The sequence below is a fragment of the Cryobacterium sp. TMT2-18-2 genome, assembly GCF_004402245.1.
Taxonomy (GTDB): domain Bacteria; phylum Actinomycetota; class Actinomycetes; order Actinomycetales; family Microbacteriaceae; genus Cryobacterium; species Cryobacterium sandaracinum.
Window position 1 is genome coordinate 1 of sequence record NZ_SOFU01000032.1, and the last position, 55,876, is coordinate 55,876.

51 protein-coding genes and 2 tRNA genes (1 of these 53 cut by a window edge) are annotated in these 55,876 nt (G+C 67.9%); 30 read left to right on the forward strand and 23 right to left on the reverse strand.

Features of this window, described 5'->3' with window-relative positions; translation table 11 throughout:
* Positions 1–394 precede the first annotated feature (394 nt).
* Positions 395–1,381, forward strand: coding sequence for a hypothetical protein (locus tag E3O22_RS10010; protein ID WP_134393953.1), 987 nt, complete (start codon positions 395–397; stop codon positions 1,379–1,381).
* Between the two features lie 501 nt (positions 1,382–1,882).
* Here E3O22_RS10010 and E3O22_RS16750 read toward each other — a convergent pair.
* Positions 1,883–2,161, reverse strand: coding sequence for a helix-turn-helix domain-containing protein (locus E3O22_RS16750; protein WP_134393952.1), 279 nt, complete (start codon positions 2,159–2,161; stop codon positions 1,883–1,885).
* Positions 2,162–2,209: 48 nt separating this feature from the next.
* The gene (locus E3O22_RS10020; protein ID WP_134393951.1) at positions 2,210–2,557 is read right to left on the reverse strand and encodes a hypothetical protein; all 348 of its coding nucleotides are present in this window, start codon (positions 2,555–2,557) and stop codon (positions 2,210–2,212) included.
* A 596-nt stretch (positions 2,558–3,153) separates the two neighbouring features.
* On the opposite strand from E3O22_RS10020, the gene nadE reads away from it, so the two are divergent.
* The gene (gene nadE, locus E3O22_RS10025; protein WP_104103276.1) at positions 3,154–3,975 is read left to right on the forward strand and encodes an ammonia-dependent NAD(+) synthetase; all 822 of its coding nucleotides are present in this window, start codon (positions 3,154–3,156) and stop codon (positions 3,973–3,975) included.
* Positions 3,976–4,036: 61 nt separating this feature from the next.
* Here nadE and E3O22_RS10030 read toward each other — a convergent pair whose 3' ends face one another.
* The 4 genes from E3O22_RS10030 to mgrA all read right to left on the reverse strand — a co-directional run bounded on the left by E3O22_RS10030 (position 4,037) and on the right by mgrA (position 7,094).
* Positions 4,037–4,735: a hypothetical protein gene (locus E3O22_RS10030; RefSeq protein ID WP_134393950.1), complete on the reverse strand. Its 699-nt coding sequence runs from the start codon at positions 4,733–4,735 to the stop codon at positions 4,037–4,039.
* A gap of 73 nt (positions 4,736–4,808) precedes the next feature.
* Positions 4,809–5,048: a hypothetical protein gene (locus E3O22_RS10035; protein WP_134393949.1), complete on the reverse strand. Its 240-nt coding sequence runs from the start codon at positions 5,046–5,048 to the stop codon at positions 4,809–4,811.
* A 76-nt stretch (positions 5,049–5,124) separates the two neighbouring features.
* The gene (locus E3O22_RS10040) at positions 5,125–6,081 is read right to left on the reverse strand and encodes a DMT family transporter (RefSeq protein WP_166784621.1); all 957 of its coding nucleotides are present in this window, start codon (positions 6,079–6,081) and stop codon (positions 5,125–5,127) included.
* 5 nt (positions 6,082–6,086) lie between these two features.
* Positions 6,087–7,094, reverse strand: coding sequence for an L-glyceraldehyde 3-phosphate reductase (mgrA, locus tag E3O22_RS10045; RefSeq protein ID WP_134393947.1), 1,008 nt, complete (start codon positions 7,092–7,094; stop codon positions 6,087–6,089).
* Positions 7,095–7,111: 17 nt separating this feature from the next.
* Here mgrA and msrA point away from each other — a divergent pair, with 17 nt between their 5' ends.
* The 5 genes from msrA (at position 7,112) to E3O22_RS10070 (ending at position 11,346) form a co-directional block, all read left to right on the forward strand.
* Positions 7,112–7,633, forward strand: a complete 522-nt coding sequence (gene msrA / locus E3O22_RS10050; protein WP_134393946.1) for a peptide-methionine (S)-S-oxide reductase MsrA — start codon at positions 7,112–7,114, stop codon at positions 7,631–7,633.
* Between the two features lie 395 nt (positions 7,634–8,028).
* A complete protein-coding gene (locus tag E3O22_RS10055) occupies positions 8,029–8,511 on the forward strand; it encodes a single-stranded DNA-binding protein (protein WP_134393945.1) in 483 nt (160 codons plus the stop codon).
* 110 nt (positions 8,512–8,621) lie between these two features.
* On the forward strand, positions 8,622–9,155 hold the full coding sequence (locus E3O22_RS10060; RefSeq protein ID WP_241976607.1) for a hypothetical protein: 534 nt from the start codon (positions 8,622–8,624) through the stop codon (positions 9,153–9,155).
* Between the two features lie 5 nt (positions 9,156–9,160).
* A complete protein-coding gene (gene ettA / locus E3O22_RS10065; RefSeq protein WP_134393944.1) occupies positions 9,161–10,843 on the forward strand; it encodes an energy-dependent translational throttle protein EttA in 1,683 nt (560 codons plus the stop codon).
* An 8-nt stretch (positions 10,844–10,851) separates the two neighbouring features.
* Positions 10,852–11,346, forward strand: a complete 495-nt coding sequence (locus tag E3O22_RS10070) for a thioesterase family protein (protein ID WP_104103299.1) — start codon at positions 10,852–10,854, stop codon at positions 11,344–11,346.
* 22 nt (positions 11,347–11,368) lie between these two features.
* Here E3O22_RS10070 and E3O22_RS10075 read toward each other — a convergent pair whose 3' ends face one another.
* Both E3O22_RS10075 and E3O22_RS10080 read right to left on the reverse strand, forming a co-directional pair.
* Positions 11,369–11,782, reverse strand: a complete 414-nt coding sequence (locus tag E3O22_RS10075) for a ubiquinol-cytochrome c reductase iron-sulfur subunit (protein WP_134393943.1) — start codon at positions 11,780–11,782, stop codon at positions 11,369–11,371.
* A gap of 114 nt (positions 11,783–11,896) precedes the next feature.
* The gene (locus tag E3O22_RS10080; protein ID WP_241973545.1) at positions 11,897–12,772 is read right to left on the reverse strand and encodes an acyl-CoA thioesterase II; all 876 of its coding nucleotides are present in this window, start codon (positions 12,770–12,772) and stop codon (positions 11,897–11,899) included.
* Between the two features lie 78 nt (positions 12,773–12,850).
* Here E3O22_RS10080 and E3O22_RS10085 point away from each other — a divergent pair, with 78 nt between their 5' ends.
* Entirely contained in the window at positions 12,851–13,528 is a 678-nt protein-coding gene (locus E3O22_RS10085) for a hypothetical protein (protein WP_134393942.1), read from the forward strand.
* Positions 13,529–13,613: 85 nt separating this feature from the next.
* Here E3O22_RS10085 and E3O22_RS10090 read toward each other — a convergent pair whose 3' ends face one another.
* Both E3O22_RS10090 and E3O22_RS10095 read right to left on the reverse strand, forming a co-directional pair.
* Complete coding sequence (locus E3O22_RS10090; RefSeq protein WP_134393941.1) at positions 13,614–14,693, reverse strand: nitronate monooxygenase family protein; 1,080 nt, start codon at positions 14,691–14,693, stop codon at positions 13,614–13,616.
* Between the two features lie 70 nt (positions 14,694–14,763).
* Positions 14,764–16,329, reverse strand: a complete 1,566-nt coding sequence (locus tag E3O22_RS10095) for a PucR family transcriptional regulator ligand-binding domain-containing protein (protein WP_134393940.1) — start codon at positions 16,327–16,329, stop codon at positions 14,764–14,766.
* 144 nt (positions 16,330–16,473) lie between these two features.
* Between E3O22_RS10095 and gabT the strand changes: the two genes are divergently transcribed.
* The 3 genes from gabT to E3O22_RS10110 all read left to right on the forward strand — a co-directional run bounded on the left by gabT (position 16,474) and on the right by E3O22_RS10110 (position 20,881).
* Positions 16,474–17,835, forward strand: coding sequence for a 4-aminobutyrate--2-oxoglutarate transaminase (gene gabT, locus E3O22_RS10100; RefSeq protein ID WP_134393939.1), 1,362 nt, complete (start codon positions 16,474–16,476; stop codon positions 17,833–17,835).
* 164 nt (positions 17,836–17,999) lie between these two features.
* Positions 18,000–19,463, forward strand: a complete 1,464-nt coding sequence (locus E3O22_RS10105) for an NAD-dependent succinate-semialdehyde dehydrogenase (protein ID WP_134393938.1) — start codon at positions 18,000–18,002, stop codon at positions 19,461–19,463.
* A 47-nt stretch (positions 19,464–19,510) separates the two neighbouring features.
* Positions 19,511–20,881 carry an NAD(P)/FAD-dependent oxidoreductase gene (locus tag E3O22_RS10110; protein ID WP_134393937.1) on the forward strand — a complete coding sequence of 457 codons (1,371 nt, stop codon included), beginning with the start codon at positions 19,511–19,513 and terminating at the stop codon, positions 20,879–20,881.
* 26 nt (positions 20,882–20,907) lie between these two features.
* Here E3O22_RS10110 and E3O22_RS10115 read toward each other — a convergent pair whose 3' ends face one another.
* The 3 genes from E3O22_RS10115 to pepN all read right to left on the reverse strand — a co-directional run bounded on the left by E3O22_RS10115 (position 20,908) and on the right by pepN (position 25,392).
* On the reverse strand, positions 20,908–21,366 hold the full coding sequence (locus tag E3O22_RS10115; protein ID WP_134393936.1) for a globin: 459 nt from the start codon (positions 21,364–21,366) through the stop codon (positions 20,908–20,910).
* Entirely contained in the window at positions 21,356–22,600 is a 1,245-nt protein-coding gene (locus E3O22_RS10120; protein WP_198410600.1) for a mechanosensitive ion channel family protein, read from the reverse strand. Before E3O22_RS10120 ends, E3O22_RS10115 begins: the two co-directional genes overlap by 11 nt.
* 248 nt (positions 22,601–22,848) lie before the next feature.
* Complete coding sequence (gene pepN, locus E3O22_RS10125) at positions 22,849–25,392, reverse strand: aminopeptidase N (RefSeq protein ID WP_134393935.1); 2,544 nt, start codon at positions 25,390–25,392, stop codon at positions 22,849–22,851.
* A gap of 549 nt (positions 25,393–25,941) precedes the next feature.
* Between pepN and E3O22_RS10130 the strand changes: the two genes are divergently transcribed.
* The gene (locus tag E3O22_RS10130) at positions 25,942–26,775 is read left to right on the forward strand and encodes a GNAT family N-acetyltransferase (protein ID WP_134393934.1); all 834 of its coding nucleotides are present in this window, start codon (positions 25,942–25,944) and stop codon (positions 26,773–26,775) included.
* On the opposite strand, the gene E3O22_RS10135 is transcribed toward E3O22_RS10130, so the two are convergent.
* Together E3O22_RS10135 and E3O22_RS10140 are read right to left on the reverse strand one after the other, a co-directional pair.
* Entirely contained in the window at positions 26,754–28,256 is a 1,503-nt protein-coding gene (locus E3O22_RS10135; RefSeq protein ID WP_134393933.1) for an SDR family NAD(P)-dependent oxidoreductase, read from the reverse strand. The genes E3O22_RS10130 and E3O22_RS10135 overlap by 22 nt on opposite strands.
* 126 nt (positions 28,257–28,382) lie before the next feature.
* The gene (locus E3O22_RS10140; protein ID WP_241976608.1) at positions 28,383–29,969 is read right to left on the reverse strand and encodes an MFS transporter; all 1,587 of its coding nucleotides are present in this window, start codon (positions 29,967–29,969) and stop codon (positions 28,383–28,385) included.
* 186 nt (positions 29,970–30,155) lie between these two features.
* Here E3O22_RS10140 and E3O22_RS10145 point away from each other — a divergent pair, with 186 nt between their 5' ends.
* The 8 genes from E3O22_RS10145 to E3O22_RS10180 all read left to right on the forward strand — a co-directional run bounded on the left by E3O22_RS10145 (position 30,156) and on the right by E3O22_RS10180 (position 37,721).
* Positions 30,156–30,791, forward strand: a complete 636-nt coding sequence (locus E3O22_RS10145; protein ID WP_134393931.1) for a disulfide bond formation protein DsbA — start codon at positions 30,156–30,158, stop codon at positions 30,789–30,791.
* A gap of 14 nt (positions 30,792–30,805) precedes the next feature.
* Positions 30,806–31,294 carry a ribose-5-phosphate isomerase gene (locus E3O22_RS10150; protein WP_134393930.1) on the forward strand — a complete coding sequence of 163 codons (489 nt, stop codon included), beginning with the start codon at positions 30,806–30,808 and terminating at the stop codon, positions 31,292–31,294.
* Positions 31,295–31,296: 2 nt separating this feature from the next.
* A complete protein-coding gene (locus E3O22_RS10155) occupies positions 31,297–32,280 on the forward strand; it encodes an Fpg/Nei family DNA glycosylase (RefSeq protein WP_134393929.1) in 984 nt (327 codons plus the stop codon).
* A gap of 55 nt (positions 32,281–32,335) precedes the next feature.
* Positions 32,336–32,974 carry an FMN-binding negative transcriptional regulator gene (locus tag E3O22_RS10160; RefSeq protein ID WP_134393928.1) on the forward strand — a complete coding sequence of 213 codons (639 nt, stop codon included), beginning with the start codon at positions 32,336–32,338 and terminating at the stop codon, positions 32,972–32,974.
* Entirely contained in the window at positions 32,971–34,476 is a 1,506-nt protein-coding gene (locus tag E3O22_RS10165; RefSeq protein ID WP_241976609.1) for an amidohydrolase, read from the forward strand. Before E3O22_RS10160 ends, E3O22_RS10165 begins: the two co-directional genes overlap by 4 nt.
* Positions 34,477–34,575: 99 nt before the next feature.
* On the forward strand, positions 34,576–35,985 hold the full coding sequence (locus E3O22_RS10170; protein WP_134393926.1) for a sensor domain-containing protein: 1,410 nt from the start codon (positions 34,576–34,578) through the stop codon (positions 35,983–35,985).
* Positions 35,986–35,989: 4 nt separating this feature from the next.
* The gene (locus E3O22_RS10175) at positions 35,990–36,676 is read left to right on the forward strand and encodes a response regulator transcription factor (protein ID WP_134393925.1); all 687 of its coding nucleotides are present in this window, start codon (positions 35,990–35,992) and stop codon (positions 36,674–36,676) included.
* A 73-nt stretch (positions 36,677–36,749) separates the two neighbouring features.
* Positions 36,750–37,721: an L-lactate dehydrogenase gene (locus E3O22_RS10180; protein ID WP_134393924.1), complete on the forward strand. Its 972-nt coding sequence runs from the start codon at positions 36,750–36,752 to the stop codon at positions 37,719–37,721.
* A gap of 27 nt (positions 37,722–37,748) precedes the next feature.
* Here the strand turns inward: E3O22_RS10180 and E3O22_RS10185 are convergent.
* A tRNA-Gly gene (locus E3O22_RS10185) sits at positions 37,749–37,822 on the reverse strand.
* A 169-nt stretch (positions 37,823–37,991) separates the two neighbouring features.
* Between E3O22_RS10185 and E3O22_RS10190 the strand changes: the two genes are divergently transcribed.
* The 5 genes from E3O22_RS10190 (at position 37,992) to clpX (ending at position 42,646) form a co-directional block, all read left to right on the forward strand.
* Positions 37,992–38,068 (forward strand) — tRNA-Pro (locus tag E3O22_RS10190).
* A gap of 41 nt (positions 38,069–38,109) precedes the next feature.
* Entirely contained in the window at positions 38,110–39,570 is a 1,461-nt protein-coding gene (gene tig, locus E3O22_RS10195; protein WP_134393923.1) for a trigger factor, read from the forward strand.
* A 321-nt stretch (positions 39,571–39,891) separates the two neighbouring features.
* Entirely contained in the window at positions 39,892–40,491 is a 600-nt protein-coding gene (locus E3O22_RS10200; protein ID WP_104103353.1) for an ATP-dependent Clp protease proteolytic subunit, read from the forward strand.
* A gap of 15 nt (positions 40,492–40,506) precedes the next feature.
* The gene (locus E3O22_RS10205; protein ID WP_134393922.1) at positions 40,507–41,178 is read left to right on the forward strand and encodes an ATP-dependent Clp protease proteolytic subunit; all 672 of its coding nucleotides are present in this window, start codon (positions 40,507–40,509) and stop codon (positions 41,176–41,178) included.
* A gap of 187 nt (positions 41,179–41,365) precedes the next feature.
* Entirely contained in the window at positions 41,366–42,646 is a 1,281-nt protein-coding gene (clpX, locus tag E3O22_RS10210; protein WP_104103359.1) for an ATP-dependent Clp protease ATP-binding subunit ClpX, read from the forward strand.
* Between the two features lie 113 nt (positions 42,647–42,759).
* Here the strand turns inward: clpX and E3O22_RS16100 are convergent, their stop codons facing one another.
* Positions 42,760–43,050 (reverse strand): hypothetical protein, encoded by a 291-nt coding sequence (locus E3O22_RS16100; protein ID WP_166785229.1) that lies wholly within the window; start codon positions 43,048–43,050, stop codon positions 42,760–42,762.
* Between E3O22_RS16100 and E3O22_RS16105 the strand changes: the two genes are divergently transcribed.
* Positions 43,031–43,384: a benzoate/H(+) symporter BenE family transporter gene (locus tag E3O22_RS16105; RefSeq protein ID WP_166785230.1), complete on the forward strand. Its 354-nt coding sequence runs from the start codon at positions 43,031–43,033 to the stop codon at positions 43,382–43,384. The genes E3O22_RS16100 and E3O22_RS16105 overlap by 20 nt on opposite strands.
* A gap of 134 nt (positions 43,385–43,518) precedes the next feature.
* On the opposite strand, the gene E3O22_RS10225 is transcribed toward E3O22_RS16105, so the two are convergent.
* The gene (locus tag E3O22_RS10225; protein ID WP_134393919.1) at positions 43,519–45,552 is read right to left on the reverse strand and encodes a M3 family metallopeptidase; all 2,034 of its coding nucleotides are present in this window, start codon (positions 45,550–45,552) and stop codon (positions 43,519–43,521) included.
* Positions 45,553–45,630: 78 nt separating this feature from the next.
* Between E3O22_RS10225 and E3O22_RS10230 the strand changes: the two genes are divergently transcribed.
* From E3O22_RS10230 to E3O22_RS10240, 3 genes are read left to right on the forward strand one after another with little or no spacing between them, the layout of a single operon-like run.
* Positions 45,631–46,464 (forward strand): class I SAM-dependent methyltransferase, encoded by an 834-nt coding sequence (locus tag E3O22_RS10230; protein ID WP_134393918.1) that lies wholly within the window; start codon positions 45,631–45,633, stop codon positions 46,462–46,464.
* Between the two features lie 3 nt (positions 46,465–46,467).
* A complete protein-coding gene (locus E3O22_RS10235) occupies positions 46,468–47,904 on the forward strand; it encodes an AMP-binding protein (RefSeq protein WP_134393917.1) in 1,437 nt (478 codons plus the stop codon).
* A complete protein-coding gene (locus E3O22_RS10240; protein WP_370448400.1) occupies positions 47,876–49,189 on the forward strand; it encodes a thiolase family protein in 1,314 nt (437 codons plus the stop codon). The genes E3O22_RS10235 and E3O22_RS10240 overlap by 29 nt, the downstream gene beginning before the upstream one ends.
* A gap of 51 nt (positions 49,190–49,240) precedes the next feature.
* On the opposite strand, the gene E3O22_RS10245 is transcribed toward E3O22_RS10240, so the two are convergent.
* The 3 genes from E3O22_RS10245 to valS are packed head-to-tail and all read right to left on the reverse strand — an operon-like array spanning position 49,241 to position 52,546.
* Positions 49,241–49,501, reverse strand: a complete 261-nt coding sequence (locus E3O22_RS10245) for a hypothetical protein (protein WP_241973554.1) — start codon at positions 49,499–49,501, stop codon at positions 49,241–49,243.
* A gap of 6 nt (positions 49,502–49,507) precedes the next feature.
* Complete coding sequence (locus E3O22_RS10250) at positions 49,508–49,954, reverse strand: GNAT family N-acetyltransferase (protein WP_134393915.1); 447 nt, start codon at positions 49,952–49,954, stop codon at positions 49,508–49,510.
* A 9-nt stretch (positions 49,955–49,963) separates the two neighbouring features.
* A complete protein-coding gene (valS, locus tag E3O22_RS10255; RefSeq protein WP_134393914.1) occupies positions 49,964–52,546 on the reverse strand; it encodes a valine--tRNA ligase in 2,583 nt (860 codons plus the stop codon).
* 171 nt (positions 52,547–52,717) lie between these two features.
* Between valS and E3O22_RS10260 the strand changes: the two genes are divergently transcribed.
* Positions 52,718–53,356: a cation transporter gene (locus tag E3O22_RS10260; RefSeq protein WP_134393913.1), complete on the forward strand. Its 639-nt coding sequence runs from the start codon at positions 52,718–52,720 to the stop codon at positions 53,354–53,356.
* A 151-nt stretch (positions 53,357–53,507) separates the two neighbouring features.
* Here E3O22_RS10260 and E3O22_RS10265 read toward each other — a convergent pair whose 3' ends face one another.
* Together E3O22_RS10265 and E3O22_RS10270 are read right to left on the reverse strand one after the other, a co-directional pair.
* Complete coding sequence (locus tag E3O22_RS10265) at positions 53,508–55,388, reverse strand: ABC transporter ATP-binding protein (RefSeq protein ID WP_134393912.1); 1,881 nt, start codon at positions 55,386–55,388, stop codon at positions 53,508–53,510.
* Positions 55,385–55,876, reverse strand: the 3' portion of a protein-coding gene (locus E3O22_RS10270) for an ABC transporter permease (RefSeq protein WP_134393911.1). 378 nt of this gene lie beyond the right edge of the window; 492 of the gene's 870 nt are visible here — the last part of the coding sequence; its start codon lies off the right edge, out of view — the gene reads right to left on this strand; the stop codon is at positions 55,385–55,387. Before E3O22_RS10270 ends, E3O22_RS10265 begins: the two co-directional genes overlap by 4 nt.

A 55,876-nucleotide genomic window follows, 5' to 3' on the forward strand; every position in this document is an offset into this window, starting at 1 on the left:
ACGGCGATCAACGATGGGCTGGACATGGTGGGACTTCCTGATTCTCGCCCTACGTCAAACGGCGGACTTGCTCCGAGCTACTGGCCTCAACTCACCCTGACACGTAGGGCGTCGATAGCGAGGAGCTTGACCGACTCCGAACAGAGCGGCAATTTTGGGGGCAATCCGTGCGCCGAATCTGGCATCGTCCTGCCGACCAGTGGGCCTTGTGACGATCGCTTCTGATCTTGGTGGATCTCTACCGACGGAGTTCAGCCCGTCACGCGTGCTGTCGTTCGCGCTAGTTTGGCCCGGCCGCTAAGAGTTGGAGTCAGCGGCAGGGTGGGGCTCGTGACTGATGAGCTATCGGTTTCAGTACCCGGCCACTATGGTGGTCGGACGAAGGTGGGGCGCCATGGTCCGATCGGCAATGGCAGTACGGCGACGGCTGGCCGGCCTCGAGTGGCTCCTGATTGCTGCGCTCGTCGCCACGGGTGTGTGGTTCGGCGTACAAGGGACGGCTGTCGCCAAGGTGGATTCCCCTACCCGACTGGGCTGGGATATCGAGATCGCCCAGACGGGAGTCGACGGTGCGCCAGGTGTTGCTCCGCAACGGGATGTCATCGTGTGGTTCTCGTGGGCCATGGCTTCCGACGGTCTCGTTGAGATCCGAGCAAATAGTTCGAGCGCTGGAGGTCTCTCAAACTCCGCGTTCACAATCATCCTCTACTGCGGCGCTCAGCTCAGTTCGCTTGATGGTGCTGCTAAACATTCTGACGGTACCGGGATTCAGGACATCAGAAGCGCCGGTGACGAGGCGGCCTGCAACGCTTCCGAACGTGGGGAAACTGAGGAACGAAAGCGTCAAGTCGTTCGTGTGGTCGGCTCAGCCTGGTTCAGTGGGATTCCGGAGGGACGATGGAGCGACTCAAGAGCTGGCCAACGGATCGCCCGGACACCCCTCGTGGGGTACTCCAGCACGAAAGGTGAACTCATCGAGGCGTCGGCCTTATCGACTGCAAGAACGGTCTTGACCGCGCCAGTAACTGAACAGTTCGACAGCGCTACCCCGCCGGAATCGGTCGAAGGCAGCGTGGTTTACGGCTCCGGATGGCCGATCATGGACCAGAACGGGAACCGCGAAACCGCCGCCGTTCAGTGGGAGACCACAGCCAAGGACGAAAACACCTTGACCATGCCTCTGGAAACGGGCATAGCGAGGTGGACGCTCCCGGAGGGCCAGGCGTTCCCGCAATGGAGTCTTCTATTCTCAGGTGTACTTTTTGGTGTCGCGGCAGCCCTGATAGTCGAATGGCCGATCGCGGCGTACCGTGCGCGACTTCGATCCAGCGCCGAAGCGGCAGCGAAAGCAGAAGCCGACGAGGGGGATCACCGGAGATAAGCGGAAGCACGAAGGGCTGAAAAAGTTCCGAAAGCAAATGCTAGCCCTGACTAACGCATTGCGTCGGACGATGATCGCTAGGCCGCCGGCAACGCGTTCGCCGTCAACCAGCGTGGCATCCGAAGAAACGAAGGCTTGACTTGTGCTGAACTCATGGCTGTGACCAGAAGCGCGCCAAAAGCCCGCAATGTGACAAGAATCGGGCCGTACTCATCCGTAACGGTGCGTACAATGGGTCCCATGAGAACCGCGGAAATCCGCGGAATTCAGCCCCAGTTGCGGGTTGGTGAACCGGCCGAGACGACTTTCAGTTGTTCTTGGTTCGAGTCCCCAGCGCTAGCCCCAGAGTTTCTGCGGAAGCCAAGGGTCTGCATCTACGCACAAACTCCCGCGGGCTGCTCCAAGCTGGTGGCTATTGCCGCCTCACAAGCCTCGTCTCGATGTCCCGAGAGTCGCAGCGATATGAGCACGCCGGCGGCCGAACCCAGGGTTGTGCGGGAGTTATGGAACTCGCGTCAGAGTAATCTTCTGGCCGAGGGCGGCAGCGAGACGACTGAGCGTGGCTGCTGTCGGGTTGCCGAGACCTCGCTCTATCCGGCTGATTTCTGCCTGTTTGAATCCCGGTAGCGCTGGACAGGGCAGGTTGGGTGAGCTCGCGGGCCTTGCGTGCTGCGGCAAGCATTGCGCCCAGTTCAACGCGACTAGCGATCTCCGCGTCAAATGTCGTGCCGGCCGCCTCGTACACGGCGCGCGTATCCTCAGACCATCCCGCCTTCGCACGGTCTGCGAGGTCCTTGAAGTTCCTTGACATGATGCCTCCTCCGAACTTCAGTATGTGGTCCAACACATAAATGGTGAAGTCTTCTTCTGGCGGTCACGGTGGGTGCGCTTCCACTGTTCGTGAATCTTCCGCGCCCTGGCGATTTCGCGCTGTTGGCGCCTGTCGGACGGGTCCTTCTTCTTGTCGTAGCCGCTGTAGAGCAGAACGATCTTTTCTCCGTGAAAGGCGCAGAACACGCGGATGAGCACCTTCCGGTCAACGATGGCAAGATCGGACGGCAGGTCGACATTCGCCTCAGAAAAGGTCGCCTGCAGTGACCTACGAACCCGGAACTCGTAGAGTCCGCCAGAGAGGGGCTTGCCCCATTCTCCGCTGCAGATATCGATGCCGTGCATGGCGAGGACATGTTCGATTGCAGCAGTCAGGACTGCCTGCCTTTACTCGCCGAGTGAAGAGTAGAAGCGGCCGAAAGAATCGCCCTCGTACTCGATGTCCCAACTGGTCATCGTCGTAGCCTCCTTCGCGTGCATGGCCAGCATGGTGGGCGGATTCGCGATCTTCTTGGACGCCTGCCCAGATCGGTCAAGCGCCGTCGTGAGCGCGGTACGGAAGCTCTGGGCTAGTTACATCCGGTCACCACATCAGGTGTTCAGCCCGAGACCAGGAGTCCGGCTCGCGCTGGGTATCGTATGTCAAACGGGTGTGGTTAGGGCAGAAGACTGGGACTTGATTCGCGCACGTTTATTCAACGTTTATTGCGTCGAGACCGGCCGAGGCGGGCCGAGGGGTTGCGATAGAAATGTGCCAAATATCGCAGGGAACTCCTGATCAGATCGAGATCAGACGAGATAGGTCTAGGTTTCGAAACGAGAGTCCCTCGGCCCAAAAGGGCCCGCCGCAATCCGCTTGTCGTAGGTTCGATTCCTACCGGGGGCACCGCACAACACCCGTGAATCCTGTTGCTCTACCCTCGGTTTGGTAGATTCGGGAAATGCGAGAACTACAGGCGCGAATCATCGCGGAGCTGAACGTGTCCCCCCATATCGATGCATCCTCCGAGGTTCGCCGCAGAGTGCAGTTCCTCGCGGACTACCTGGTCCGAACGGGGGCACAGGGCCTCGTGCTCGGCATCAGCGGGGGTCAGGATTCCAGCCTGGCCGGCCGTCTGTGCCAGCTGGCCGTGGAGCAGCTCGCCGAGGCGGGACATTCGGCCATCTTCCAGGCCGTGCGCCTGCCGTACCGGGTGCAGCGGGACGAGGAGGACGCGCAGCTCGCCCTGGAATTCATTCGTCCGGCGTCGACCGTCACCTTCGACATCAAGCGCGCCGTCGACGGCATCGAAGCGGAATTCGCCGATGCGACGGGCCGCCCGCTGCCGGACTTCGACAAGGGAAACGTCAAGGCCCGGGTGCGCATGGTCGCCCAGTATGCCCTCGCCGGCTCGGCCGGCCTGCTGGTCGTGGGCACCGACCACGCCGCCGAGGCGGTCACGGGATTCTTCACCAAGTACGGCGACGGCGGCACGGACATCCTGCCGCTGACCGGACTGACCAAGCGTCAGGGGCGAGCGCTTCTGGTCGAGCTGGGGGCGCCGGACCGGTTATACCTCAAGGCGCCGACTGCCGACCTTCTCGACGACAACCCCGGCCAGACCGACGAGGCCAACCTGGGGTTGCGGTACGAGCAGATCGACGACTTCCTGGAGGGGCTTCCCGTCGACGATCTCGTCGCCGAGACGATCGAGAACCGCTACCTCGGCACCGAGCACAAGCGCCAGGTCCCGGCATCGATGTTCGACGAGTGGTGGCGCTGACTCGTGAGAGACGTGAGCCGCCGCCGCCTCGCTCGGGAGCGCGGCGGCGGCTCACGGACGTCTAGCTCTGGAGCGGGGTGGGGCGCACTTCCAGTGCCTGCACGTCGTCGAGGAGGCGCTGGGTCTCCGTCGACGCCGAGGCCGTTCCAGAGGCGTACTGGAGCGGGGCAGGCACGGGCGCGGCCGGCGCGGCGGTGAATTGGTCGTGGTGCTGCTGGGCGGTCCAGGCATCCTGCTCGGCGAGGAGGTTCTTCTCGGTGCTGTTCTGGGAGACCTTCCACCGGTCGAGGTCGCTCTGGAAGATCTTGCGGGTGCGGCCCGGCTTGTCCTGCCATTCGACCAGGCGGTCGCGGAATTCGAGCAGCGCGGGCTCGAGCTGGTACCCGAACGTGGCCGAGGTGCGCTTGAGCTCAGCGAGCTGATGCGCGGCCCAGTTCGCGGCGACGCCCGAACCCTTGATCGGCAGGAGGCGCAGCTGCACGTCTGCCTGGCCCACCGCGCGGTCGGCCATGACCTGCTCCTGTGGCGTGAGCGAGTTCCAGACGGATGCCTCGGTCGCGGCATCCACGAGGGTGCCGATCACGGCCGCCTTGAGAGCCCGGTCGTTCTGAGCCAGGAGACGTTTGATCGCCCCGCGGGAGATCACCGTTGCCAGAAGGCTGGCGACGACGATCGAGACGATGAGCACCACGGCGCTGAAAACCATGGACTGATTGCTGGCTGCCGTGAGCCAGGATACAAAACTATTCCACCACTGCATGAGCGCACTTTACCGGCGTCTCGGCCCGATCTCCGGGAGCGGCGCGGCGTGCCCTGCGGAGAGGTGCGCGCCGTCAGCGGAAGCAGTCGGCCGCGTCGTCGATGCGCCAGAACGAACCGACGTTCATTGTGCGGGTGGCGGCGAGCAGGCGCCGCGCGGCGAAGTGGTCGCCGTCGGCCTCGGTGCGGCGCTCGATGTGCCCGAGCACCATGCCGGACCGGTTCGAGACCCGCCAGAGGCCGTCTTTCACGGGAACGAACTGAAGACCGCGGATGACCGGCAGTCGGGGTGCTGGGGACGCTGGTGTGGACATGGAATTCTCCGAGATCGACCGTATGCGGGTGAGGGTCCCCTCAGGCTACGGAGAGCCACCGACAGTGGATTCGGCGCTACCGCAGAGGTCCGTTCAGCAGAACCATGTCCTGGCTGGCCAGGTCGAGGTCCACAACCCGGTTCGGACGCGCGGTCTGGGCGACGACGATGCCCGCGAGCACAAGGACCACCCCTGCCATCTGCAGCCCGTCGAGGGACTCGCCGAGCCAGAGGAACGCGAACGCGAAGGCGAAGATCACCTCCGAGGCAGACGCGATGCCGGCCGCCGTGGCAGTCAATCGGCCGAGCGCCATGTACGAGAACAGATACGGGGCGAAGGAGCCGAACACGCCGTTCCACAGCGTCAACAGCCACAGCGGGAGAGACACCGCCCCGAGGTTGCCCGTCAACGCGACATCCTGAACCAGGGTCTGCGGCTCGATTCGCCACCAGGCGCTGAACACGAGCCAGAACGCGCTGGCGAAAAGCATGGACCAGAACGACACGGCCAGTGGCGAGGTCGCGGCGACCTGCCGCTCCCCGACCAGGAAGTACACGGCCAGGCAGATTGCGGCGAGGATTCCCGCCAGCACACCCAGGCCCGAAAGGGTGCTGGCCCAGATCTGGGCGACGACAGCCATGCCGATCAGAACGCAGCCGATGGCCAGCCAGATGCGGGATTTGACCCGCTCCTTGAAGACGAACCGGGCGACCAAGGCGACGATCAGCACCCCGGTGTACTCGAGCATGAGCGCGATGCCCACCGGCAGCAGACTGATCGCCACTGCGTAGAACCACTGGATCAGGGCGACCCCGGCCACCCCCAGCACGGCCATCACCGCGAGCTGGCGCAGGCTGATGCGGAACGCCCGCCGGTTGGTCACGAGCAACAGACCGCCGGCCAGGAAGGCCACGACCGTGACCCGGAAGAAGGTCAGCTGGGCCGGGGACAGGCCCGCCTCCACGATCACCTTGGTGGTGCTGCCGTTGAGGCCGAAGAGCAGCGACGCGAGGAGAGCGTAGAGGTAGCCCACTTCGCTCAGCCCAGACCGGTGCCGTGCACGGCGTACGGTTCGATCTCGTCGATTTCGACCTGGGTGAGGGGCGGGGCATCCAGTGCCGCCACGGTCTGCTCGAGCTGGTTCACGCTGCTCGCGCCGACCAGCACACTGGTCACCGACGGCTGGCGCAGGATCCAGGTGACCGCCAGCTGGGCCAGCGTTTGGCCGCGCTCGGCGGCACACTCGTTGAGGGCGCGGGCTCGGCCCTGGTAGGTGTCGGTGAGAACGTGCTCCGATAGGAAATCGCTCGTCGCGACCCGCGAGCCTGCCGGAACGGTGCCGTCCAGATAGCGGTCGGTGAGAAGTCCCTGTGCGAGCGGCGAGAAGACGATGCTGCCCATGCCGAGCTCGTCGAGCACGGGGAAGAGCCCGTCTTCGACGTGGCGGTCGAACATCGAGTAGCGCGGCTGGTGGATCAAGAGGGGGATCTTGTGCTCGGCCAGCGCCGCCGCCGCCGCCCGCGTCTGCTCGGGGCTGTAGCTGGAGATGCCGACATAGAGGGCCTTGCCCAGCTGCACGGCCGACGCCAGCGCGCCCATGGTCTCCTCGATGGGAGTCTCCGGGTCAGGCCGGTGGGAGTAGAAGATGTCGACGTAGTCGACGCCGAGCCGGCCCAGGCTCGCGTCGAGGGAGGAGAGCAGGTACTTACGGGAACCGAAATCGCCGTAGGGGCCCGGCCACATGTCGTAGCCGGCCTTGCTGGAAATGATCATCTCGTCGCGGTAAGCGCGGAAATCTTCGGCGAAGATGCGGCCGAAGTTGGTCTCGGCGGCTCCGGGAGGAGGACCGTAGTTGTTGGCCAGGTCGAAGTGGGTGACCCCCAGGTCGAAGGCACGGCGCAGGATGGCGCGTTGGGTCTCGATCGGGCGCTCGTGGCCGAAGTTGTGCCAGAGGCCAAGAGACAGCGCCGGCAGTTTGAGGCCGCTCCGTCCGACGCGTCGGTAAGTCATGTCGGCATAGCGGTTCGGAGCTGGAACGAAGGTCATGCCGTTACTCTAGGGGTGTGGAAACTTTTGTGGTCGCAGGTGGATGTTTCTGGTGTCTCGATGCCGTGTATCGGGTGTTGCGTGGCGTGAGCGAGGTGATTTCCGGGTACACCGGGGGAGGGGCTCCACGGCCCACGTATGAATCGGTGTGCACGGGCCGTACCGGCCATGCCGAGGCCATCGCCGTGACGTTCGACCCGGAGGTCATCCCGGCCAGTGTCATCCTCGACGTGTTCTTCACGCTGCATGACCCGACCCAGCTGAACCGCCAGGGCGCCGACGTGGGCACCCAGTACCGGTCGGCGATGTTCTATACCGACGACGAGCAGAAGCGGCTCTTCGAAACCGCTCGCACTCGCGCCTCCGAATGGTGGGGCGGCGGCATCGTCACCACGATCGAGCCGCTGGGCGAGTATTTCGTGGCCGAGGATCACCACCAGGACTTCTTCGCCAAAAACCCGGGTCAGGGCTACTGCATGGCCGTCGCGCTGCCCAAGGTGAACAAGATCCGCAAGTCCTACGCCGAATACCTTCTGTAACGGCGCGAGGTCGTGTACTCGTCGGCACCGAGTGTCGCTCGGCGCGGCGACATGAACGGGTTGTCCAGCTGCCGTGCCAGCGCTGCCGAGACCGCCGTAGGGAAACCCGGGCCCGAACGAATTCGACGGAGAATGTGCCCGAAGCGGCATTAGAAGCTGTGGGGTGACACCGACCGCGGCGCGTACCCGGACCCTCTCCGTCAGAAGCGAGCCAGCCCTCCCCAGATGTGGGGGGCGGTCATTCGGCACAGGTTCCGGATGCCGCGGCCGAGCGTCGTTGTGCCGCCGCACACTCGGAGTACGCGATCTGGGGCGGCGGAGCCAGGCACGAGCCGTCGCTTCAGGTCGCGTGTTCCGGGCAGTCGTCCGGGGCTCACAGGATGAGGGAGACCGTAATGAGCGACAGCATCACCGTGACCGGAATCGTGGCCACCACGCCCCGTCACCTCGTGACCAGTTCGGGGCTGGCTATCACGTCGTTTCGGTTGGCGTCGAGCCAGCGTCGCTTCGACCGTGTGAAACAGACCTGGGTTGACGCCGAGACCAACTGGTACACGGTGTCCTCCTTCCGGCAGCTCGCCCATAACGTGGAGCGCTCGGTGCGCAAGGGTGAGCACGTGGTCGTGGCGGGGCGGTTGCGCATCCGGCCGTGGGAAAATGCCGACCGCAACGGTACCTCGGTCGAGGTCGAGGCAGAGACCGTCGGGCACGACCTGGCCTGGTGCAGCACCGTCTACACGCGCTCGCCGTCGCCCGGCGCAGCGTCGGCGCCACACCCGACCGAGCCCACGGACGGCTTCCTACCTGCCGATACTCGCGATGCACCCCCGATGCGCGACGAGGCTGAGTCCGCGTCGCTAGTCGGGGTCGATTCCTGACGGCGGCAACTCGGCACGATCATCAGCACAGTCACCGGAATAACGTTCGGGGACACGGGGCATCTGGCAGACTCAGAGGTCTGACCGCACCGCGGTCGCGGAAGGACCACGTGCCGGCACGATCAGATCGGGAAACCCGGAGACGTCGAACCGGCATCCGTTCCCCACGTACCGGTAGCGCGTTGCTGCTCGGGCTGGCCGTCACGGTCAGCCTCGCGGCCTGCTCGGCGGCACCGGCCGCGACTTCCTCAAGCTCGGCCACGGCGTCGGCCTCGGCTCGTCCGACTGCGAGCGCGGCGCCCGTACTCGCGCCGCAGCTACAGCCGGAGAAGGATGCCGCGGCGAACCTGGCGTACTTCGACAGCGTCGCCACGGCGGTCGTCACCGCCGACGAGAATGCCGGCGGGCGGGCGTTCGTGGACGCGCTGGGGGCCTCCGGCTTCGACCGGGCCCAAATGGAGGTCACCTTCGACGAGACGAACATCGACCTCGCAGCGGACTCGATCCAGTTCTCCGTTCGGTTCAACGGCGAATGCCTGATCGGGCAGAACGGACCGGCCACGGGCGGGTACCACAGCGCGGTCACGGCGATCCTCGCATCCGGAACGTGTCTGGTCGGGGCCACCCGGCAAATAGACTGGTAAGTACTATGGCTGAATTTATCTACACGATGGTCCGCGCTCGCAAGGCGGTCGGCGACAAACTGATCCTCGACGACGTCACCATGTCGTTCTTCCCCGGCGCCAAAATCGGTATCGTGGGGCCGAACGGCGCCGGAAAATCCACGATCCTGAAGATCATGGCCGGGCTGGACACCCCCAGCAACGGCGAGGCGAAGCTCTCGCCCGGCTACTCGGTCGGCATCCTGATGCAGGAGCCCGAACTCGACGAGACCAAGACGGTCCTCGAGAATGTCCAGGAGGGCGTCGGCCCGATCAAGGCCAAGGTCGACCGGTTCAACGAGATCAGCCTCGCGCTCGGCGAACCCGACGCGGACTTCGACGCACTGCTGGCCGAAATGGGCACGCTGCAGGAGGCCATCGACGCCGCCGACGCCTGGGACCTCGATTCCCAGCTGGAGCAGGCTATGGACGCCCTCCGCACCCCGCCGGGCGATTACTCCGTCGCCGAGCTCTCCGGCGGTGAGAAGCGCCGCGTGGCGCTGACCAAGCTGCTGCTGCAGAAGCCCGACCTGCTCCTCCTCGACGAGCCCACCAACCACCTCGACGCCGAAAGCGTGCTGTGGCTCGAGCAGCACCTGGCCCAGTACCCCGGCGCCGTTCTCGCCGTCACCCACGACCGGTATTTCCTCGACCACGTGGCCGAGTGGATCGCCGAAGTCGACCGCGGCCACCTGTACCCCTACGAGGGCAACTACTCGACCTACCTCGAGAAGAAGCAGGAACGACTGCTCATCGCGGGCAAGAAGGACGCGAAGATGGCCAAGCGCCTCGCGGACGAGCTCGAATGGGTGCGCTCGAATGCGAAGGGCCGTCAGGCTAAGTCGAAGGCGCGTCTCGCCCGCTACGAAGAGATGGCGGCAGCGGCCGAGAGCACCCGCAAGCTCGACTTCGAAGAGATCCAGATTCCCGTCGGCCCGCGCCTCGGCGCCCAGGTCATCGACGCCAAGAAGGTCAAGAAGGGCTTCGGCGACCGGGTCCTCATCGACGATCTCTCCTTCACCCTCCCGCGCAACGGCATCGTCGGTATCATCGGTCCCAACGGCGTGGGCAAGACCACGCTGTTCAAGACGATTGTCGGACTCGAGCCGCTGGACCAGGGTGAGCTGAAGATCGGCGAGACGGTCGACATCTCCTACGTCGACCAGAGCCGCGCGGGCATCGACCCGAACAAGTCGCTCTGGGAGGTCGTCTCCGACGGCCAGGACTACATCCAGGTCGGCAAGACCGAGATCCCATCGCGGGCCTACGTGTCCACATTCGGGTTCAAGGGTCCCGACCAGCAGAAGAAGGCCGGCGTGCTCTCCGGTGGTGAGCGCAACCGCCTCAACCTGGCGCTCACCCTCAAGCAGGGCGGCAACCTGCTGCTGCTCGACGAGCCCACCAACGACCTGGACGTCGAAACCCTCGGCTCGCTCGAGAACGCGCTCCTTGAATTCCCCGGCTGCGCCGTGGTCATCACCCACGACCGGTGGTTCCTCGACCGAATCGCCACGCACATCCTCTCCTATGAGGGCACCGACGAAGACCCGGCGAACTGGTACTGGTTCGAGGGCAACTTCGAGTCGTACGAGCAGAACAAGATCGAACGCCTTGGCCCGGATGCCGCGAAACCGCACCGGTCCGCGTACCGCAAGCTGACCCGCGACTAGGGCCCGCGATGAAGCTGCGCGTTCCGGTGAAGTTGCGCTGGTCGGACCTGGACGCCTACGGCCACGTCAACAACGCCGAGTTATTGCGTGTGCTCGAGGACGCGCGCATCCAGGCGTTCTGGCCGGATGAAGACGGCGACGGCCCCGGGGCGTTCGCCGGCACCGCCGTGCTGGACGGGCGCCCGGGCGCGGCGACGCTGACCCTGATCGCGCGAATGGAGGCCGAGTATCTGGCGCCGATTCCGTATCTGAGGCAGCCTCTGGACATCCGTCTCTGGCTCGGCAAGCTCGGCGGCGCCAGCCTCGAGGTCTGCTACGAGGTCTGGACTCCGATCGGCCTGGAGCCGGCGGTTCTCTTCGCGCAGGCGAGCACCACAATCGTGCTGGTGGACGCCGCGACCGAGCGGCCACGCAAGATCAACGAGGTCGAGCGCGCCGCGTGGGCTCCATACGTCGACGAACCCATCCGATTCACCCGGCGCGCGTCCCTGCCGGCGGAGTAGGCCGGCCCGGACGCAGTCCGCCTCAGCCTGCGGTGACGGCGTCGCCGGTGACGGTGACCTTCACCGGCGCCAGCGGTTCGGTCGCCGGTCCGGCAAGGGCCTCGCCGGTGGCACGGTCGAACTTCGAGCCGTGGCATGGGCAACCGAACTCGTCCTTCGCCGATTTGACCACGCAGCCCTGGTGGGTGCAGATCGCGCTGAACGCAACCACGGTGCCGGCCGTGGGCTGGCTGATCAGGATGGGCTTGCCATCGAGGGAGGCCTCGATCGAACCGCCCACGGGGATGTCGGCGAGCTTGGCTACCTCCACCGGGCCAATGTTGCCGGTGCCGGAGTCCTCGGCGCCGTCGGTGCTGCAGCCGACCAGCGCGACGGCGGTGCCGGCGGTGCCGAGCAGAAGCGCGGTGCGGCGGGAGATGTCGGTGGCGTTCGTCATGGTTCTCCTCGATCGGGCGGGCGTTCAGGAATGTTCATACACGTTCAGACACGTTCGAACACGTTCGAACACGTTCGGAGTTGCTCAGTAGACGCTCAGACCATGTGAAGGAGGCTACTCCGCGTTCGTGGGTACGCGCAGCATGCCCTCTTGGGCGACCGTGGCGAGAAGCAGGCCCGCCCGGCTGTAGATGCTGCCGGTGGAGAGCCCGCGTCCACCCTGGGCGGTCGGGGAATCCTGTACGTAGAGCATCCACTCGTCGACCCGGCCGAAGCGATGGAACCACATGGCGTGGTCCAGGCTCGCGACCTTGAGCCCGGGGGTGGCCCAGGCCACGCCGTGGCGGCGCATGACAGGCTCCATGATCGAGTAGTCGCTGGCGTATGCCAGCGCGGCGCGGTGCAGGTCAGGGTCGTCGGGCAACGGGCCCATGGTCTTCATCCACACGGCCTGGCGAGAGGTGTGCTCGCCGTCCACCTTGAGGTAGATCGGTGACGGCAGGTGCCGCATGTCGAACGGACGCTCGTTCGCCCAGTAGCGGGCGATGGAGTGGTCGACCTGGGCCAGGGCATCCGCCGCCGTCGGCAAGGACTCCGGGTCGGGCATATCGGTCGGCATCTCGATCTGGTGCTCGAGGCCTTCATCATCGTCTTGGAACGAGGCGATCATCGACAGGATCGGGTGCCCGTCCTGATAGGCCTGCGTGCGGCGGGTGGAGAAGGAGCGGCCGTCGTGGATGCGATCGACGGAGAAGGTGATCGGTTGGCCCACGTCGCCGGGGCGTAGGAAATAGCCATGCATCGAGTGCACATGGCGGTCGTCGGGAACCGTGCGCATCGCGGCGACCAATGACTGGGCGAGCACCTGCCCGCCGAAAACGCGGCCGAGCGGCATCCACTGCGACGGCCCGGTGAAGATGTCCTCGCTGGTGCGGGCGCCCGTGTCGGTGAGGTCCAGGGCGGCTAGAAGGCCCTCCATCGGTAAGTCCATGTGGCCTCCTCAGGCGCGTGGCGGTGCAGACGCGCGCGCCGGTGTGACGCGCGCCGTACCTTGGTAGTTTAGGAGCAGATGAGTAAGTCATTTTCTCTCCCAGAGTCCCTGTCCCTTCGCGACCTCCAGGTCTACCTGTCCCGCGCCAGCCGGGTGGAGGACGGTTCCGTGCGCCTCATTCAGGCCGCGGGGGTGCTCGCCGTCTACACCGCGATCCTCTATCCGCGCGGTCTCCTCGACTCCAGCCCGACCGTGCTGGGCCTGCGCACCTTCGCGCTCACCGCCCCGGTCGAGCTCGACGCGGTCGTTCCCGTGCGCTCCCTGCTGGACCGCCTCGCCCGCCTCACCGCGGCCGTGCGGGAGGACGAGGCGACAGTGACCGTAACCGTGCCGCTGGAAGTGACCACGGTGACCTGGGCCGGTATCTCGCCGCCCCAGGGCGGCTGGACCCTGCTCGGTGAAACGGATGCCGTCCTGCTCGACGGTGCGGCGCAGGCAGGCATCGAGGAAGTCGCCGCCGTCATCCCGGCGGGAACCGGCGGGCAGATCGTGCAGCGGGTGCGCTCCGAAGTCTGGAGCCGCCCGATCCCCGGCCTGGAAATCGTGCCGGCCGGCGCCGCCTTCGCGGCCGTCAGCCTCGGTTTCCTGCCGAAAAACGAGCCCGTGCGCCTGTTCGAGACGGGCCTGTGGACCCGGCTGAGCACGAGCCGCGGCCACATCCTCGTGCGTCGCAAGCCCTGGTCGCTGAGCCGCTGACTATTCGCTGGGTGTTCGCACCCTGCCCCGAACGAATTCGACGGAGATTTTGCCCGGATCGGCCTTAAACTGGCCGAGAATCGGCTCAAACATCAAAATCTCCGTCGAATTGGTTCGACGCCGGGCGCTGACTCGGCGACACGCGGGCGTCCTGCCACAGCCGGGTGAGCACGTCGGCCGCCGGTTCCTCGCGGGCAAAGCGGAAACCGGTGCCCGCCCAGAGGGCGAGCCCGTCGGCGTCGCCGCGTCGACCCGCATCCGCCCTGAGGCCACTGGTGAGATGGTTCACCTGCGGATAAGCCCGGGGCGCGGTGGCGTCGTGCTCGATGATGAACGCGTTGCGCAGACCCCGTGCCGGACGCCCGGAGAACGCGCGCGTGACCACGGTGCGATCAAAGTTCGGGTCGACGAGCGCGTCCTTGTGCGCCTGATGGGCGCCGGACTCCGCGGTGCGGAGGAACGCCGTACCCAGTTGCACGGCGTCCGCGCCGGCCGCCAGGAGCGTCGCGATCCCAGCACCGGAGTGGATGCCCCCGGCCGCGATGAGCGGCAGAACCGCCAGGTCCGAAATGGCGCGGACCAGTTCGATCAGGGGGGTGGTCTCCGGTTCTTCGGCCGTCGTGAAGGTCGCCCGGTGTCCGCCTGCTTCCGGGCCCTGAACGCAGAGCAGATCCACTCCGCGTTCCTCCGCGAGTACCGCCTCCCGAACCGAGGTGACCGTGGCGATCACGCACGCGTCGACGGCGTGCAAACCGTCCACGGCCTCGGCCGGCGGCAACCCGAAGGTGAACGACACCACGGGGACTCGGTGCCTGATGAGAAGGGCCACCTTGGCGGAGAACCAGTCATCGTCCGCGGTTAGTGTCGGGGGCAATTCCACGCCGTGTTCCAGCGCGGTCGCTGTCAGGCTCCGGCGGTAGGCATCGACTCCGGCCCGGTCGGTCAGTGGCGGCCCGGGAACGAACACGTTCACGCCGTACGGCGTTCGCGAGCCCTGATGCACGTCGGCGATCTGCCGGGCCAGCGCATCCGGGGTCTTGTACCCAGCGGCCAGGAACCCGAGGCCGCCGCCCGCGCTGAGGCTGCGCACCAGGGCCGGGGTGGACGCGCCACCGGCCATGGGTGCCGCGATGATCGGAATGCGAAGGTCCTTCAGGCTGAACATTGTCTCTTTCCGGTGTGTGGGTGCGTACGTCACAGTGTGCGAGGCGCCTCGTGCGTTCGGTGTTTCGGGCCTATCCCGCCGACGCCAGCAGCGCCGCCCAGAGGTCGGCGCGGGCGTGGAACGCGCCGAGGTCCCGCCCGAGCAACTGCTCGGCGTGGCTGATCCGGCCGCGCACGGTGTGTCGGTGCACGCCGAGCTCCGACGCGGCCGGGCCGAACTGGCCGTTGTGCTCGAGCCACACCCGCAGGGTGGGGAGCAGCGCCGTGCCGTGGGCAGCATCGTGGTCGGAGACCGGCCGGAGGGTGGCGCGGCCGACCTCCGAGGCATCCGTTCGGGCCAGGAACGCGAGCACGCCCTGCCGTGAGATCACCTCGAATTCGACGATGCCCGCTGCGCCTTCGTGGGCGCGCTCGAGCGCCTGTCGGGCCTGGGCCGCCGCGTGCGGCAGGGCACGGTAGGCGCTCCGGTCGGAGACGCCCACGTGCAGGCCGAGGCCCACCAGCTCGGCGAGCACCGGATCGGCGGCGAGATCGACGACGAGCAGCACCTGGCCGCCGTCGCGGGCGAAGAACAGGTGCCCGGGGCGCTCCTCGACCCGCAGTTCGAGCAGCTCGGCCAGAGCGTCCCAGCGTTCGGGCGGCGGGGAGACGACGGCGACCCGTACCGGCTCGGCCGGGAGGGCACCCCAAAGCTCCCGGGAGATGCTCTGCACCAGCGGCAGGTCGCCGCCGAGCAGCGCCTGCAGCAGCCCGGACCGCAGGTGGCCGCGGGCGCGACCCTGAGCGCTGTTCTGTTCGAGTGCGAGCCCGGCGAGGGCGATGACGCTGGTCACCACCTGCTGGCTGGCCTGGTCGAGCAGGGTGACGCCGCCGAGGGCCAGCACCCCGCGCAGCTGGCCCTGCCGCCCCAGGGTCTGCAGGGTCAGGGTCTCGCCGCCCTCGTCGAGGGTGGTGCCGGCCCGCTGCCCGCGGCGGAGCAGCCGGCCGGCCTCCGCCTGCACCTGCGGCAGCGCGGGGGAGGAGGCGGAACCGGAGAACGCGTCGCGGGGGAAGACCCGGTCGAGCGCGCCGCTCGCGTCGAAGAGCGCGACCCAGTGGCCCAGCTGCCGGGACAGCTCGCTGAGAATGTTGCTCAGGCCGTCGGGTCGGAGGGCCGCGTGCGAGATGGCCCGCTGGGCGTCCAGCGCCCAGGTGTTGCGGGCGTAGCGCAACTCGGCGACCAGGTCGCCGGCCGCACGCGCCACCGCGATGAACGGAGTGTCATAGGGCACCTCGATCAGGGGCAGCCCCTCGGCAAGGCAGGCCGCAACGAGGGCCTCCGGCGTGCCGGCGCGCACGACCTCCGTGCCGAAGCCGAGACAGGCGATGCCGCGGGCCGTGAGCCGGCGCACGTAGTCGCGGTAGTCGGCATCCGTCATCGGGTCGGCGAACTGGGTGCCGGTGGTGAGGAGCACCTGGCTGGCGGAGAGAAACGGCGTCGGGTCGGCCAGGTCGGAGCCGTGCACCCACTCCACGGGCTGGTCGAGCGCGTGTGCCGGCAGCTGCGGCTCGGCCGTGAGCAGGCGCAGCTGGAGGCCGGGCTGGGCCAGCAGGCGGCGCACGGTGGGCAGGAGCGGCGGGGCCAGGTTCGGAGCCATGCGACGAGTGTACAACGTGGCGAAAGTTCACCCGGGCGTTGTACACGGTGCCGGATGTCGCGGGTGGCCGCCCTGAGTAGCCTTCTGGAATCGGTATCGTCGCCGGCCCCGCGCCGATGCAACAGCCAGCGAACTGGAGCAGCAATGACCCTCGTAGACGCCCTTTCTGTGATCCCGGTCGGTGGACCGTCCCTTCCCCAGGAACGCCGCCTGGTCACCGCCATCCCCGGGCCGAAGTCTCAAGAGCTCGGACGTCGCAAGGTCGAGGCCGTCTCCGCCGGGGTGGGCGTGACCCTGCCTGCCTATATCGTCGCGGCCGGCGGCGGTGTGCTTGTCGACGTCGACGGCAACTTCCTGATCGACCTCGGCAGCGGCATCGCCGTGACCGGCATCGGCAACAGCGCCCCCGAGGTCGTGGCCGCCGTGGCAGCCCAACTGGCCCAGTTCACGCACACGTGCTTCACCGTGACGCCCTACGACTCGTACATCGAGGTGGCTGAGACGCTCAACCGGCTCACCCCGGGCGACCACGCCAAGCGCAGTGCCCTGTTCAACTCCGGCGCCGAAGCCGTGGAGAACGCCGTCAAGATCGCCCGGCACTACACCGGCAAGCAGGCCGTCGTCGCCTTCGACCACGCGTACCACGGCCGCACCACCCTGACTATGGGCCTCACCGCGAAGAACCAGCCGTACAAGAACGGCTTCGGCCCCTTCGCCGCGGAGATCTACCGGGCACCCACGTCGTACCCCTACCGTGACGCCGGACTCGACGGGGTCGGGGCCGCCCGGCGCGCCATTTCCCAGATAGAAAAGCAGGTCGGCGCCGACAACCTGGCCGCCCTGATCATCGAGCCGATCCAGGGTGAGGGCGGCTTCATCGTGCCCGCACCGGGCTTCCTTCCCACCCTGGTGGACTGGTGCCGCACCAACGAGGTCGTCTTCATTGCCGACGAGGTGCAGACCGGCTTCGCCCGCACCGGCGACCTCTTCGCCAGCAACCACGAGGGCATCGTGCCCGACCTGATGGTGATGGCCAAGGGCATCGCCGGCGGCCTGCCGCTCTCCGCCGTCACCGGCCGCGCCGAGATCATGGACGCGCCGCAGGTCGGCGGCATCGGCGGCACCTACGGCGGCAACCCGCTCGCCTGCGCCGCGGCCCTGGCCACCATGCGCAGCTATGAGACCGAGAACCTGGCCCAGCGCGCCCGTGAAATCGGCGCCATCCTGACCGGACGGCTGAACGCCATCCGTGCCGTCGACAAGCGTGTGGGCGATGTGCGCGGGCGAGGCGCCATGATCGCCATCGAACTGGTCGACCCGGTGACCGGAGTCCCGGATGCCGCCCTCACCGGCCGCGTCGTGGCCGCCGCCCACGTCAGGGGCGTCGTGCTGCTCACCTGCGGCACCTACGGCAACGTGATCCGCTTCCTGCCGCCTCTGAGCATCTCCGACGACCTCCTCGTCGAGGGCCTGCAGGTGCTGGCGAGTGTGCTCGCCGCCGCCTGAGCCCTGGCTCCGCGGTCTCCTGCCCGAACCCGACGGGGGCACAGGGCGATCAGTCATACTGGGGGAACGCCGCGGGGAGGGTGGCGGAAACGCCCTTTCTGCACGGCCTTCACCCCTGATAAAAATCTCATTCGCATCTCCCGTATCGCATCGGAAAGAGACTCATCGTGTCCACTCGTGAAACCGAACTGCTCGCCCGCGTCCCGGACGGCCTCTACATCAACGGCACCTGGCAGCAGGGTGGCGGTAAGGCCATCGAGGTCACCGACCCGGCGACCGGTGCTGTGCTCAAACGGATCGCGAACGCGGATGCCGCCGACGGCATCCGTGCCCTCGATGCGGCCGTCGAGGCGGCCGAGTCGTGGGCGGCCACCGCGCCGCGTGCGCGGGCCGAGATCCTGCGCCGTGCCTTCGACCTGCTGCAGGAGCGCCGCGATGACTTTGCGCTGCTGATGACCTTGGAGATGGGCAAACCTCTCGCCGAGGCCAACGGAGAGGTCACCTACGGCGGTGAGTTCCTGCGCTGGTTCAGCGAGGAGGCCGTGCGCATCAGCGGTCGCTTCGGGCTGAACCCGGAGGGAACCGGCACGATGGTTGTCTCGCAATATCCGGTCGGACCGTGCCTGCTGATCACTCCGTGGAACTTCCCGCTGGCCATGGCCACACGCAAGATCGCCCCCGCACTCGCCGCCGGCTGCACGGTCGTCGTGAAGCCCGCCGAGCTGACCCCACTGACTACCCTCTTCTTTGTACAGCTGCTCGAAGACGCCGGAGTACCGGCCGGCGTCGTCAATGTGATCACCACGTCGACCTCGTCCGCCGTTGCCGGGCCGATCATCGCCGACCCCCGGCTGAGGAAACTCAGCTTCACCGGGTCGACCCCCGTGGGCCGCAAGCTCATTCAGCAGGCGGCCCAGGGTGTGCTGCGCACCTCGATGGAGCTCGGCGGCAACGCCCCGTTCGTCGTCTTCGAAGACGCCGACCTGGACAAGGCCGTCGAGGGCGCGATGCTCGCCAAGTTCCGCAACATCGGGCAGGCCTGCACCGCGGCCAACCGTTTCATCGTGCACGAGTCCGTCGCCGCCGAGTTCGCCCGCCGCCTGACCGAGCGAGTCGGCGCGCTGAAGATCGGCCGCGGCACCGAAGCCGGCGTCACCATCGGCCCGCTCGTCAGCGAGGCTGCCGTCGCCGGCACCGACGCCCTCGTGCAGGACGCGCTGGCCCACGGAGCCACCCTGCTCGCCGGCGGCAAGCGCCCCGAAGGCGCCGGCTCCTTCTACGAGCCCACCGTGCTGACGGACGTGGCCCCGGCCAGCGCGCTCCTGACCGAGGAGATCTTCGGCCCGGTCGTCGGCATCGTCACCTTCGCCGACGAGGCGGAGGGCGTGCGCCTGGCCAACTCCACCGAGTACGGCTTGATCAGCTACGTCTACACCCAGGACCTCGCCCGCGGGCAGCGGATGATCGCCAAGCTTGAAACCGGAATGATGGGTCTGAACACGGGCCTGGTCTCCAACGCGGCGGCACCGTTCGGCGGTGTCAAGCAATCCGGTCTGGGCCGTGAAGGCGGGCTCGAGGGCATCCAGGAGTACCTGTCCACCAAGTACACCCTCATCCCGGTCTCCTGACCGGCGACGTACCTATTTTTCACCTGCTTCCCCACCACCAGAACGCAATGGAGCACTCCGTGAGCATCATCGAACGTGACATCGTCATCATCGGCGCCGGGGCATCCGGCCTGACCGCGGCGACCGAGCTGCGGAAGGCCGGCCTGACCGTGGCCGTGCTCGAAGCGCGCGACCGCGTCGGCGGCCGCCTCCACACCGACGACATCGACGGTGCCATGCTCGAGATCGGCGGCCAGTGGGTTTCGCCCGATCAGGACGCACTCAAGGAGACCATCGCCGAGCTGGGCCTCGAGACCTTCGCGCGGTACCGCGAGGGCGAAAGCGTCTACATCAACGCCGCGGGGGAGCGAACCCGGTTCGAGGGCGAGATCTTCCCGGTCTCGGCCGACACCGAGCGCGAGATGGTGGCCCTGATCGCCACTCTCGACGAGCTCGTGGACCAGATGGACCCCGACCGTCCCTGGGCACACCCGCGTGCGGTGGAGCTCGACCAGATCTCCTTCCGGCGCTGGCTGGAGCAGGAGACCGACGACCAGGAGGCCCGCGACAACATCAGCCTTTTCATCGCCGGGGCCATGCTGACCAAGCCGGCGCACGCTTTTTCCACGCTGCAGGCCCTCCTGATGGCGGCCAGCGCCGGCAGTTTCAGCAACCTCGTCGACGCCGACTTCATCCTCGACGAACGGGTCGTGGGCGGGCTGCAGCGGGTGCCGATCCTGCTGGCCGAGAACCTCAGTGACGACGTCTTCCTCGGGCAGGCCGCCCGCACAGTGCGCTGGGGCGACGCCGGCGTGAGTGTGCTCACCGACGACCTCGAGGTGCGTGCGCGTCGCGTGATCGTTGCCGTTCCTCCCGTGCTCTACACCCGGATCTCCTTCGATCCGCCGCTGCCGCGCCGCCAACAGATGATGCACCAGCACCTCTCGATGGGCTTCGTGATCAAGGTGCACGCGGTCTACGAGACCCCGTTCTGGCGGGAGGACGGCCTCTCCGGCACGGCCTTCAGCCCCTACGAGCTCTCCCACGAGGCCTACGACAATACCAATTTCAACGACCCGCGCGGCACCCTGGTCGGCTTCGTCTCCGACGAGGCCGCCGACGGCGTGTTCACCGTCTCGGCGGAGGAGCGCAAGCAGCGCATCCTCACCTCGCTCTCGCACTACTTCGGCGAGAAGGCACTGTCCCCCGTCGTCTACTACGAGAGCGACTGGGGCACGGAAGAGTGGACCCGCGGCGCCTACGCGGCGAGCTTCGACCTGGGCGGGCTGGCTCGCTTCGGCGCGGACCTGCGCACACCGGTCGGCCCGATCCTGTTCTCCTGCAGCGACCTCGCCGGAAAGGGCTACCAGCACGTCGACGGCGCAATTCGGATGGGACGCGCAGCGGCCGCAGAGATCGTCGCCGAGCTCGACTCGTAAAGCAGGCGCCGAGAGCGGGTGCGCTGCTACTCGTCGAAGGTGTTGAGCATCGCGAAGGCCGCGCGCTCGAGGTAGTCCCAGAGCTGGTCGCGCTGCAGCGGTGGTAAAGCGGCCTTGTCGACGGCGGCGCGCATGTGGTTCAGCCAGCGGTCGCGGGAATCCGGGTTCACCTTGAAGGGCTGGTGCCGTTGGCGCAGCCGCGGGTGGCCGCGCTGCTCGCTGTAGGTGGTCGGGCCACCCCAGAACTGCTCGAGGAACATGGTCAGACGCTCGGCGGCCGGGCCCAGGTCATCCTCGGGGTACATCGGCTTCAGTACCGGGTCGGTGGCGACGCCGCGATAGAACTCGTTCACCAGATTCTCGAAGAACGGCCTACCGCCGACCTGCGCGTAGAACGTGGGGCCGATCGCGGTGCCGTTCTCGCCCTCGCGCAGGTGGACCGCACCGGGCGTGGCAGGAGTGGGGGCGCCGGGGTCATTCGTCATCGTGAGTCTCCGGATCTGGTGCCGTGTGCGTGGGTGCCTCGGTCTTGGGTGTCGGGGCCTTGGGTGTCGCGGTCTTGGGTGTCGCGGTTGTGGGTACAGCCGGGTCTGCTCCGGAAGCATCCGCTGACGCTGTGCGCGGGTGTGCCTCCTGGGGCAGCGCGGTCGCGGCGTTCCTGGGTCGGCGGGGTGCGCGGGGAGCCTTTTTCTTCCGCACCGGGATCGGGGCGGTGAACGGGCCGGTGGTGAGGTCCGGCATGGCCGCGGCTGCTTCCGCGGCCGCGTCGGCCGTTCCATCGGAGCCGGGGTCGGAGCCGGCGGCGACCGCGCCATCCGTGCCGGCCATGACCACGCTGTTGAGCGGAGTCAGACCGATGCCGAGCCCGTCCAGCGCCTTCTTCAGGTGCAGGCGCAGGTCGCGGGCGAAGTCCCACTTCGCCGCCACCCGGGTCTTGACGACGAGGCGCACGACGAGGGCCTCGGCGGAGATCGACTCGAGTCCCCAGATCTCCGGCTTCTCCAATATCACCGACCGCCACTTGCGGCTGGAGGCGAGCGCCTTCGCGACGCGCAGCAACTCGTTCTGCACCGCCTCGACATCGGACGAGTAGGGGATGGCGAGGTCGATGATCACGCGCGCCCAGCCCTGGGACATGTTGCCGACGCGCAGGATCTCACCGTTGCGCACGAACCACAGAGTGCCGTCGATGTCGCGCACCTGGGTGACACGGATGCCGACGGTCTCCACGACCCCGGAAGCGAAGCCCACGTCGACGATGTCGCCCACGCCGATCTGGTCCTCCACGACCATGAACAGCCCGTTCAGGATGTCCTTGACGATGTTCTGCGCGCCGAAACCGAGACCGGCGCCGAGCGCGGCCGTCAGCAGGGCGAAGGAGCCCAGGATTTCATTGTTGATGATGTTGACGATCAGCAGGATCGTCACGATCAACAGGGTCACGTTGATGATATTCGAGAGCACCGAACCGAGGGTGCGGGTGCGCTGCACGACGCGCACGGCGGCTAGCGGCGAAACGCTCAGCGCCTGCGTGTCCTCCACGTTCTGGGTCTTCTTGACCCCCGTGACGATCTGTTGCACGACGCGGTCGATCACGAAGCGCAACACCCACCGGGTGACCAGCGCGGCCACAATGATGACGACGATATTGATGACCCTGAGCCACAGGTCGATTGTGAAGAATTGAATCAGTTCAAGCCAGATTGCGTCAAAGTCCATAACGATCCGAGTCTACAGAGCCGCGTCCTGTCCAAGTCCTGAGTCCGCGGCTCCGCACCCAGCCGCACCCTGCCGACCTCTGCCACCCGCTCGAACGAATTCGACGGAGATTTCTGACCAGATGACGAGCTGAACCGGTTTTGTGCGGCTCGGGGAGCAGAAGCTCCGTCGAATTTGTCAGGGCCGAGGGCGAGGGCGGATGCGGCGTGGGGCACGCACGGCGCGGGCGGGCGGATGCCTCGGCGCGGCTACTCCGCGTCGCGCGCCTGGGCGGCGAGAGCGCGTTCGACCCCGGCCAGGTTCTCGATCACCAGGCGACGCAGCGCGAGCGGCTCCGGGTTGGCGTCGAGCCACGTTCGCGTCGCGGTGACGAGCGCCTGGTCAGCCAGTGGCGCCGGGTAGAGGCCGAGCACCAGCTTTTCCGCGATGGAGAAGCTGCGGGCGGCCCAAATCGGCTGCAACATGGTGAAGTACTGCTCGACGAACGGCTCCAGCAACGTGATGTCGTTGGCCCGCAGGAAACCGGCTGCCGTGACCCGCACGATGGTGTTCGGCGCGGTGTCCACGTCGATCAGAGATGACCAGGCGGCTTGCTTGCCCTCCAGGGTGGGGATGGCGGCGCGGGCCTGCGCGGCCGACTGGGCGCCGGTCGCGGTGTTGTCCGCGGCCAGCGCTGCGTCGATCTCAACCGCGCCGGCCTTGCCGCCGGCCACGAGGGCGATGAGCAGCTCCCAGGAGAGGTCGGTGTCGATCTCGAGGCCGTCGAGCGGTGCCGTGCCACCCCGCAGCGCGGCAACGGATGCCAGCTGGCTGTCGGTCGTCGCGATGGCGGCGAAGAACTTCACGAACTGGAACTGCTCGTCGCTGCCGGCGTCGGCGTGGCGGGCGAGGGACCAGAGCGCGTCCCCGACCTCCTTGACTGTACTCGTGCGGAATTCCTCGCCGACGTAGTACGAGGCGGCGAGCACAACCTGGCCGAGCACGGTGCGTAGCGTGGTGGACTCGGATTCCGTCGCGACGTTGCCGAGCACAAGCGTGATGAAGTCGCGCGCCGAGGTCTCGGCGTCGCGGGTGGCGTCCCAGACCGCGCCCCAGATGATGGCGCGGGCGAGGGGGCTCTCGATCGCGGAGAGGTTCTCGAGGGCCACCTCCTGCGATGCCGGGTCGAGGCGGATCTTGGCGTAGGCCAGGTCATCGTCATTGAGCAGAACGAGGTCGGGTTGTTGGCGGCCGAGCAGTGACGGGACATCCGTCTGCTCGCCGTCGACGTCGATCTCGATCCGGTGCGTGCGCACCAGGGCGCCGTCCGTCCGGTCGTAGAAGCCGATGGCGAGGCGGTGCGGGCGGATGGTGGGGTAGTCGGCCGCGGCGGTCTGCAGCACCGTGAAGCCGGTGATGGTGCCGGACGTGTCCACGGTGATCTCGGGACGCAGCGTGTTCACGCCCGCGGTCTCGAGCCACAGCTTCGTCCACTCGGTGAGATCGCGGCCGCTGGAGGCTTCGAGCAGGGCCATCAGGTCGGTCAGCTCGGTGTTGCCCCACTGGTGCTTCTGGAAGTACGCGGCGACGCCGGTGAAGAATTCGTCGCGGCCGACCCAGGCCACAAGCTGCTTGAGCACGGAGCCGCCCTTGGCGTAGGTGATGCCATCGAAGTTGACCTGCACGTCTTCGAGGTCGTTGATCGTGGCGGTGATCGGGTGGGTGGAGGGCAGCTGGTCCTGCTTGTAGGCCCAACTCTTCTCCATCACGGCGAAGGTGGTCCACGCTTCGGTCCACTCGGTGGCCTCGGCGGTCGCCATGGTCGACGCCCACTCGGCGAACGACTCGTTCAGCCACAGGTCGTTCCACCACTTCATGGTGACGAGGTCTCCGAACCACATGTGCGCCAGTTCGTGCAGCACGGTGACGACGCGGCGTTCCTTGATGGCGTCGGTGACCTTGGACCGGAACACGTACGTCTCCGTGAAGGTGACCGCGCCGGCGTTCTCCATGGCGCCCGCGTTGAATTCCGGCACGAACATCTGGTCGTACTTGTCGAACGGGTACGGGTAGTTGAACTTGCCCTCGAAGTATGCGAAGCCCTGGCGGGTCTTCTCGAACAGGTAATCCGCGTCGAGGAACTCGAACAGGCTTTTACGGCAGAAGAGCCCGAGCGGGATGATGCGGGCGTCGCTGGACGTCAGCTCGCTGCGCACGACTGCGTAGGGGCCGGCGACGAGGGCAGTGATGTAGCTGGAGATGGTGTGGGTGGGGGCGAACGCCCAGGTCTTGTGGCCGCTGCCGGCATCCGTCGGCTCGGGCGTGACGGAGTTGGAGATGACTTCCCAGGCGCCGGGGGCGGTGACGGTGAAGGCGAACGTGGCCTTGAGGTCGGGCTGCTCGAACACGGCGAAGACGCGGCGGGAGTCGGGCACCTCGAACTGGCTGTACAGGTAGACCTCGTTGTCGACCGGGTCGACGAAGCGGTGCAGGCCCTCGCCGGTGTTCGTGTACTCGGCGTCGGCGACGACGGTGAGCGTGTTCTCGGCGGCGAGTCCGTCGAGCTGAATCCGGATGCCGTCACTGACGAGTGAGGGGTCGAGCGCGGCGCCGTTCAGCGTCACCGAGTGCACGGTGCGGGTGATCGCGTCGATGAAGGTGGACGCACCGGGCGTCGCGGTGAAGTGCACCGTGGTCTCGCTGCCGAACGTTTCCGGACCGGTCGTGAGGTCAAGGGTGACCTCATAGCTCTGAACGGTGATGAGCGCGGCGCGCTCCTGGGCTTCGATCCTGGTGAGGTTCTCTCCGGGCAACGGTTTCTCCATCTCGGTTTCGCGGTCTGCACGCGCGCCGACGCTTGTGGCGCAGCGCGCGAATAATCAGCCTAGCCAAGGAATATGGTGTCTGCACAAGGGCAAGCACCGACCCGCGGGCCGCGACGGGCGACCGGTACCGTGAGTTCGCTGACGTGGGGGCGCGCGGCATGAGCGCCCGCCATGACGCGTGGGCGTCGAAAGTGTCGGACGACCCGGCGACCTCCGCTCCGATCGACCGGCACGCGGCACCGAAACGGCTTCGTGCTCTCGCCCGATGCCGAGCCCCCGCGCAGCCACCAGGCTGCACAGGCGGGCGCTGCACTGGCGGCGCGTAGGGACCGTCGCCCCGGCAGGTGAGCGGAGGCGTCGCCCGGCCGTGCGCGTGCGCTCGCCCGTCGTCCGGCGTCTGGCGTCCCGCGTCCGGTGTCCGGTGTGGAATCCATTCGACGGAGATTCTGCGGAAAGGGGCCGTTTCAGGCCTCCGTGGAGCTGTTTCGGGCAAAATCTCGGTCGAATTCGTTCGGGGCGGCTCTAGGGTTGGTCACAATGACAACCCATGACGCGCTCCGTGACGCCTACGACGCACAGCTCCGGCTCCGGGTTCCGACCGACCGGCCCACGGGCATCCGTTACGAACTGTCGGGCCCGGTTCTGCGGATCTTGGGACGGCACCAGGGGTTCGTCGAGACTGCTCGCGACGTGGGTGCGACCGGCGCGGCGCTCGACGCCCTGATCGCGGAGCACCGCGACTTCTTCGCTGCCCGCGGCGAGGCCTTTGAATGGAAGACCCGCGGCCACGACCTGCCAGCCGACCTGCCGGACCGCCTGCTCGCGGCCGGCTTCGTGGCCGAGGAGCTGGAGACGGTCGTCGTCGCCGAGACCGAACGCCTGAACACCGTGCCGGTGCTGCCGGTCGGCGTCACGATCAGGCAGGTCGACACCCGGGTCGACTTCGAGCGCATCGCCGCGCTGCAGTCGCAGGTCTGGGACGAGGACTACGCCTGGCTGGCCGACCAGCTGGAGGCCGGTGTGCGTGATGCCCCGGGCGACGTGCTCGTGTTCGTCGCCGAGGCCGGTGGCGTGCGCGGCGGCGAGCTCGTCTCCTCGTGCCGGGTCGAGTTCACCCCCGGCACCGATTTCGCGGGACTCTGGGGTGGGTCGACCCTGGCCGCCTGGCGGGGCCGCGGCATCTACCGGGCGCTGGTGGCATACCGCGCGCGGCTCGCGCACCAACGCGATGTGCGCTTCGTGCACGTGGATGCCTCCGACGACAGCAAACCGATCCTGCTGCGGCTGGGCTTTCAGGCCATCACGACGACGACCCCCTGGGTTTGGACCCCTCCGACGACCTGCCCCGGCTACCAGAGGCCGGGCTTGTAGTCCTTGAGGAAGACGCCGCAGAGGTCCTCGCCGCCCTCGCCACGCACAATCGGGTCGTAGACCCTCGCCGCGCCGTCGACCAGGTCGAGTGGGGCGTGGAAGCCCTCCTCGGCGAGGCGGACCTTGGTGGGGTGCGGCCGCTCGTCGGTGATCCAGCCGGTGTCGACGCTGGTCATCAGGATGCCGTCGGACAGCATCTCCTTCGCGCTCGTGCGGGTGAGCATGTTCAGTGCGGCTTTGGCCATGTTCGTGTGCGGGTGGCCGGGCCCCTTGTACCCGCGGCCGAACACGCCCTCCATCGCCGACACGTTCACGATGTAGGTGCGGCGGGCGTCGGATGCCGCGAGCGAGCCACGCAGACGGCTGACCAGCAGGAACGGGGCCGTGGTGTTGCACAGCTGCACCTCCAGCATCTCCAGCGGGTCGACGTCTTCCACGTTCGCGGTCCAGCTGTTTCGGGAGTGCAGGTCGGGCACGAGCCCGCCGGCGTCGATCGCGGTGCCGGCGGCGAGACGCGCGAGTGACGAGGAGCCCGGCGCGAGCGCCAGGGCGGTCAGGTCGTCTGCCGTGAGTGCGCCACTCGCGCCGGCTGCTGCGGCCAGGATCGGATGGCTGGTGACGGATGCCGCGAGCGCGGTCGGGTGCGCGTCACTGGTGTGCCCGAACGTGACGATCTCCGGGATGACGCCCTCCGGCAGCGGCGACTGCTCGGCCTCGACCAGCATCGAGTACGAGCCGGGGGAGCGGCGCACGGTCTGGGCGGCGTTGTTGATCAGGATGTCCAGCGGCCCGGCCGCGGCGACGGAGTCGGCCAGGCCGATCACCTGGGCCGGGTCGCGCAGGTCGATCCCGACGATGCGGAGACGGTGCAGCCAGTCGGCCGAGTCCGGCATGGCGCTGAAGCGGCGCACCGCGTCGCGCGGGAACCGGGTGGTGATGGTGGTGTGGGCGCCGTCGCGCAGCAGGCGCAGGGCGATGTACATGCCGATCTTGGCGCGGCCGCCCGTGAGCAGGGCGCGCTTGCCGGTCAGGTCGGTGCGGGCATCCCGCTTCTCGTGGCTCATCGCCGCGCAGGCAGGGCAGAGCTGGTGGTAGAAAGCGTCGACGAGGGTGTACTTCTGCTTGCAGATGTAGCAGGCCCGTGGCACGAGCAGCTCGCCGGCCGACGCCCGGTCGGTGCCCAGGCGCAGCTGGGCGCCGATGGTCTCGTCGTCGATGCGGGTGGCGGCGCCGGTCGCGGTCGCGGCGATGACCTCCCGGTCGGCATCCGCGATCGCCTGCCGCTTCTCGCCGCGTCGCACCATCTTGACGGACTTGAACATCTTGGCGGTGGCCTGCCGCACGGTGACGAAATCGGGGTCTTCGGGGTCGATCTCGCTGAGCGAGGCGAGCACGCGCAGGGCGGTCGCCATCTCGGCAGGGTCGATCCCCGGGGTGGACACGGCCCCGGGAGCGGGCTCGGTCGGAGGCGTCGTGATCATCGGACAATTCTACGATGGCCCCCGCGATGGCCCGGCCCGGTGCACACAGCACACAGACCGATGGCCCGGCGCGCCGAGACCAGGGCCTCCGCACGCCGGACCACCGGTCGATGCAGCAGGGTGTCGCTAGACCTTCAGCGGCTCCGGCTCGGTTTTCGGCTCCGTCGCGAGCGATGAGAGATCCATCGACGAGGTCGGCGGCTCATAGGTCTCGTCGAACGGCATCTCGTCGGTGTCCAGGGCAGGGTTGTCATCCTGCGTGGCGACCAGTTCGCGGGCCTCGAAGACCGAGTCCACGCTGGGCATCGAGCCGATCAACGGACGCCCGGCAGACTCGCGCAGGAAGAAGATCGCGATTCCACCGATGACGGATGTCCCCATCAGGTAGTACGCCGGCATCATGTCGTTCTCGGTCGTGGCGATCAGCGCCGCGATGATGAACGGCGTCGTGCCGCCGAAGATGGCCACCGAGAAGTTGTACGCGATGCCCATGGCACCGTAACGGCTTTCGGTCGGGAACAGCGCCGGCAGGGCCGAGGCGAGGTTGGAGACGTAGAACGTGACGGGCAGGGCGATCAGAGCCAGGCCGAGCAGCGTCGTCCAGATCTCGCCGACGCCGATCAGCATGAAGGCGGGGATGGAGAGCACTACGGCGCTGAGCGAACCCATCCAGAGCACGGGACGACGACCGATCTTGTCGGACAGGCGGCCGGCCAGGGGGATGCAGAGCGCCATGATAACGAGGATCGGGATGGTGAGCAGTGTCCCGTGCAGCTCGTCGTAGCCCTTGGTGGCGGTGAGGTACGTCGGCATGTATGAGGTGAGTGCGTAGCCGAGCGTGTTGGCCGCGGCGACGAGGATCATCGCGACGATGATGCCGCGCCAGTGGTTCTTGAAAATGCTGACCGGGCTGTTGGACGGGGCGGACTCGTCGGAGAACGACGGGTCGGTCGCGGCCAGTTCCTTCGCGTCCAGAGTGGCCTGGAAGGTGGGGGATTCCTCGATCTTCAGACGGAACCAGATGGCGATCAGGCCGAGCGGTCCGGCGATCAGGAACGGAATCCGCCAGCCCCAGTCCTCCATGACGGGCTGCCCGAGGGTGATCTGCAGGATGGACACAAGCGCGGCGCCGATGGCGAAGCCGAGGTAGCTGCCCATATCGAGCAGGCTGGCGAAGAAGCCGCGGTGCTTGTCGGGCGAGTGCTCGCTCACGAAGGTGGTCGCACCGGCGTACTCACCGCCGGTGGAGAAGCCCTGCACGAGCTTGGTGAAGACCAGCAGCGCGGCGGCGAACATGCCCACCTGAGCGTAGCCGGGCAGCAAGCCCACGGCGAAAGTGGATGCCGCCATCAGGATCAGGGTCATCGACAGCACCTTCTGGCGGCCGATCTTGTCACCGAGCCAGCCGAAGAACACACCACCCAGCGGGCGGGCGATGAACGTCGCGGCGAAGGTGCCGAGCAGGAACAGGGTCTGCACGGTCGGGTCGGACTCGGGCAGGAACACCGGACCCATGGTCGTGATGAGGTAGCCGAACACGCCGACGTCGTACCATTCCATCGTGTTTCCCACGATGGTGCCGCCGAGGGCTTTCTTCAGCCTTGACTGGTCGACCACGTTCACGTGTGACACCTTTAAACGACGCTGCAGGAGCGGATTCTTGGTCTTCACCGCCGTGCCGTCGGCACCGGAAAGTGAGCTGGTTCTGGGCATTGGAACTTCTCTCGTAGAGATCATGTTGCTGCGAAAAAAAGGGGCCCGCTTTCGGGCATAACGAATAATTTTAGTCGGAAATGGGCAACAACCAGACATTTTGCCGAGGATACCCTCTCTGGACAGGGGTTTACGTTCGGTCTCCGTCGGCGCTTTCCCAGCCGGGAGACACTTAGGCTGAGCCTCATGGCTGACTCTGTGAAGTTCTGGTTCGACCCCTCCTGCCCCTGGGCCTGGATGACCTCCCGCTGGGTGGACGAGGTCTCCGCCCTGCGCGGTTTCGACGTCGAGTGGAAGGTGATGAGCCTCGCCGTTCTGAACGAGGACCAGGACGTGTCCGAGGAATACCGCGCGTTCTTCCCCCGGGCTCTCAAGTACACCCGCCTGGTTGCTGCCGCGCAGGAGCTGCACGGCCAGAAAACGGTCAAGGCGCTCTACGATGCCCTGGGCGTCCGCATCCACCTCGGTGGCAGCACAAACCCCGACGAGGTCATTCCCGCCGCGCTCGCCGAGGTGGGCCTGCCGGCATCGTTCGCGGAGTGGGCCGACAGCGACCACCACGACGTGCAGATGCGCGCCAGCCACTTCGACGGCATGGAGCGGGTGGGCCAGGATGTCGGCACCCCCGTCATCGCCGTGAACGACGTGGCCTTCTTCGGCCCGGTCATCTCGCCCGCGCCGAGCGGCGATGCGGCGCTCAAGCTGTGGGACGGTGTGGTGGCCGTTGCCGGGTACGACGGTTTCTTCGAGCTGAAGCGCTCCCGCACCCGGGAGCCGATCTTCGCCACGGCTGCGACGGTATCGGCCGAGCAAGTCGAGTAAATATAATCGGTTGCATGCGCATCCATATCGCCACTGACCACGCCGGCCTCGACTTCAGCCACCAGCTGGTCACGCACCTCACCCTGGCCGGTCACGAAGTCGTGGACCACGGACCGGAGGTCTATGACGCCCTCGACGACTACCCCGGTTTCTGCATCCGGGCGGCCGAGGCCGTCGTCAACGACCTGTCCGTCGGCGTCGACGCGCTCGGCGTCGTCTTCGGCGGCTCGGGCAACGGCGAGCAGATGGCCGCGAACAAGGTGAAGGGCGTGCGCGCCGCGCTGGTCTGGAGCCTCAGCACCGCCAGGCTCGCCCGCGAGCACAACGACGCGAACGTCATCTCCATCGGTGCCAGGCAGCACACCATCGAGGACGCCATCGACTTCATCGACGCCTTCATCTCGGAGCCGTTCCCCGGCGACGAACGCCACTGCCGACGCATCCTGCAGCTGGCGGAGTACGAGGCGCACTGCACCATCAACGGCACGCGTCTCGCCGACTAGCCGTGCCTGAGGGTCATTCCGTCCACCGCATTGCGCGCCAGTTCGCCCGCAACTTCGTGGGTAAAAGCATCCAGCTGTCGTCGCCGCAGGGCCGGTTCGTGGACGGCGCGGCGATGCTCGACGGACACATCATGACGGATGCCCGTGCCGTCGGCAAGCAGATGTTCCTGGAGTTCGACAACGGGCTCTGGCTGCGCGTGCACCTGGGGTTGTACGGCGCCTGGGACTTCGCCGGGGACATCCAAGCGCACGGTACGGACGCCGCCATCACGGGTCGCAGGCGCCGGACCGTCAGGCGCGGCGCGGGTGACGTCATACAGGGCCTGGCGGGGGAGGACTCGTTGCAGAGCATCGGCGCGCCCCGGCTGACCCGGCTGCGGATGGCGGAAGACGAGAAAGTCAGCGTCGAACCCGACGGCTTCCCGCCCGCACCCATCGGCCAGGTTCGGGTGCGTCTGCTGGCCGACGACGTCGTGGCGGACCTGCGCGGGCCCACGGCATGCGTGGTGCTCGACCCTCAGCAGGTGCACGAGGCGATGGACCGTCTCGGGCCGGACCCGATGCTTGATGACAGCCCAGCCGCCGAGGACCGCTTCGTCACGGTGGTGCGGAAGAAACCCACCCCGATCGGGCGCCTTTTGATGGATCAGTTGGTGGTCAGCGGCATCGGCAACGTCTACCGGGCCGAGTTGCTCTTCCGTGCGCGCCTGAACCCGTATGCGCCGGGCAAGTCGCTCAGTGACGAGCAGTCCCGGGCGCTCTGGCGAGACTGGGCGCACCTGCTAAAGATCGGCGTGTCGACCGGGCAGATGATGACCATGGACGGCCTCGGCGACGCGGCGTACGGGCGCGCCCTGAGGCGACGGGCCGACCGGCACTGGGTGTACAAGCGCGAGGGGCTGCCCTGCCGGGTTTGCGGCACCCACATCACCCTCGAGGAGATGGCCGCACGCAAGCTCTACTGGTGCCCGAAATGCCAGGCCTGACCTGCTCGCCCTGATCTGCTTCACCTGATCTGAACAAACGACCAGAACGGGACCGATGAGACACAACCCCATTTTTGCGCAGGGCGACCCAGCCGAGATCCGCCGTCTCATCCGGGAGAACCCATGGGCCACGCTGATCAGCCACACCGAGTCCGGTCTGGTGGCCTCGCACTACCCGGTGCTGCTCGACGAGGAGGCCGATGAGGCCGACGGAATCGTGCTGGTCAGCCACGTCGGACGCCCCGACGAGGCCCTGCACGAACTCGGCCGGCACGAGCTGCTGGTGATCATTCAGGGACCCCACGGCTACATCTCGCCCGGCTGGTACGACGCGGCGCCCGCCGTTCCCACCTGGAACTTCGTCGCCGCGCATTTGCACGGCACACCGGAACTGCTCAGCGACGAGGAGAACCTACGGGTGCTGGACCGCCTGGTCGACCACTTCGAGGAGCGGATGCCTGAACCGCGCCGCCTGTCCGGCACAGAGGCCAACGCCGCCTACGCCGCCCGCATTGTGGCCGGCACGGTCGGTTTCCGGCTCAGGGTGAACCGCCTCACCGCCAAGAGCAAGCTCAGCCAGAACAAGCCGGCCGAGACCGTGGCGCGCATTCTGGGTGAACTCGACGGGGACGGTCCCTATGCGAGCCCGGGCCTGGCAGCCGAAATGCGCCGGGTGCACGGGGCCGAGCGGTGAGCGTGTCCACGCCCGCTCAGGCAACCGCGGCGGCCCCTCCGCTCGTTCTGAGGAACGGCCGGCTGCCGGGGAGCGACGAGATCGTCGACACGCTGATCGTCGACGGCCGGGTGCGCCGGCTCGGGTATCTGAGTCAGGCGGTTGCGGGCATCCGTTCGGTCGATCTGGAAGAACGCTGGCTGATCCCGGGCCTCTGGGACAACCACGTGCACTTCAGCCAGTGGGCGCAGACGAATCAGAGGCTTGATCTGTCCGGCACCGGCAGTGCCGCCGCCGCGGCCGATCTGGTCGCCGGACGAGCGCCCGGAGTTTCGAGAGGGGAGACCCTGGTCGGGTTCGGGTTTCGCGACGGTCTGTGGCCGGATGCCCCGAGCCGGCCCCTGCTGGACGCCGCCGCCGGCACCGTTCCGACCGTGTTGATCAGCGGTGACCTACACTCCTGCTGGCTGAACTCGGCCGCGCTCGCCCGCCACGGTCACACGGAGCACCCGACCGGGCTGCTCCGTGAGGAGGACTGCTTCGCCGTGGTGCGCACGCTTGCCGAGGTGCCCGATGTCGTGATGGACGGTTGGGCCGACAGCGCGGCCCGGGCCGCGGCGGCTCGGGGGGTCGTGGGCATCGTCGACATGGAGATGGACTGGAACCTCGCCACCTGGCTGCGGCGCATCCAGGGCGGCACCGACTCGCTGCGGGTGGAGTTCGGTATCTACACCCAGCACCTGGAGCGCGCCATCGCACTCGGTCTGCGGAGCGGGGCCGGCGTCGACGGCACCGGCGGGCTGCTCACGGTGGGACCCGGCAAGGTGATCACCGACGGCTCGCTGAACACCCGCACCGCGTACTGCGTCGACGAGTACCCCGGCCTGGAGGGCCAGCCCGGGTCACGCGGGATGCTCACCGTGCCGTCGGAGGAACTGCTCGCGCACCTGGGTCGGGCCGTGGCCGCGGGCATCCGCCCCGCCGTGCACGCCATCGGCGACCGGGCCAACGCGCTGGCCCTCGACGCCTTCGAGCAGCTCGGCTGCGCCGGCAGCATCGAGCACGCGCAGCTGCTCACGAGGGAGGACGTCGCCCGTTTCGCCCGGCTCGGCGTGGTGGCGAGTGTGCAGCCCGAGCACGCCCTCGACGACCGGGACGTCGCCGACCGCTACTGGGTGGGACGCACTGACCGGGCCTTCGTGCTGAAGAGCCTGCTGGACGCCGGGGTCACCCTCGCGCTCGGGTCCGACGCCCCGGTCGCTCCGCTGGACCCGTGGGTGAGCATCGCCGCCGCCGTCGGGCGCACCCGCGGCAGCCGCGAACCCTGGCACGCCGAGCAAGCCATCTCCCGGCAGGCCGCGCTCGCCGCGTCCGCGCGCGGCCGGCACCGCGTTCTGGCGGGGGACGTCGCCGACCTCGCGGTGTGCGAGATCGACCCGTTCGTCGCCTCCGTGCCCGACCTGCGACGGATGCCCGTTGCCGCCACCCTGCTCGCCGGCCGCTTCACCCACACCACCCTCTGATTTGGGGGTTTACCCCCGGCGAGATCCGGTTGGCAGCGGGATGTCGTCTACTCGACCCGGCGATCAGGCTGAGTACCGACAGACTTACTGGAGGACACCATGACCGCACCGACCGAAACCTCCCCACGCGCCGGATATGGCGCGCTCTGGCGCCGCGTGCCGCAGGAGCTGCTCTTTCTGCTGCTGACCCTGCCGGTGGTCGTGATCGCGCTCACCGTTCTGAGCACCGTATTCTTCACCGGCGTCGGCCTGCTCGCCGTCGTCGTCGGGATCGTCGTCGTCGTGGCGTCCCTCTACCTCGCCCGCGGCATCGGTCTGGTCGAACTCGCCCGCCTGCGCTGGGCCGGCCAGCCTGCCATCACCCCGCCGCGGTGGGAGACGCCGGGGGAGCCGGCCACCACCCTCCGCGCCCTGCTCGGCCCGCTCGTCAACGGGCACTACTGGCTCTACCTGCTGCACGGCATGGTCGTGAACTTCGTGGTCGGGCTTGTCAGCTGGATCGTCACCGTCGTCTGGCTGTCGGTGGGCCTCGGCGGCGTCAGCTACTGGATCTGGGGCCGCTTCCTCCCCGAGGACCGGAACGACGACCTGCACGCGATCATCCTGAACTGGATACTGCCGGGCACCACGCTCCCGATCGACCCGCTCCTGGCCGAGAGCCTCCTCCAGCTCGTCCTGGGCATCCTCTTTCTGCTGACCCTGCCGTACATCACGCACGCGTTCACCCGGCTGCACCAGTTCGCGGCCCGCGGCATGCTGGGCGCCTGGCGGTCCGAGGCCCTGCAGCGTGAGGTCGCCGACCTCAGCGCGTCGCGCGGGGCGGCCGTCGCCGCGGAAGACCAGTCCCTGCGGCGCCTGGAACGGGACATCCACGACGGTCCGCAGCAGCGCCTGGTGCGCCTGCAGATGGACCTCGCCAGAGCCGAGCGCAAACTCGATGTCGACCCGGATGCCGCGCGCACCCTGATCGTGGAGGCTCGGGAGCAGGCTCATGACACCCTCGAGGAGCTGCGGGCGCTGTCCCGCGGACTGGTGCCGCCCCTCCTGCAGGATCGCGGCCTCCTCGCCGGCCTCGAGTCCCTGGCCGCCCGAAGCACCATCCCGGTGCGGCTCGAGCTGCAGGTCGACCCGGCGCTGCGGCTGCCCAGCGAAATCGAGCGAAGCGCGTATTTCGTCGGCGCGGAGTTGCTCACCAACGCCGCCAAGCACTCGCGGGCCACGGACATCCGTCTGCACCTGGCCCTGCGCGCCGTCCCCGACGATGTGAGCACCGGCAGTCCTGCCGGCACGGGGGCCGCCGGCGCCATCTGGCTCGACCTCTGGGTGATCGACGACGGCATCGGCGGGGCCCGGCTGACCGATGCCCACGGCCTGCAGGGACTCGACGAACGCCTGCACGGCCTTCGCGGGGTGTTGTCGGTGCGGAGCCCCGAGGGTGGCCCAACCGCGATCGGGGCACACATCCCACTGCCCGCGGCCCGGCCGGCGCGAGCCGTCGCCGTATCCTGAACGGATGACCGACCTCGCCTCAGCCTTTCCCGCCGCTCCCTCCGCCCCACCCCTGCGGCTTGTGCTGGCCGAGGACTCGGTGCTGCTCAGAGAGGGTCTGATCCGCCTGTTCGACGAGGCCGGGTTTGTGACCGTCGCGTCCTACGGCGACGCGGATTCCCTCCTGGCCGAGGTAGACGCGCTGCGGCCCGACATCGCCGTGCTGGATGTGCGGATGCCGCCCACCTTCCGGGACGAGGGCGTGCGCGCCGCCCTGGAACTGCGCCGCAGGCTGCCGTCGGTGGGCATTCTGCTGCTCAGCCAGTATGTGGAGGGCACCTACGCGCATGAACTTCTCGCTGCCGGCAACGGGGGACTGGGCTACCTGCTCAAGGACCGGGTGGCGTCGCTTGACGAGCTGCGGGACGCCGTGACCCGGATCAGCGCGGGCGGCACCGTGCTCGACCCACAGGTCGTGCGCGAGTTGCTGGCCCGCCGCACCGACCCGGTCGCGGCCCTCACCCCGCGTGAGCGCGACGTGCTCGGGCTGATGGCGGAGGGGCGCACCAACGCCGGCATCGCCGCGAAGCTCGTGATCGGCGTCGGCGCGGTCGAGAAGAACGTCACCTCGATCTTCCAGAAGCTCGGCCTTGACGACTCGGGCTCCGACCACCGCCGGGTGCTCGCCGTGCTCACCTACCTGCGGCACTGACCCCGCGGCACTGGCCCAGCCATGGGCATCCGAATGTTCGGATCCGGCCCGGTCAGGGGTGCAGACTTAGCTCATGAGCGAGATCGCGAATTCCAAGCTGGCCATCATCGGAGCCGGGGCCGTCGGGTCGTCCCTGGCCTACGCCGCACTGATCCGGCAGTCCGCGCGGGAAGTCGTCCTCTACGACATCAACGGGCCCAAGGTGGAGGCCGAGGTTCTCGACCTGGCCCACGGCACCCAGTTCACGGGTGCCTCCTGCGTGGCCGGCGGCAGCGACCTCGACGCCATCGCGGGGGCGAACATGGTCGTGATCACGGCCGGGGCCAGACAGCACCCGGGCCAGTCCCGACTCGAGATGGCCGGCGTCAATGTCGGGATCCTGCGTGAGCTGATGCCCCAGCTGGTCGAGCGAGCCCCGGACGCCGTCTACATGCTCGTCACCAACCCCTGCGACGTGCTTGCCTATGCTGCCCGCCAGTTCAGCGGGCTGCCGGCCACGCGCGTCTTCGGGTCGGGCACGGTGCTCGATTCCTCTCGGCTGCGCTGGATGCTCGCGCACCGGGTCGGTGTCGCGATCGCCAATGTGCACGCCGTGATCGTCGGAGAGCACGGCGACTCGGAGTTCCCGCTCTGGTCCCAGGCCCGGATCGGCCCGATCTCCCTGGCCGAGTGGGTGCAAGACGACATCTCGCCCAAGGGTCTGGTGCCGTTCTCGGAGGCGGAATTCGACGCGATCACCGAGAGCGTGAAGACCGCGGCGTACACGGTCATCGCCGGCAAGGGCGCCACGAACTACGCGATCGGGCTTTCGGGCGCCCGGATCGTCGAGGCCGTGCTGCGCGACGAGGGCGCCGTGCTTCCGGTCAGTTCGGTGCTCACCGACTACCGGGGCGTCAGCGACGTGGCGCTGTCGGTGCCGAGCGTGATCAACGCCGAGGGCGTCTCCCGCGTGATCGAGGTTCCCTTCAGCGAGAAGGAGCAGGATCTGTTCGAGCACTCGGCGGCGACGTTGCGCGCGACGCTGAACGGGCTCGGGCTCGACTGAGCCGTGTGAGGCGATCCGTCCAGGGCGTGGAGGGGATGACGGGAATCGAACCCGCGCCATCAGTTTGGAAAACTGAGGCTCTACCATTGAGCTACATCCCCCGGGCACAGTCCCCTGCGCACACACTCAGCGTAGTACACGCTGACGGTCGCCAGCTGCACGTCTCGACCCGCGGCATCCGGACCGTGCAGTAGACTTATCGAGGTCATTCCGCGAATTGCGCGAACTTTGCGCGCCAAACGGATGCCATCACCGGGTTGAGAAATTGTCCGGGGCGTAGCTCAGCTTGGTAGAGCGCTCGGTTTGGGGCCGAGAGGTCGCAGGTTCGAATCCTGTCGCCCCGACCAACACCCCCTAAATACATCGGTCGAACACAGGAGATTGCCACGTGAAGTCCACGGTAGAACAACTGAGTCCCACTCGCGCGAAGGTCACCATCTCGGTGGCTCCCGAGGAGCTGAAGCCCAGCATCACCCACGCCTACGGCCACATTGCCGAGGACATCAACATTCCCGGCTTCCGCAAGGGCAAGGTCCCGCCGGCCATCATCGACCAGCGGGTCGGCAAGTCCGCCGTGCTCGAGCATGCGGTCAACGAGAGCCTCGACGGTTTCTACCGCTCGGCCGTGACCGAGCACAAGCTGCGCCCCCTGGGTCGCCCCGAGGCAGACATCGTCGCCTGGCCCAGCGACAAGGACTTCTCCGGAGACCTGGAACTGGCCATCGAGGTCGACGTGCGCCCCGAGATCGACCTGCCGAACTACTCCGGGCTGAAGCTCACCGTCGACGCCGTCGAGGTGTCCGATGAAGAGGTCGCCGAGGAACTCGACAACCTGCGCAGCCGCTTCGGCACGCTCGTCACCGTCGATCGCCCCGCCACCACGGGCGACTTCGTGCAGATCGACCTGATCGCCGCCATCAACAGCGTCGAGGTCGACAACGCCACCGGCATCTCCTACGAGGTCGGCTCCGGCGACCTCATCGACGGCATCGACGAGGCGCTCGACTCCCTCAGCGCCGGTGAGACCACCACCTTCAACTCCAACCTCATGGGTGGGGACCACGAGGGCGAGACTGCCGAGATCACCGTCACCGTCGGCGCCGTCAAGGAGCGCGAGCTTCCGACCGCCGACGACGACTTCGCGCAGATCGCCAGCGAGTTCGACACCATCGCCGAACTGACCGAGAGCCTCAAGGGCCAGGTCGAGCGCTCCAAGGTCTTCGGCCAGGGCACCCAGGCCCGCGAGAAGCTCGTCGAGCAGCTGCTCGAGTCGGTCGAGGTTCCGATTCCGACTGCGATCATCGAGGACGAGGTTCGTCGCCACCTCGAGGGCGAGAACCGCCTCGAAGACGCCGAGCACCGCGCCGAGGTCACCGAGGCCAGCGAGAAGACCTTCCGTCAGCAGATCCTGCTCGACACCATCGCCGAGGCCGAGAAGGTTCAGGTCAGCCAGGACGAGCTCACTCAGTACCTGATCCAGGGCGCAGCCCAGTACGGCATGGACCCGAGCGAATTCGTCCAGGCGCTGAGCGGCAACGGTCAGATCCCGTCGATGGTGGCCGAGGTTGCCCGCAACAAGGCCCTCGCCATCGCACTGGGCAAGGCCGAGGTCGTTGACTCCAACGGCAACGCCGTCGACCTGTCCGAGTTCGTCGCGGTCGCCGACGAGGCGTCCGGCGACGCCGAGGACGAGGACGAGGAGATCGAGGAGGACGACTCCGACGCCGCCGAGGTCGAGGTCGACGCCGAGGTCGAGGTCGAGGCCATCAAGGCCGCCAAGGTCACGGCAGCGAAGGCAGCCAAGGCCAAGGCCGCCGCGGCGAAGAAGAAGGCCGCCGCCAAGAAGTAGCACGACAATCGCTCACGCGGGCGTACGGGTCGGATGTCACAGGCATCCGGCCCGTTCCGCGTTTGTGCCCTGCCGCCCCCACCCCGCCCACGACCCCGTCCCTGGCTTGACCCCTCCCGACCTGGACCAATTCGACGGAATTTTTCGGGTTCAGGGCCGTTATTCACGGTTTTCGGGGTCAGGAGAGCAAAATATCCGTCGAATTGGTTCGGAGCGACGGATGCGTGGCCGGCGCGTTATCTGCCGAGGGCGAACACAGCCGTTCCGGAGCGTCGGCTCCTATAGATTCAATCTGAAGCGACAAGTGAAACGGAGCGCGACATGGCCGATATGACACCTACACCGGGCGTTTTTGACCGACTGCTGAAAGACCGCATCATCTGGCTGGGTTCAGAGGTCCGGGATGAGAACGCCAACGAGATTTGTGCCAAAATCCTGCTGCTGGCCGCAGAGGACTCGGAGCGGGATATCTTCCTGTACATCAACTCTCCCGGCGGCTCAATCACGGCGGGCATGGCCATTTACGACACGATGAGGTTCGTTCCGAACGACATCGTCACCGTCGGCATCGGACTCGCGGCCTCGATGGGGCAGTTCCTGTTGTCCTCTGGAACGAAGGGCAAGCGGTACATCACCCCCAACGCCCGGGTCCTGTTGCACCAGCCGTCCGGCGGATTCGGTGGCACGGCCGCCGACATCCAGACGCAGGCGAAGGTCATCCTGGATATGAAGAAGCGGATGGCCGAACTCACGGCAGAGCAGACCGGCAAATCGGTCGAGCAGATCCTCATCGACAACGACCGCGACAACTGGTTCACCGCTCACGAGGCCGTGGCCTATGGTTTTGTCGACCACCTGCGCGGCTCCGCGTCGGAAGTGGTCGGCGGCGGCGGCACCGACGACTCAGTGAACAAGAAGTAGGACGGGCGAGACGACATGGAATTCACGAATTTTGGTCAGCAGGCCGGGGGCCGCGCTCCGCAGGCACCCGAGGCCCGATACATCCTTCCCACGTTCGAAGAGCGCACGGCCTACGGCTACAAGCGCCAGGACCCCTACGCGAAGCTCTTCGAGGACCGCATCATCTTCCTCGGCGTGCAGGTGGACGACGCGTCCGCCGATGACGTCATGGCCCAGCTCCTGGTGCTCGAGAGCCAGGACCCGGACCGGGACATCGTGATGTATATCAACTCACCGGGTGGCTCCTTCACCGCGATGACGGCGATCTACGACACGATGCAGTACATTCGTCCGCACATCCAGACGGTCTGCCTCGGCCAGGCGGCATCCGCTGCCGCCGTGCTGCTTGCCGGCGGCACCCCCGGGAAGCGCCTCGCCCTTCCCAACGCCCGCATCCTCATCCACCAGCCCTCGGCCGGCGGACAGGGCGGCGGTCAGGCCTCCGACATCGAGATCCAGGCAGCCGAGATTCAGCGGATGCGGGAGTGGCTCGAATTCACCATCGCTCACCACTCCAACCGCAGCGCGGAGCAGGTTCACAAGGACATCGACCGTGACAAGATCCTCGGCTCGGCCGAGGCCCTCGAGTACGGCCTGATCGACCAGATCCTGACCAGCCGCAAAAACGTGCCCACGCTCGTCAAGTAGTAGAGCGAAACCGTGAACGCGACGGATGTCCGGGCTCGACGGAGCCGGGCATCCGTCGCGTTTCGCATATCGGGGAGATCGGGCACAACGGTGCTTGAACGTTATTCGACAGATGCGGTCAGCCTGCACCCGTGCCGCACAGGCACAGGCTAGGCTCGATGCAGTTATCAATGGAGGAGGCTGACGGATGGCCCGAATAGGCGAAAGCGCTGACCTGTTGAAGTGCTCTTTCTGCGGAAAGAGCCAGAAGCAGGTGCAGCAGCTCATTGCGGGCCCCGGTGTCTACATCTGTGACGAGTGCGTCGAGTTGTGCAACGAGATCATCGAGGAGCGTTTGGCCGAAGCCACCGCTGAAGACGGTGCCGGCGAATTCGAACTGCCCAAGCCGAAGGAGATCTTTGGCTTCCTCGAGGAATACGTCATCGGGCAGGAAGCCGCCAAGCGCGCCCTCGCCGTTGCCGTCTACAACCATTACAAGCGCGTACGCTCCCGCGCCACCCTCACCGCCGCCGACGCCATCCACGACGACGTGGAAATCGCCAAGTCCAACATTCTGCTGATCGGCCCTACCGGCTGCGGCAAGACCTACCTCGCCCAGACGCTGGCAAAACGCCTCAACGTTCCCTTCGCCGTGGCGGATGCGACGGCCCTCACCGAGGCCGGCTATGTCGGTGAAGACGTGGAGAACATTCTTCTCAAGCTGATCCAGGCCGCCGACTACGACGTCAAGCGCGCCGAGACCGGCATCATCTACATCGACGAGATCGACAAGATCGCACGCAAGGCCGAGAACCCCTCGATCACCCGCGACGTGTCCGGCGAGGGTGTGCAGCAGGCCCTGCTGAAGATTCTCGAGGGCACCGTGGCCTCGGTTCCGCCGCAGGGTGGGCGCAAGCATCCGCACCAGGAATTCATTCAGATTGACACCACGAATGTGCTGTTCATCGTGGCCGGCGCGTTCGCGGGCCTGGACGACATCATTTCGACCCGGGCCGGCAAGAAGGGCATCGGGTTCGGCGCGCCGCTGCACAGCAAGGGCGACGACGTCAACCTGTTCAGTGAGGTGCTCCCCGAAGACCTGCACAAATTCGGCCTGATCCCCGAGTTCATCGGCCGTCTGCCCGTGGTCACCACCGTCACCCAGCTCGACCAAGTGGCCCTGATGCAGATTTTGACCGTCCCGAAGAATGCCCTCGTGCGGCAGTACCAGCGTATGTTCCAGCTCGACGGCGTCGAGCTCGAGTTCGAACAGCCGGCGCTGGAGGCCATCGCCGACCTCGCGGTCCTGCGCAAGACCGGTGCGCGCGGCCTACGAGCGATCATGGAAGAGGTGCTCGGACCGATCATGTTCGAGGTGCCGTCGAGCTCCGAGGTGGCGCGTGTCGTGGTCACCCGGGCCGCCGTGCTCGATAACGCCGAGCCCACGATCGTGCTGCACAAGGCCCGTCGCGTCGACAAGTCCGCCTAGGTTCAGCGCCCGGCCTCACCCCGCTTCGGCACCCGACCGAACCGAGCCCGGGGGCCGCCGTGTACCAGCCCGCCTTCGTCGGCGTCGTTGCGGCGGTCACCGGATTCGCGGGTTCATTCGTGCTCGTCATCGCCGGGCTGCAGGCCGTGGGCGCGTCCGATTCGCAGGCGGCATCCGTCCTGTTGGCGCACTGCCTGCTGGTCGGCATCGACGGCGTGCTGTATCCCGAAGCCGATCGCCAGTGCGATGCTCGCCGGCATCCTGTTCCCGATCTGCCCGGCCCCGGTGACGGCAGCCGTGTAGCAGCCGCTGCTCGCGGTGCCGGTTGTTCTGGTCTGGCTCGCCGTGTTCAAGCTGGCGCGCGCGTGGATGGTGCCGGCGACCATGGTCGGGGCCGCGATCATCGACGTTCGGCTACCAGCCTCTGCCCTGCGCGATCTGGTCGGCTCCGGTCCGGCGAACGCGTTCGGATCGGTCGTCGGCGCGCTCGGCATCAACCTGACGGCAATCACGACCGCGCCGATGGCCGGCCCCGACGCGCATCCTGACGGCCTGAAGCGGTGGATCGCCACGGCTGCCTCCGGGGCGGCCTGCCTCGTCCTGGTCACCGTGTCGGGCGTTTCGGTGTTGGGCATCGGCTCCGCGTTCGGGGTGCTGGTCATCGGCGGCGTGGTCATGCTCTGGCCCGGCTGGATGCCCTCCGGCCGCTCTCACCCAACTGCCGTCGCTGCCCCCTAACGAATTCGACGGAGATTTTGGCGAAATCAGGCCCACACGGGCCGAAAGCGGCCTGTTTCCGTAAAATCTCCGTCGAATTGGTTCAGGGGCGGGGCGTTAGGGCGCCGGGCAACGCCGGGCAACGCCGGACGGTGCTAGTTCAGGCCGCGACGGTCGAGCAGCGGCTGAATGTCGGCGTCACGGCCGCGGAAATGGCGGTAGGCGGCGAGCGGGTCGGTGCTGCCGCCCACGCCCAGCAGCCGCGACCGGAAACGGTCTCCGTTGGCCCGGGTGAGCCCGCCGTTCTCTGCGAACCACTCGCCGGTGTCGGCGTCCAGCACCTCGCTCCAGATGTAGGAGTAGTAGCCGGCGTCGTAGCCGCCGGCGAAGGTGTGCGCGAAGTAGGTGCTGGAATAGCGGGTCGGCACGGCCGGATTGTCGAGCCCCACGGCGGCGAGGGCGGATGCCTCGAACGCGGCGACATCCGTCACCCTGTCGTCGGCTCCGATGCGGTGCCAGGCCTGGTCGAGCAGGGCCGCCGCAAGGTACTCGCTGGTGAAGAAGCCCTCGTTGAAGGTGGACGAGGCGTGGATGCGGTCGACGAGGTCCTGGGGCATGGGCTCCCCGGTCTCGTGGTGACGGGCATAGTTCGCGAGCACGTCGGGCCACAGCATCCACATCTCGTTGACCTGGCTGGGGAACTCCACGAAGTCGCGGTACACATTGGTGCCGGCGAATTTCGGGTAGGTGACCCGCGCGAACAGGCCGTGCAGGGCGTGCCCGAACTCGTGGAACAGGGTGACGACCTCGTCGAAACTGAGCAGCGTGGGCTCGCCCGTCGCCGGCCGGGGCACGTTCAGGTTGTTGCAGACGATCGTGGGGGTGCCTATCAGCGTCGACTGGGAGCCCAGGGCGTTCATCCAGGCGCCGCCCCGCTTGGAGTCGCGGGTGTAGACGTCGATGATGTACAGGCCCACGGGGGAGCCGTCGGCCTCGGTGACCTCGAACACACGCGCGCCGGGGTGCCAGGCGACGAGGTCGGGTTGCTCGGTGAAGGTGACGCCGTAGAGCCGATTGGCCGCGTAGAACACGCCGTCCTGCAGCACCCGTTCGAACTCGAAGTAGGGGCGCATGGCCGCGGTGTCCACGTCGTAGCGGGCCCGTCGCACCCTCTCCGTGTAGAAGGCCCAGTCCCAGGCGGCGAGCTCGAAGGCCCCGCCGTCCGCATCGATCTGCGCCTGCAGGTCGGCCTGCTCGGCGCGCGCATTGCGGGCTGCCGCCGGCGCGAGGCGCCCGAGCATGTCGGCGACCGCCTCCGGGGTCTTCGCCGTCTGGTCCGCGGTCACGCCGGCCGCGTGGCTGTCGAATCCGAGCAGCCGGGCCCGCTCGGCACGCAGCCGGGAGATCTCCAGCACGAGGGCGCGGTTGTCAAACTGCCCGCCGCGGATGCCCCGTGACCGGGAGGCGGCCAGCAGCCGCTCCCGCACACCGCGGTTCGTCAGCTGTGCCAGGTAGGGGTGCGAGGTAGGCAGCACCAGAGTGATCACGTAACGGCCGGTCAGGCCGCGCTCGTGGGCGGCCTCGGCTGCGGCGGAGATCTGACCGGGGGTGAGGCCATCCAGCTCGCTCACGTCGTCGAGCACGAGTGCCAGGTCGTTGGTGTCGGCGAGCAGGTTCTTCTCGAACCGGGTGGTGACCGTGGAGAGCCGCTTGTTGTAATCACGCAGCCGGGCCTTGTCGTCGTTGTCGAGGCCCGCGCCCGCGAGCGTGAATTCGGTGAAGTACCGCTCGATCAGGTAGCGTTCCTCCGGCTCCAGGTCCAATCGATCCCGCTGCTCCTGCAGAGCGGCGATCCGGGTGAACAGGCCAGGGTCCAGACGGATGGCGTCCGCGTGCGCTGCGAGGAGCGGGGCCAGTTCCGCCTCGAGTGCGTTGGTGAAGTCGCTGGAGTCCGACGAACTCCGGTTGAAGAACACCTCGGCCACCCGGGTCAGCAACGGCCCGCTGCGCTCGAGCGGGACCATCGTGTTGTCGAAGGTGGGGGCATCCGCGCTCGCGCAGATCGCCGCAATCTCGGCCAACTGCTCGGACATACCGTCCAGGAACGCCGGCCGGTAGTGCTCCTCCGCAATCAGCGCGAACGGAGGCAGCTCGAACGGAAGCGTGCTGATGCTGGCGAAGGGGTTCATTTCTTCACCCTGTCACATCCCCGGTCACATCAACATTTCGTCTGTCGGAGTACTCCCCCGCACGCCTAGGATCGGTTCATGATCGACGAGCCGGCACGCCCCGAGACCGCGCCCCGGGAGCAGTACACGCACGGGCATCACGAGAGCGTGCTGCGCTCGCATACCTGGCGCACGGTGGCCAACTCGGCGGCCTACCTGATCCCGCACCTGGATGCCGGGCTGACCCTGCTCGACGTGGGCTGCGGTCAGGGCACGGTCACGGTCGACCTGGCACGCCGGCTGTATCCCGGTCAGGTCACCGGCATCGATGCGTCGGAGCAGATCGTGCGGCGCGCAGCCGGGCTGGCCTTCGATGAGGGGGTGCGGAACGTGTCGTTCCAGGTGGGTGACGCCTACGCGCTCGGCTTCGCCGATGCGAGCTTCGACATCGTGCACGCGCACCAGGTGCTCCAGCACCTCGCCAACCCCGTCGCCGCGCTGCGGGAGTTCCAGCGCGTGCTGAGACCGGGCGGGATCCTCGCCGCCCGCGACGTCGATTCCGGGGGAGTGATGTACTACCCGAAGCTTCAGGGCCTGCAGCTGTGGGAGAGCGCCTTCCGCGACGTGCAGTACTGGAACGGCGGCGACCCCGACGCCGGGCGGGCGCTCAAAGCCTGGGCGCGCCAGGCCGGGTTCACCGACGTGGCGAGTTCGGCATCCCTTTGGTGCTTCGCCTCGGATGTCGAACGCGAGTGGTGGGGGCGGTCCTGGGCCGAGCGGGTGATCGAATCCGACTTCGCCGCACACGCCATCGAGGTGGGCGCGGCCGACCTGGCCGACCTTCGGATGATGCAGGCCGCGTGGCTGCAATGGGCCGGCGACCCCGATGGCTGGTTCGGTATCCCACACGGCGAGATCGTGGCCAGGAAGTAGCCCGTGCCGTTCCTCGACCGACTCCAACACTGGGCCCAGGTTCAGCCCGACGCCACCGCCGTCTCGGTCGGCGCCGACCGAATCAGCTTCGCCGAGCTCCGCGATGCGGCGGCGGCGCTCCTGCCCGCGACGCCCCGGATCTCCACCGTCTGCCTGCCCCACGGCACCGCGTTCGCCGTTGCCTTCGCCGCCGGCGTCGCCGAAGGCCGCTGCTCTGCGATTCAGAACCCTGACTGGCCGGAGGCGCAGCGCAGGGTGGTCGAGGAACGCCTGGCGAGGATCGCCGGGTTGGACGGACGGGTCGCCGCCGGCGCGCCCCTGCTCGGCACGGAGTTGCGCGACGGTCCCCCCGACAGGGACTTCCTCTACGGGTTCACCTCCGGCACGACCTCCGTGCCCAAGGCGTTCACGCGCAGCCGAGCCTCCTGGCAGCGCTCGTTCGCGCTGGGCACCGAGTTCTTCGGCCTGACTCGGCACGACCGAACACTGGCGCCCGGCCCGCTCTCCGCCAGCCTCAGCCTCTACGCTCTCGCCGAATCGCTGCATACCGGCTCCGCCTTTTTCGCTCTGCCCCGCTTCTCCGCCGCCGACGCTGTCGCCTGTGTCGCTGTCGAGCAGATCACCCGGATCGTGGCGGCGCCGACCGTGCTGCGTGTGATCGCCGCGCACGCGCTGGCCGTCGGCACGGACGTCACGCCACCCACCGGCAGGAGGCTCACCGCCATCGTGAGTGCGGGGGCCAAACTCGACCCGGGAACCCTGTCGATGCTGCGCCTCTGGGCGCCGGACGCCAGCGTGTTCGAGTACTACGGGGCAGCCGAACTGAGCTTCGTGACGGGGTCCGTGCTGCGTCCCGGCGAGGTGGCGCCGATCTCGGCGACCGCCGTCGGGCGGGCTCTGCCCGGCGTGGAGGTGCGCATCCAGGACGACGCGGGACGCGCCCTGCCGACCGGCACCCCGGGCACCATCTTCGTGCGCAGCCTTCTGGTGGGAGGCGGGTACGCCTGGGGCGACGACGGCGAGGCGTTCCGCCGCGAGGTCGACTGGTGCACGGTCGGCGACATCGGCTTCCTCGACCGGGCTGCGGTGCTGCACCACCTCGGCCGCCGCGCCGACCTCATCGTCACGTCCGGGCACAACGTCTACCCGCAGCAGGTCGAAGCGGCCTTGCGCGGCCTTCCCGGCGTGGAGTCGGCCCTCGTCACCGGTCTGCCGGACCCCGTGCGTGGAACCCGCGTGGTGGCCGCCGTGATCGCCGGCTCCGAGACGGATGCCGCGCGCATCCGGTCGCGCGCCGCGGCTCTGCTCGCCGCGCCCCACCGGCCCCGGGCCTACTACGCCCTGACGGAGCTGCCGCTCACCTCGGCCGGTAAACTCAGCCGGGTGATGCTGCGCCGCTGGATCGAGAAGGGTGACCGTCGTGTGCGCCCTCTGCGCTGACCCAGTCCGGCCGGACGCGGTCGGCGCCGACGGCTCCACTGCTCCCAGCGCCGACAGCGCCGATTCGCCCGCTGGCCCGCCAAACGACGCTGCCCGGGAACCCGTGATCGTGCTTGCCCGCCGCACCGCCTTCGGCCGCCGCAACGGGGTGTTCGCGCACACCCGTGCCGAAGACCTGCTGGCCCCCGTGCTGAACGCCGTGGTGTCCGGCGGCGAGGTGTCCCCGGCTGCCATCGACGATGTCATCATCGGCAACGCGGTGGGCGGCGGCGGCAACGTGGCCCGCCTGGCCGCGCTGACGGCCGGTCTGCCGGATTCCGTCCCCGGCCTCACGATCGACCGGCAGTGCGGCTCCGGCCTTGAGGCCATCGTGCTGGCCTGCCGGTTGGTTGCCGCCGGCGCCGGCGACCTCTACCTCGCCGGGGGAGTCGAGAGTTGCAGCACGGCCCCGCTGCGCGCGCACCGGCTCACCTCGGGCCCCGGGCGGCCGGACTTCTTCGATCGCGTGCGTTTCGCCCCCGATTCGGTCGGCGACCCCGACATGGGCGTCGCCGCCGAGAACGTGGCCGACCGCTACGGCATCTCCCGGCAGCGGCAGGACGCCTTCGCCCTCCGCAGTCACCGGCTGGCCGTCACGGCTGCCGCCGTGCCGGCGCCCGACATCGTGCCGCTGCCGACAGAGGCCGGCCCGGTCTTCGTCGACGAGGGGCCTCGCCCGGGTCTGACTAAGGCCCTGCTGGCCCGGTTCTCGCCGGTCTTCCGGCCGGGAGGAACGGTCACCGCCGGCAACTCCTGCGCGGATGCCGATGGCGCCGTCGTGGTCCTGGTCACCAGCCGCCGGCGGGCGCGCGAACTCGGACTGACCGGGTGGTTGTCCCTCGTCGACGCCGCGGTCACCGGCACGGACCCGAACTTCCTCGGTATTGGCGGCGCCGAGGCCGCGCGCCTCGTGCTGCTTCGGCAGGGCCTGACCGGGGCCGACCTGGCTCGGATCGAGTTCAACGAGGCGTTCGCGGCGCAGGTGCTTGCATCCCTCGATCTGCTCGGCGTTCCTGAGGAGCACGCCAACCGCGAGGGTGGGGCGCTCGCCCTCGGGCATCCGTTCGGCGCCAGTGGAGCCCTGCTGGTGCTGAGGCTGCTGCAGCAGTGTCGCGCCGCGGCAACACCGGGGGACGCCGCCCTCGCTGCGGTCAGCATCGCCGGCGGGCTGGGGCTTGCCGCCCTGTTCCGCTGGGAGCAGTCCCTGTCATCGGAGGCAGCGGGCGCCGACCGACTCTCACGCTGACGCACGACCACGGGGTGCGGAGTGGCCCCGCGGGATGCCGGTCAGCTGAGGTTAGATCCAGTCGTCCTCGTCGTCGAGCACGATCGACGGCTGCGTGATCGTGGCACTGTCCTCGCCTGGGTCATAGCGGATGATCGTGCCGTCGTCGAGCTCGAGCACAGGGCTGCCCTCGAGCCAGGTCAGTGTCCAGCGCCAGGCGCTGGAGTCCTCCGCCAGCGCGGTGAGGTCCTCTTCGACCGCACGGATGGCGATCTCCACCACGTGAGGTAGCCCGGCCGGCGCCGGGTGACCCAGAGGCCAGCGGGTTCCCATCTTCACTTACAGCTCGATCTCGTAGGTGACCCAGTCCGTACGGGTGGCCAGATCGTCGTACAGGCGCTGTGCGGTCTCGTTGTCGGCGGCCGTCAGCCACTGCACGGTCGTGAGACGGTGCGCCGCGGCGTACTCCTTGGCGAACTCGATCAGGGCGCGGCCGACGCCTGTGCTGCGGGAGTCCGGCGACACGAACAGGTCGTCCAGGAACAGTCCGCGGGTGGCGGTCAGGGTGCTCGGGACCTCGCGGTAATGGGCGAAGCCGACGAACTCGCCGTCCTCGTCGACAGCCACGGCACCGGCGAGAGACTCGTTCTTGTCGATGATCCAGCTCCAGACCTGGAGCGCTTTCTGATCAGTCAGATCGCTCTTGTAGAACTCGCTGTAGCCCTCGAAGAGTCCCAGCCATGAGAAGAAGTCCTTATCGCCGAGCGCGCGTACCTTGATTGACATCCGGTTCTCCTAGTTCTCCAGCACCGTGGCGAGCACGATGTCAGTGACAGCCAATTCGCTGCCCTCAATAAAAACCAACTCCGAGATGCGGCCAACGGCCCTCAGATCAACTGCAGCCTGCCTGAGCAGGGCAATCTCTGCAGCCGTACCGCTAATTACAGCAGAAACAACGGCGGATTTCTGGGATGCCTTGGCATCCGTTTTCGCGCGGCGGATGCCGGTGAGCGCCCGGCTGGACAGGTCCAGCAGGGCCACGTTGCCGCCCTGCCCTCCGCCGAGCTCGGTCTGAACGGGCCAGAAGGTTCGGTGGATGGACCCCTCGTTGGACCAGGACCAGGCTTCCTCGGTCGCGAACGGCACGAACGGGGCGAAGAGGCGCAGCTGGGTGGCCAGGGCGGTGCGCAGGGCGGCGACGGCCGACGCCTGGCCGGCTCCCGCGTCGCCGTACGCGCGCTCTTTGACCAGTTCGAGGTAGTCGTCGCAGAACGTCCAGAAGAAGCTCTCGGTGAGTTCCAGCGCACGGGCGTGGTCGTAGCCCTCGATCGCGGCGGTGGCGTGGCCGACGACGACGCTGAGCCGAGCGAGCATGCTCTGGTCGAGCGGCTCGGTCACGGGGGCGTCGGCGGCGCCGTCGAAGGAGAGGATGAACTTTGACGCGTTCAGGATCTTGATCGCCAGGCGACGGCCGATTTTGATCTGGGTCGGGTTCTTGGGGTCGAAGGCGGCGTCGGTGCCGAGGCGTGATGACGCGGCCCAGTAGCGCACGGCATCCGAACCGTGCTGCTCGAGCATGTCCGCCGGGGTGACCACATTGCCCTTGGACTTGGACATCTTCTTCCGGTCGGGGTCGACGATGAAGCCGGACAGAGCTGCGTGCTGCCACGGCGAGACGCCGTGTTCCAGCTCGGAGCGCAGCAGGGTGGAGAACAGCCAGGTGCGGATGATGTCCTGGCCCTGCGGGCGCAGCGAGTACGGGTAGACGAGATCGAACAGTGCGGGATCGCGCTCCCAGCCGCCCGCCAGCTGCGGGGTCAGGGAGGAGGTCGCCCAGGTGTCCATCACGTCGACCTCTCCGACGAAGCCGTTCGCCTGGCCGCGCTGCTCGGCGGCGAAGCCCGGGGCGGTGTCGGAGGACGGGTCGACCGGGAGCATCTCGCGGGTGGCGACGATGGGCTGGTCGAAGAGCGGGTTCGCGTCGACATCCAGCGGGTACCAGATCGGCAGCGGAACGCCGAAAAAGCGCTGGCGAGAGACGAGCCAGTCGCCGGTGAGGCCGTTGACCCAGTTGTCGTACCGCACGCGCATGAACTCCGGGTGCCACTGCAGGTCGGTTCCGTGCGTGATCAGGCGGGCGCGCAGCTTCTCGTCCCGAGCGCCGTTGCGGATATACCACTGACGGGTCGACACGATCTCGAGCGGTTTGTCGCCCTTCTCGAAGAACTTGACCGGGTGCACGATCGCGCGGGGCTCGCCGATCAGGTCGCCGCCGAGGCGGAGCAGGTCGACCACGGCTGCCTTGGCGGAGAAGACGGTCTTGCCGGCCAGCTGCGCGTACGCGGCCTGTCCGGCCTCGCTCGTGATCGCCTCGGGCGCCTCGGCGATGATGCGGCCGTCAAAGCCCATGATGGCGCGGTTCGGCAGGTCGAGTTCACGCCACCAGATCACATCGGTGACGTCGCCGAACGTGCAGATCATGGCGATGCCACTGCCCTTGTCCTTCTGCGCGAGGTGGTGGGCCAGGATCGGCACCTCCACGTCGAAGAGGGGAGTGCGCACGGTCGTGCCGAACAGCGCCTGGTAGCGCTCGTCGTCCGGATGCGCCACCAGCGCCACACAGGCCGGCAGCAGTTCCGGGCGGGTGGTCTCGATCTCGATGGCGCCGCCATCGGGCTTGGCGAAGGCAACCCGGTGGTAGAACGCCGGCATCTCCTTGTCTTCGAGCTCGGCCTGGGCGACCGCGGTGCGGAAGGTGACGTCCCAGAGGGTGGGGGCCATGGCCTGGTAGGCCTCGCCGCGCTCGACGTTGCCGATGAAGGCGGACTGGGAGGTGACCAGCGAGTCATTGCCGATGGTGCGGTAGGTCTGGGTCCAGTCGACGCTCAGGCCCAGCATGCGCCAAACGGCCTCGAACTGCTTTTCGTCCTCGATGGTGAGGCGCTCGCACAGCTCGATGAAGTTGCGGCGGCTGATCGGCAACTGGTCGGCGGCCTTGGTGCTTTTGCCGTCTCCGCCCTCGAACGGGGCGGTGAATCCGGTGGTGTAGGGCAGCGACGGATCGCAGCGCACGCCGTAGTAGTTTTGCACGCGCCGCTCGGTGGGCAGGCCGTTGTCGTCCCAACCCATCGGGTAGAAGACGCTCTTGCCGCGCATTCGCTGGAAGCGGGCGATGACATCCGTGTGGGTGTAGGAGAAGACGTGGCCGATGTGCAGGGAGCCGGAGGCGGTCGGCGGCGGGGTATCGATGGAGAAGATACTCTCCCGCGTGGCCGAGTCACGGTCGAAACGGTAGGTGCCGGCCTCTTCCCACGAGCCGCCCCACTTGGTTTCGAGGCCTTCAAGGGCCGGTTTTTCCGGAACGTTGGCGGCGGTCATGTTTCTCCGATTCGATCTGTGCGGCACCGTGTCGTTGGTGAAGTGCCTGAGTATTGGGCCTTATCCAACTTACCGGATGCCCCGTCGTCCGCCGACTCGGGCCGTCACCGGGCCTGCAGCGCCCGTCTGGGACTCGCCGTGAGTGGCAGGATTGAAACGGGAAGGGGCGCCATGGATGACCCGGGAACACTGTCCGAGGCCCGTCGCACGGTGCTGCACCGCACGGTGCGCTGGATCGTGGGTTTCACGATCGGCTACAACGTGCTCGAGGCCGTCGCCTCGATCGTGGCGGGCGCCGCGGCATCCTCGACCGCCCTGATCGCCTTCGGCCTGGACTCCGTCATCGAGGTGCTCTCCGCCGCGGTCATCGCGTGGCAGTTCTCCCGGCGCGATCCTGAGCGCTGGCAGAAACCGGCCCTCCGCGCCATCGCGATCGCGTTCTTCACCCTCGCCGGGTACGTGATCCTGGCCGCCGGTCTGAGCTTCGCCGGCGTCGTCGAGGCCGCGCCCAGCCCGCTGGGCATCGTCATCGCGTGCCTGAGTCTTGTGATCATGCCTGGGGTGGCCGGCGTGGAGCGCCGGACCGGCGCGGAGCTCGGCAGTGCCAGCGTGATCGCCGACGCCCGGCAGTTGCTGCTCTGCGCGTGGCTGTCCGGGTCGATGCTGCTCGGGTTGGCGGCCAACGCGCTCCTCGGCTGGGCCTGGGCGGACTCGCTCGCCGCCCTCGTGATCGCCGGGTTCGCGATCAGGGAGGGCATCGAGGCGTGGCGCGGCGAAGCCGAGCCGCCGATGGTGCCGCACGCCGACTAGGAGGGTGAGCCCCCGTCAGGTGGCGGTCGATTCAGGCGATTGCCCCACCAATTCGACGGAGATTTTGCTCTGGGAGCCGGTTTTCAGGCCCGAACGGGACGTTTCGGGCAGAATCTCCGTCGAATTCGTTCGGGACGGAGTCGCCCCAGGGTCAGAATCCGAGCCGGGGGACCGCGCCGAGCAGGGCCTGCGTGTACGGATGCTGCGGGGCGGAAAAGACCCGGGCCGCGGCACCGGTCTCGACGATGCGGCCATCCAGCATCACGGCGACCTGGTCGCTCACGTGCTGGATCACCCCGAGGTCGTGGGAGATGAACAGCAGGCTGAGGCCCAGCTCGCGCTGCAGATCGTCGAGCAGGTCGAGCACCTGGGCCTGCACGGTCACGTCGAGCGAGGACACGGGCTCGTCGCAGATCAGGATCTGCGGGTCGGAGGCCAGCGCTCGGGCGATGCTCACCCGCTGCCGCTGCCCGCCGGAGAGTGAGAGCGGTCGGCGGCCCAGCAGCCCCGGCGGCAGACCCACCGCGTCGAGCAGCTCCAGCACGCGCAGCCGGTCGGCAGTCGTTGCTGAGGCGGTAGTCGTTGCTGAGGCGGTAGTCGACGCGGCAGTCGATGCAGAGCCGCCAAAGCCGGAGGTGTCTCCAGAGCCGGGTGCGCCGCCGCGCCGGCCGCGCCCGGCCGCGCCGCCGACCGCGTCCCGCAGCACCTGCTCGACGCTCAGCCGGGGATCGAAGGAGCTGAGCGCATCCTGGTAGACCGCACCGAGCCGGGGTCGCAGGAGCCGGCGCTGCTTCTCCGCGGCGGCGCTGAACGGCTGCCCGAGCACCCGCACCTCGCCGGCGTCGGGCCGGGTCAGCGCCAGCACGAGGCGGGCCGTCGTGGTCTTGCCGGAGCCGGATTCGCCCACGATGCCGAGCGTCGTGCCGCGCTCGAGCCGGAACGATACCCCGTCGACCGCAAGCTGCTCGCTCCCGTCGGGCCGGGTGAAGCGCTTGACCAGTCCGGCGGCCTCCATCACGATGTCGCGGTCAGCAGCGCGGTCAGCAGCGCCGTCAGCAGCGCGGTCGGCATGGTCGGCGAAGGCCGGCGGGGCAGGCGAAGCGAAGGCCGACGAGGCGAAGGCCGACGAAGTGGACGCAGGTGACACCGGAGCCACGGCCCGCGGGCTCAACCGCAGCCCGCGCGGCTTGTCGACCGGGATCGCGGCGAGCATCTGCCGGGTGACCGGATGCTCCGGCCGGGTCAGCACCTCGTGCGCCGGTCCCTGTTCCACGATGCGTCCCTCGCTCAGCACGGCGATCCGGTCGGCGATACGGCCGACGACGGCCAGGTCGTGGCTGATCAGCAGGATGCCCGTTCCGGCGCGTTTCAGGCTCGCCAGCAGCTCCAGGATCTGCGCCTGCACGGTGACGTCGAGCGCCGTCGTAGGCTCGTCGGCGATCAGCAACGGCGGGTCCAGCGCGATCGCGGCCGCGATCAGGGCCCGTTGGCGTTGGCCGCCGGAGAGCTCACCGGAGCGTTTCCGCATTTGGTTGGCGGCGTCGGGCAGACCCACCTGGTGCAGCACCTCGAGCACCCGAGCGTGCCGAGCGGCGGCGCCGAGGCGGGTGTGCAGCCGCAGCGAGTCGGCGATCTCCCGGCCCACCGGGCGCAGCGGGTCCAGCGACACGAGGGCATCCTGCAGCACCAGACCGACGTCGCGGCCGCGCCGTCGGCGCCATTGCTGCTCGGAGAGCCCGCGCACATCGGAGCCCGCGAGGCTCAGCTCGTCGGCGCGCACCCAGGCCGTGTCACCGGCCAGGCCGAGAAGGCTGCGCGCGGTGACGCTCTTGCCCGAGCCGGACTCGCCCACGATGGCCAGGCATTCGCCGGGGGCCACCTCGAACGAGACTCCGTTCAACACCGGGTCGGCGTCACCCTGCGGCCCGAAGCCCACCACGAGGTTCCGCACTCGCACCGCCGTAGCGTCGGTCACGCCCGCGGCCTCGGGAGAGCCCAGGCCGCCCAGGCCCACGCCCAGCTCGCCGCTCATGCGTGCCTCATCCGTCGCTCGATGCCGCGGCCGAGCGCCGTGGCCGATACCGCCGTCAGCACGATGAATAGCCCGGGAAAGAAGCTCATCCACCAGGCTGACCCGATGTAGGTGCGCCCGGCGGAAAGCATCGCGCCCCACTCCGCGGCGGGCGGCGCCGCGCCCAGGCCCAGGTAGCTCAGCGCCGACGCCCAGACGATGGCCTGGCCGATGCCGAGCGTGCCGAGCACGAACAGCGGAGCGAGGGTGTTGGGCAGGATGTGCCGCACCAGGAGTTGCCCCGGGCTGCGCCCGAGCACGGTCGCCGCCTCGACGAAGGCCGAGGACCGTACGGACAGCAGCTGGCCACGGATGATGCGGGCATAGCCGGGCGCGGTCGCCAGACCCACGGCGACGGTCGCCGTGGCAACGCCCGGCCCGAAGATCAGGATGAAGAGCAGGGCCAGCAGCAGCCCGGGAAACGCGAACAGCACCTCGAGGAACCGGTT

Excerpts from the sequence above, each read along its gene's own strand:
- E3O22_RS10175 (WP_134393925.1), top strand. The coding sequence starts at position 35,990 with ATGACCGACCTCGCCTCAGCCTTTCCCGCCGCTCCCTCCGCCCCACCC.
- E3O22_RS10035 (WP_134393949.1), bottom strand. The coding sequence starts at position 5,048 with ATGTCCACACCAGCGTCCCCAGCACCCCGACTGCCGGTCATCCGCGGT.
- E3O22_RS10205 (WP_134393922.1), top strand. The coding sequence starts at position 40,507 with ATGGAATTCACGAATTTTGGTCAGCAGGCCGGGGGCCGCGCTCCGCAG.
- E3O22_RS10145 (WP_134393931.1), top strand. The coding sequence starts at position 30,156 with ATGGCTGACTCTGTGAAGTTCTGGTTCGACCCCTCCTGCCCCTGGGCC.
- valS (WP_134393914.1), bottom strand. The coding sequence starts at position 52,546 with ATGACCGCCGCCAACGTTCCGGAAAAACCGGCCCTTGAAGGCCTCGAA.
- E3O22_RS10090 (WP_134393941.1), bottom strand. The coding sequence starts at position 14,693 with ATGTTCAGCCTGAAGGACCTTCGCATTCCGATCATCGCGGCACCCATG.
- E3O22_RS10230 (WP_134393918.1), top strand. The coding sequence starts at position 45,631 with ATGATCGACGAGCCGGCACGCCCCGAGACCGCGCCCCGGGAGCAGTAC.
- E3O22_RS10150 (WP_134393930.1), top strand. The coding sequence starts at position 30,806 with ATGCGCATCCATATCGCCACTGACCACGCCGGCCTCGACTTCAGCCAC.
- E3O22_RS10130 (WP_134393934.1), top strand. The coding sequence starts at position 25,942 with ATGACAACCCATGACGCGCTCCGTGACGCCTACGACGCACAGCTCCGG.
- E3O22_RS10245 (WP_241973554.1), bottom strand. The coding sequence starts at position 49,501 with ATGGGAACCCGCTGGCCTCTGGGTCACCCGGCGCCGGCCGGGCTACCT.
- E3O22_RS10110 (WP_134393937.1), top strand. The coding sequence starts at position 19,511 with ATGGAGCACTCCGTGAGCATCATCGAACGTGACATCGTCATCATCGGC.
- E3O22_RS10135 (WP_134393933.1), bottom strand. The coding sequence starts at position 28,256 with ATGATCACGACGCCTCCGACCGAGCCCGCTCCCGGGGCCGTGTCCACC.
- E3O22_RS10260 (WP_134393913.1), top strand. The coding sequence starts at position 52,718 with ATGGATGACCCGGGAACACTGTCCGAGGCCCGTCGCACGGTGCTGCAC.
- nadE (WP_104103276.1), top strand. The coding sequence starts at position 3,154 with ATGCGAGAACTACAGGCGCGAATCATCGCGGAGCTGAACGTGTCCCCC.
- E3O22_RS10115 (WP_134393936.1), bottom strand. The coding sequence starts at position 21,366 with ATGACGAATGACCCCGGCGCCCCCACTCCTGCCACGCCCGGTGCGGTC.
- E3O22_RS16105 (WP_166785230.1), top strand. The coding sequence starts at position 43,031 with ATGGTCGGGGCCGCGATCATCGACGTTCGGCTACCAGCCTCTGCCCTG.
- gabT (WP_134393939.1), top strand. The coding sequence starts at position 16,474 with ATGACCCTCGTAGACGCCCTTTCTGTGATCCCGGTCGGTGGACCGTCC.
- E3O22_RS10020 (WP_134393951.1), bottom strand. The coding sequence starts at position 2,557 with ATGCACGGCATCGATATCTGCAGCGGAGAATGGGGCAAGCCCCTCTCT.
- E3O22_RS10225 (WP_134393919.1), bottom strand. The coding sequence starts at position 45,552 with ATGAACCCCTTCGCCAGCATCAGCACGCTTCCGTTCGAGCTGCCTCCG.
- E3O22_RS10120 (WP_198410600.1), bottom strand. The coding sequence starts at position 22,600 with ATGGACTTTGACGCAATCTGGCTTGAACTGATTCAATTCTTCACAATC.
- mgrA (WP_134393947.1), bottom strand. The coding sequence starts at position 7,094 with ATGACCTTCGTTCCAGCTCCGAACCGCTATGCCGACATGACTTACCGA.
- E3O22_RS10170 (WP_134393926.1), top strand. The coding sequence starts at position 34,576 with ATGACCGCACCGACCGAAACCTCCCCACGCGCCGGATATGGCGCGCTC.
- E3O22_RS10095 (WP_134393940.1), bottom strand. The coding sequence starts at position 16,329 with ATGGCTCCGAACCTGGCCCCGCCGCTCCTGCCCACCGTGCGCCGCCTG.
- clpX (WP_104103359.1), top strand. The coding sequence starts at position 41,366 with ATGGCCCGAATAGGCGAAAGCGCTGACCTGTTGAAGTGCTCTTTCTGC.
- E3O22_RS10085 (WP_134393942.1), top strand. The coding sequence starts at position 12,851 with ATGAGTAAGTCATTTTCTCTCCCAGAGTCCCTGTCCCTTCGCGACCTC.
- ettA (WP_134393944.1), top strand. The coding sequence starts at position 9,161 with ATGGCTGAATTTATCTACACGATGGTCCGCGCTCGCAAGGCGGTCGGC.
- E3O22_RS10070 (WP_104103299.1), top strand. The coding sequence starts at position 10,852 with ATGAAGCTGCGCGTTCCGGTGAAGTTGCGCTGGTCGGACCTGGACGCC.
- E3O22_RS10250 (WP_134393915.1), bottom strand. The coding sequence starts at position 49,954 with ATGTCAATCAAGGTACGCGCGCTCGGCGATAAGGACTTCTTCTCATGG.
- E3O22_RS10075 (WP_134393943.1), bottom strand. The coding sequence starts at position 11,782 with ATGACGAACGCCACCGACATCTCCCGCCGCACCGCGCTTCTGCTCGGC.
- E3O22_RS10200 (WP_104103353.1), top strand. The coding sequence starts at position 39,892 with ATGGCCGATATGACACCTACACCGGGCGTTTTTGACCGACTGCTGAAA.
- E3O22_RS10140 (WP_241976608.1), bottom strand. The coding sequence starts at position 29,969 with ATGCCCAGAACCAGCTCACTTTCCGGTGCCGACGGCACGGCGGTGAAG.
- E3O22_RS10080 (WP_241973545.1), bottom strand. The coding sequence starts at position 12,772 with ATGGACTTACCGATGGAGGGCCTTCTAGCCGCCCTGGACCTCACCGAC.
- E3O22_RS10160 (WP_134393928.1), top strand. The coding sequence starts at position 32,336 with ATGAGACACAACCCCATTTTTGCGCAGGGCGACCCAGCCGAGATCCGC.
- E3O22_RS10265 (WP_134393912.1), bottom strand. The coding sequence starts at position 55,388 with ATGAGCGGCGAGCTGGGCGTGGGCCTGGGCGGCCTGGGCTCTCCCGAG.
- E3O22_RS16100 (WP_166785229.1), bottom strand. The coding sequence starts at position 43,050 with ATGATCGCGGCCCCGACCATGGTCGCCGGCACCATCCACGCGCGCGCC.
- E3O22_RS10055 (WP_134393945.1), top strand. The coding sequence starts at position 8,029 with ATGAGCGACAGCATCACCGTGACCGGAATCGTGGCCACCACGCCCCGT.
- E3O22_RS10030 (WP_134393950.1), bottom strand. The coding sequence starts at position 4,735 with ATGCAGTGGTGGAATAGTTTTGTATCCTGGCTCACGGCAGCCAGCAAT.
- E3O22_RS10180 (WP_134393924.1), top strand. The coding sequence starts at position 36,750 with ATGAGCGAGATCGCGAATTCCAAGCTGGCCATCATCGGAGCCGGGGCC.
- E3O22_RS10010 (WP_134393953.1), top strand. The coding sequence starts at position 395 with ATGGTCCGATCGGCAATGGCAGTACGGCGACGGCTGGCCGGCCTCGAG.